Here is a 57,671-nt window from a genome sequence, read left to right on the forward strand (position 1 = left end):
GCGCCCGGCCTTATCCAGCACGACCTTGACCACATTGGGATTGAATACCTCTTGCAAGTCATGGATAGGGTGAGCGGCAGTCGCCATCGGTACCTTGTCGCCCACCAAGGCGGCAGTAGAGGCAATCAGACCGGGGTCTATCAAAGGCTCATCGCCCTGCACGTTCACAACGACAGCATCGTCTGCCAGCCCCAATGCCACCGACACTTCTGCAATGCGATCGGTGCCGGATGGATGATCGGGGCGCGTCATGACCGCCTGCACACCATGTTCACGGCACGCGGCCAGGATGTCCGCGTGATCGGTTGCCACCACGACCTGGCTGGCGCCGGACAGCAAGGCGCGCTCCGCAGTGCGTACAACCATGGGCTTGCCGCCCAGATCCGCCAGCGGTTTGTTCGGCAAGCGGGTAGAAGCCAGCCTTGCCGGCACTATCGCTACAAAGGAAGGCATGTCAGCTACCGTCGGCAGGAGCGTTGATCACACGTGCCTGGTCGGCCCACATGATGGGAATATCGTCGCGGATGGGGTAAGCCAGCTTGTCCGCGTTGCAAATCAATTCCTGCGCCGCCTTGTCGTACACCAGCGGTCCCTTACATAAAGGGCAGACCAAGACATCAAGCAAGCGAGCGTCCATTTTGTTTCTCCGAAATTTTTTCCATAAGTTTTACTGCAAAGCCCGCGTCCAGCTGCGCACTGACCGGCACTACCCAAAGCCGCGCATCTTGCTGGAGGGATTTGATTTGCCTACATTTTACTGCATCCTTTTCGGTGATCAGTATCATGTCAGCCTGTACTGTCTGAAAAGGATTATCTGCGAAGTCGTAATGGTCCTGCAGCGGCAATGTCTGCATGTGCACACCGGCAGCACGCAGCATCGCAAAAAAGCGCTCGGGATTTCCTATCCCTGCTGCAGCCACGATAGTCTTCGCGTTTGCCTTCCCATTTGTCTTCGCATCCGCCGCCAGATCCGACAAAGGCATGCTGAACGCAGGATTTGCCAGACTGACGACCTGCTCCGCCAGCAACTGCATGGCCAGCGCATCTGCCGGCACTCCGGGCGCCGCAACACCCGGCTTCGCACCGGACATATTCAATACCGTGAAATCGCTGCGCCGCTGCGCCGGTTCACGCAGGGGGCCTGCCGGAAGCATCCAGCCATTGCCGACTCCGCGCTGGTCAAACAGGATAATTTCCACATCCCTGGCCAGTGCATAGTGCTGCAAGCCATCATCGGAAATGATGATGTCGGTCTGCGGATATTTTTGCAACAGCGCTTGCGCCGCTGCCACTCTGTTACGGCCAACCATGACGGGGCATGCGGCACGCTGTGCAATCAGCAGCGGTTCATCGCCGACCTGGCTGGCCAGCGCGTCAGACGTGACTTCTGTCACCGCACCTGCGTCCGAACCATAGCCGCGCGAGATGACCCCCGGAGTGCGGCCAGCCAGCCGCAACTGCTGTGCCAGCCAGATTGTCAGCGGCGTTTTGCCGGTGCCGCCGACAAAGGTATTTCCCACCACCACCACAGGCACAGGCAAGCGCGTCTGACGCTTGTACCCCATCAGGAACAGGCCGAAACGGAAAGTTACCAGTATCTGGAATAGCTTGGAAAACGGCCAAAGCAAACGCGCTGTCAAACCACGGCGCAGCCATGCCCGCATCAAGCCGGCTTCTAAAAGGGAACGCAAGGACACTCCGAAAGGGAAGTATAAAATACCCGGGGCAGCTGTTGCACCGCCAGGATGCAATACCGCCTATCAGACCCGGTGATGGATGACGCAATCCGCATCCAGCGGAACAGCGCCAGCATCGCCCGGCAGACTATTTTTTATTGCTGGCCTGGGCCGCGAATGTCACCTTGGCCATGCCTGCAATACGCGCAGCCTCCAGCACATCGATCACCGACTGGTGGCTGGTAGCGCGGTCGGCATTGATAATCACGACCGGATCCGGTGCGCCATCCTTGCCGCTGTTCAGCGCAGCAGCCGCCTGCTTCAAGTCTTCCGCCAGCGTGGCAGTATCCAGGAAGGATACCGGCTGGCTATTGATCTTGTAGCGGCCCTGCGCATCAATACCGATATCGATCTGCGCCGGCCTGTCCTGGGATTTCTCTGCATCCGCAGTCGGCAACGTGATCTGCAGCTCAGTAAAACGGCTATAGGTCGTGGTCACCATCAGGAAAATCAGGATCACCAGCAATACGTCAATAAAGGGGATCAGGTTGATCTCGGGATCTTCCCTGCCCTTGCCTTTGCGAAAATTCATCTTATTTTCTCGCGCTGTGGACGATATCGACAAACTTCACTGCCTGTTGCTCCATATCGACAACCAGGCTGTCGACCAGCGCGCGGAAGTGGCGATAGAAAATCAGCGCAGGCATGGCAATCAGCAAGCCGAAGCCGGTGTTGTACAAAGCAACCGAGATACCATGCGCCAACTGGGCGGGATTGGCGCCGGATGCATTTTGCGAACCGAAAATTTCTATCATGCCGACGACGGTACCAAACAAGCCCATCAGCGGCGCCAGGGAGGCGATCGTACCCAGCGTCGTCAGGAAGCGTTCCAGTTCATGCGCAACGGCACCGCCGGCCTCTTCTATCGATTCTTTCATCACATCGCGCGGCGCATCCACGTTGCGCAGTCCTGCTGCCAATACCTTGCCTAACGGGGAATTGGCGGCCAGATGATCAATCACCTCCTGCTTGACTTTGCCTGCCTGATATACCTTGATGACTTCCGCCAGCAAGGTCTTGGGCAAAATACGCTGACGACGCAGCGACAGGGAGCGCTCTATGATCAAAGCCAGGGCAATGATGGAAGCAACCAGCAATAAGTAAATCGGCCAGCCAGCCGCTTGAAGAATAGCGAACAAAAGAAGCTCCTTAAGGGTTCAGTCAATCCAACCCCGCAATGTAGCGTGTTGTGTGCCCTTGAGCAAGCCTTGCCCGGCGAAATGCGACAAACATTGCAGAAGAATTATTTGGCACCAGGCCAGTTTTACACATTTTCTGTGTGCAAGATTGTGGACATCTTTCACATTGGCTTGTAAGTGACTGATTTTATTGAGGATTGAGGTGAAGCTCAAATTTTAGGCAATGGTGAAAGCAAATGACCGCGGCCCTTGCCCGTGATAAAAAATCTCAGTGCGGGCGACCGGCTTGAGGATTTCTTCACAAATTTTGTGGATAAGATTGTGAGCAACGCCGCACGATCGTTCTTAATCCCATGATTTTATTGATGTTTTCGTTAGTGCTCATTTTTTTTGCAGCGGATGCCACCTATGTTCGGAAGTGAATTTTTATTGCGACGGGTGGCACAGTCTCAAGCGGTCGACTACTCAATTTTTTGCACATTAATTGTGGATAAGATTGTGTGCAAGCCAGAAATTTCCTTGCAAGTGACTGATTTCATTCAACATATGCACAGCGCTTATTTATTAGGCATTTCAATAGGAGAAAGCCTTCCCATATCAATCAGGCAACGCTTTCTTTTTTAGCGCAGAAAATAGCCGGCAGTTCCTCACAATTACTGTGGATAAGTTTGTTAGCAAGCCGACCAGATGTTGCTAAGTAATTGATTAAATTAAATAAACCATTTCTGCTCAAATAATAGGCATCTCTGGCAATTCAAATCCGTCAAAACATATTGGTGCAAAGAAAGTTATTCACGAAGCCTATATTCTTATTTGCCCACGGATTCTGTGGATAACTTTGTGAACAATATGAAGATGCGGCACTAAAGTCCTTGATTTGTAAGGATTTTCCTACTTTGCCACATTATTACGCAAAATCAGCTTTTCATTAATAATCAAGCACTTAGCAATATGCAGTGAATCTTTTTTGACATCACCCGCGCTTGATGACATCCTGATGCCCAAACCACGCTTCTGTGGACAGCTTTTTCCTCTCTGACCCGTATGATTCCTGATTCACGCCCGCCATCCCCAGCAATGACGCCATCCGTTCTGACAGTTTCAGCGCTGAACCAAGCAGTTGCTCAACTATTGGAGCGAAACATCCCATTGACGTGGGTTTCCGGCGAAATATCCAATTTCACCCGCGCCGCGTCGGGACATTGGTATTTCACGCTGAAAGACGCCTCTGCCCAGGTCAGGGCCGTCATGTTCCGGGGCCGGGCGCAATATGCCGACTTTATGCCGCGCGAAGGCGACAAGGTGGAAGTCCGGGCACTAGTTACTCTCTATGCACCGCGCGGCGACTACCAGTTGAGCGTGGAAGCAATTCGCCGGGCCGGTATGGGCAATCTTTACGAAGCTTTCCTGCAACTAAAAGCCCGCCTGACGGCAGAGGGCCTATTTGATCCGCAACGCAAACGTCCATTGCCCGCCTTTGTGCGCAGCATAGGCATCGTTACCAGCCCGCAGGCGGCGGCATTGCGAGACATCCTTACTACCCTAAGGCGGCGTGCCCCGCACGTCAGCATCGTGCTGTACCCGACGCCAGTGCAGGGAGAAGGCTCCGCCCAGAAAATTACGCAGGCAATAGACACCGCATCCCGCCGCGCCGAGTGCGACGTGCTGCTGGTCTGCCGCGGCGGAGGCAGCATAGAAGACCTGTGGTCTTTCAATGCGGAGATCGTCGCCAGGGCGATTGCCGCCTGCAGCATGCCTGTTGTTTCCGGGGTCGGCCATGAAACCGATTTTACGATTGCCGACTTTGCTGCCGACGTGCGTGCACCGACGCCAACCGCCGCTGCAGAACTGGCCGCTGCGGCCAGGGCCGATTGGCTGGCAGAGCTGGCGCAGCAAGGCAACGCGCTGCAAAGAGCAATGCGCAGAAGCTTGTCCAGCCATGCACAGACCCTGGACTGGTATACCCGCAGGCTGCAAAGCCCGGCTGCAGCAATTGCCCATAAACGCCTGCAATTGCAAAGCAATTCGCAAAGGCTGGCCTACTCCGCAAGATATCCGCTACAGAAATCGCGCGCACATCTGGCTCAGCTGGAAGCCAGCTTGCGCAATCAGTTGCCGGATACCGATGCCCACAAAGCGCAACTGTCGGAATGGAAACGCCGCTTGTCTGCTGCTTTCGCAAACCAGATGAAAACCGACAAACAGGCACTGGCAACCCTGGAGTCTCAACTGGAATTGCTGAGCCCGCAAAGAACCCTGGAGCGCGGCTATAGCATACTCAGCGACCAGAAAGGCAAGCTGATACGCAGTACCAGGCAATTGCAGCCGCATACCAGTATCCATGTCAGGACCGCTGAGGACAGCGCAGAAGTGGGCATCAGCAGCGTGCAAGCCAGCCTGGAATGAGGCCCGAATGAGAATCACTATCACCAGGTGATAGTGATATTCCCGGGCGGATATATACGCTATCCAAAAGACAATATGCAAAAGGCTGCACTGGCCGTCAGAATGAGCGCGCAATATGGCCGGGCTTTCTAACTGCTCGCACTGGAAGCAACACAAAAGCAGGCCGGCCGCTATTTGGCCTAAAATGCATGCAATTGCTGCAACCGATTCACTTAGCCATTACAATTGAGTTTTTACCGAACCACGAATAAAAAGGATGCACTATGGAACATACCCTACCGGCACTGCCCTATGCACTGGATGCACTCGCTCCACACATTTCCAAGGAAACCCTGGAGTATCACTATGGTAAGCATCATCAGACCTATGTGACCAACCTTAACAACCTGATCAAAGGCACAGAATTCGAAAACTCCACACTGGAAGAAATCGTCAAGAAATCCTCCGGCGGCGTATTCAACAATTCCGCGCAAATCTGGAACCACACTTTCTACTGGAACAGCTTGAAGCCTAACGGCGGCGGCGCTCCAACCGGTGCACTGGCTGATGCAATCAATGCCAAGTGGGGTTCTTTCGATGCATTCAAGGAAGCCTTCACCAAATCTGCAGTCGGCAACTTCGGTTCCAGCTGGACCTGGCTGGTGAAAAAAGCCGACGGCACACTGGACATCGTCAACACCTCCAATGCAGCAACGCCACTGACTACTGCTGACACAGCACTGGTCACTTGCGATCTGTGGGAACACGCTTACTACATCGACTACCGCAATGTACGTCCTAAATACCTTGAAGCGTTCTGGGCATTGGTGAACTGGGATTTCGCAGCGAAAAACCTGGCGTAATTTGGATACCGTTGTTCGCCCGGAACAAAGCTAGGAACTAGCTTATCGAGTAGTTCGCGTCCATCCCGGGCCACAAAGAAAATGAAAAGGCTACAGCGTTTCGCTTGTAGTCTTTTTTGTTTTTTGGCTCTGCCGCCACATCGTGACCGCAACGCGGTAGCAATTTCGACACTCGATTTCACTATGTTGGCGTCACCGAACACAGTCTGAATCTGTCTACACGCGGAAATCACAGGGCCTTATACAAAACGGCAAACAGCCAGTACCATAGATAAACACGCTTCCGAGGTTTCGGCCAGAGTACAGATGGAGGCAGGCAGAAACCGCAAGCAAGGGCCTTGGAAAGTACGCTACTTAACGGATCACCGCGCTGTTCAAGGTTTTAATAGGTTTTCAATCGATTGAAAACAAAATGACAGAGCTCGTGACTGTACGCCCTGAGGGACTTTACTGTGAGCCGGGAGATTTTTACATTGATCCCTGGCGCCCTGTGTCACGTGCAATCATTACCCATGCTCATTCTGACCACGCGCGTATCGGTCATCAACATTACTTGACAGCCGCAGCCGGCGTCGGAATTCTCAAGTCACGCTTGGGCGAAATCAATATCGAAGGCCTGCCCTATGGGCAAGAGCTAATTCACAACGGGGTCTGCATTTCACTTCATCCGGCCGGCCATGTGCTAGGTTCCGCGCAAGTCCGGCTAGAGTACAAGGGTGAAATTTGGGTCGCTTCCGGTGACTACAAGCTAGAGGCGGACGGAACCTGTACAGCTTTTGAACCAGTGCGTTGCGACACCTTCATCACCGAATCCACTTTTGGGCTACCCATTTATCGCTGGCAGGCGCAGCAGGAAATTTATCAGGACATCAATCGCTGGTGGTCGCGCAATAAAGAGGAAGGGCGGACCAGTGTGCTGTTTTGTTATTCATTCGGAAAAGCGCAGCGTATCCTGCACGGGCTGGACAGCAGCATAGGCAGCATTGTTTGTCACGGCGCGGTGCAGGCACTGAATCAGATTTACAGAGACGCCGGCATTGTCCTGCCACCGACAAAAATGGTGGACGAGATTCATGATAAATCTGAACTGAAACAAGCTATCGTGATTGCTCCTCCTTCTGCTGGCAACTCCCCCTGGATCAAGCGTTTTGGCGATTATAGCGATGCATTCGCCAGCGGCTGGATGCAGTTGCGTGGCGCGCGCCGCCGGCGCGGTGTAGATCGCGGATTTGTGCTGTCCGACCACGCAGACTGGCCCGGACTCATGCAAGCCATCCAGGCAACCGGCGCCGGCCGCGTGATTGTTACGCATGGCTCGATACCGAGCATGGTGCGCTTTTTACAGGAACAAGGCTTGCAGGCCGGAGGCTTTGATACTGAATATGGCGATGAGGAAAATCCCGCCGAAGTTCCCAAGGTCGCTGAAACCACGAAAAGCGTTGACGATACTGACAACAGGCCCGGCCATGCATGAATTTGCCGACCTGTATGCCGAACTGGATGAGACCACATCCACCCTGCGCAAAGTGGAAGCCCTGAAACAGTACTTTCGCCAGGCTGCGCCAGAGAACGCGGCATGGGCAGTGTACTTCCTCGCCGGAGGAAAACCGCGCCAGGCGGTACCGACCAAACTGTTGCGGCAATGTGCGATAGAGTATGCAGGGCTGCCTGAATGGCTGTTTGAAGAATGCTACAACGCGGTGGGCGACCTTGCCGAAACGATCTCGCATATCCTGCCCCCGCCGAAGGTGCACAGTCGTCTGGGCCTGGCCGAATGGATGCTGCAAAGAATTGCGCCTTTGCGTGGAGCAGCGCCGGAAACAGTGCGCGCTGCACTGTTTTCCTATTGGGAAGATTTGACCACGCGAGAACGCTTTTTGCTCGTAAAGCTGATAGGCGGCAGCTTCCGGGTAGGCGTTTCCAAATTGCTCGTCACGCGCGCGCTGGGGGAAATAGCCGGCGTGGATAGTAAATTATTGGCCCAGCGGCTGATGGGATGGACGGATGGCCGAAGCTCCCCTACCGCGGCCGGCTTCCTGCAACTAATCAGCCCGAAGTCAGACAGCGAGCAGCAAGCGCGAGGTGGCCAGCCCTACCCTTTCTTTCTAGCCCACCAGTTGGCTGCCGCACCGGAAGCCCTTGGTGATATACAAAACTGGCAGGCAGAATGGAAATACGACGGCATACGCGCCCAACTAGTACGCCGCGACAGCCAGACGTTTTTATGGTCACGCGGAGAAGACTTGATTACCGAACGTTTCCCTGAAATAGCCGGCATCAGCCTGCCGGAAGGGACGGTGATTGATGGCGAGATTCTAATCTGGACTGGCCTGAACCCCGCACCTTTTTCTGATTTGCAAAAACGCATAGGCCGAAAGACCTTGTCGAAGAAATTGCTGGAAGAGCTGCCGGCGGTACTGCTGGCTTATGATGTATTGGAGCTGGAGGGCAAAGACATCCGGCACTTGCCGCAGCGGGAGCGTCGCGCGCTACTGGAAGGTCTGGTGACAATGGTGGATGCCGCTGTGCTTAAAATTTCTCCTGTGCTGGTCGCTACCGATTGGAGTGAGCTGGCTGATATGCGGCTGGCTTCGCGCAGCCGCGGCGTAGAGGGAATGATGCTGAAAGCGGCGAACGCCGAATATGGTGTAGGCCGCACAAAGAATGTAGGCACCTGGTGGAAGTGGAAAATTGATCCCTACACCATAGACGCAGTATTGATCTACGCGCAGAGCGGCCATGGTCGCCGCGCTTCTTTATATACTGATTACACCTTCGCCGTGTGGGATGGCAATGACGCAAGCAGCCGTAAGTTGGTGCCTTTCGCCAAAGCCTACTCCGGCCTCACGGATGCCGAAATTGCGGAAGTGGATAGCGTGATACGAAAAACCACGGTCGAAAAGTTTGGGCCCGTCCGCAGCGTCACGCCCAGTATGGTGTTTGAGCTGGGCTTTGAAGGCATTGCGCTGTCAAGCCGTCATAAGGCCGGTGTCGCGGTCCGTTTTCCCCGTATCTTGCGGCGGCGCGAAGACAAAACGATAGAAGAAGCGGATACTCTGGACAATCTAAAATCCCTGCTGGCGACCGATGCCGATGAGCTTAGCGAGTGAGACCGTCAAATCCTGGTTCTCCACGCGCGGATGGAAAATTTTTCCATTCCAGCGCCAGGTCTGGAAAGCAATCGCCACCGGACAATCCGGCTTGCTGCACGCCAGCACCGGCTCTGGAAAAACCTATGCGGTATGGTTTGGCGCATTGCTGCGCTCCATGGCTAAGAAAGCCTCAAAGCGGGAAAAAGCCAGTTTGCGCGTGCTGTGGATCACGCCTATGCGGGCCCTGGCAAACGATACATTAAAGGCGCTGGAAATGCCTCTGGCAGAATTGCGCCCGGCCTGGTCCATTGCTACCCGCACAGGCGATACGAGTTCGGCGGAGCGAAGTCGCCAGGCAAAAGCACTTCCCTCAGTGCTGATCACCACGCCTGAAAGCCTGTCACTTATGCTGAGCAAGGCGGATGCACAGAGCCAGTTTGCATCTTTGGACATGATCATCGTCGATGAATGGCATGAACTGATGGGCAACAAGCGCGGAGTGCAGACACAGCTTGCCATTGCCCGGCTGCGCCACTGGAACCCCATGTTGCTGACATGGGGTTTGTCTGCCACCCTGGGCAACTTGCAACAGGCCCAGAACGCCTTGCTGGGCACGGGCCAGGGCATACTCGTGCAGGGCGAAAAGAGTAAGCAGATCAAGGTGGATACCCTGATACCGGAGCATATCGCGCGCTTCCCCTGGGCTGGGCACCTCGGCATACAAATGCTGCCCGCGGTGATACGGGAAATAGAGTCAAATAGCACTACATTGGTTTTTACAAACACGCGTTCGCAGGCAGAAATCTGGTACCAAAACCTGCTGAACGCCCGACCTGACTGGGCTGGCCTCATTGCACTGCATCACGGCTCCCTGGCCAAGGAAGTACGGGAATGGGTCGAGCAGGGCTTAAAATCAGGACAACTGAAAGCAGTCGTCTGCACCTCCAGCCTGGATCTTGGCGTGGATTTCCTGCCGGTAGAGCGCGTATTACAAATTGGAAGCGCACGCGGCGTGGCGCGGTTATTGCAAAGGGCCGGGCGCAGCGGCCATGCGCCTGGGCGCATCTCGCGGGTGCCCCTTGTTCCCACCCACAGTCTGGAATTGCTCGAAGCGGCTGGCGCCAAGCAAGCGGTCGCGCTGCGCCAGATAGAAGCGCGGCAGGTACCGGAAAAACCGCTGGATGTGCTGGTTCAGCACTTGGTCACGGTAGCGCTGGGCGGAGGGTTTCGTTCAGAAGAATTGTATGCAGAAGTCAAAAACGCCTACTCTTATAGAAATTTGACTGAGGAAGAATGGCAATGGGCACTGGACTTTGTCGCCAGGGGCGGCCAAAGCCTGACTGTCTATCCGGAGTACCGCCGCGTCTTGCCGGATGAAGACGGAGTTTACCGCGTACCCGATATCGCATTGGGGCGCAGGCATCGCATGAGCATAGGCACCATCGTGTCGGAGGCCAGCGTGAACGTCAAATTTCTGACTGGCGGTCGCATCGGCACAATAGAAGAATCATTTATTTCCCGCTTGCAAAAAGGGGATCATTTTCTTTTTGGCGGCCGCATTCTGGAATTCATCCGTTTTTATGAAATGACTGCCTATGTCAAGCGGGCTACTGGAAGCAAAGGCGCAGTGCCCAGATGGCAAGGCGGGAAAATGCCATTGTCGTCAGAGCTGGCACACGCCGCGCTGGAACAATTGCGCCTGGCCTCCAATGATGAATTTAAAGGGCCGGAGATGCGTGCGCTAAAGCCGCTGCTGGATATCCAGCAGCACTGGTCTGCTCTGCCTACCGCGGAAACCCTGTTGATAGAAAGCTTGCATAGCAGGGAAGGCTATCACCTCTTCATGTATCCTTTTGGTGGCCGCGCGGTGCATGCGGGCCTGGCCTCATTGATCGCGTATCGGGTCGCGAAAGAAAAAGCGAATACTTTTTCCTTTGCTTTCAATGACTATGGCTTCGAGCTGCTGGCGCCGGAGGCGGTGGACTGGATGTCTTTCTTCCGGGGTGAAAACGGTAGTGAGGTAGCGCTCTTCAGCATTGATCACCTGCTGGAAGATGTGCTGGCCAGCCTGAATGCCACCGAACTTTCCCAGCGCCGCTTCAGGGAAATAGCCCGCATCGCCGGATTGGTATTCCAGGGCTACCCGGGGCAACCGAAATCCAACCGCCAGCTACAAGCTTCATCCAGCCTGTTTTTCGAAGTGTTCCGCAAACATGATGCCGGTAACCTGCTATTGACACAGGCGCAAACAGAAGTTCTGGAGCAGGAACTGGAGCTGGTTCGCCTGCGCAACACGCTGCAGGAACTGCAGGGCCGTCGCATCGCGTTCACGCAATTGCCTAGAGCGACACCATTTGCCTTCCCGTTGATGGTCGAGCGGTTCAGAGAAAAGCTGAGCACGGAAAAACTCTCGGACCGGGTTGGCCGCCTGTTGCGCGAACTTGAGAAAGCCGCCACGCCATGAATGCCTGCGAGCTGAGTATAGCCGGGGAACTATTGCTGCTGTTGCCGCAGAAGGCGATTTATTGGCCGCGTGAACGCACATTGATTGTAGCGGATGTCCACTTTGGAAAAGCGGCTTCCTTCCGCACTTTAGGCATACCTGTGCCGCGCGGAACCACGTCCGAAAATCTGCACATTCTGGATACGCTGATCACTTCCTACGATATTGAGCATATCGTGTTTCTGGGTGATTTCCTGCACGGCCCCAACCCGGCGGTATCAACGATGCTTGCACTGTCCGCGTGGAGAGTCCGTCACTCCAGGCTGGTAATGACGCTGGTGCGCGGCAATCATGATTTGAGAGCCGGCGATCCGCCTGCCGACCTGAACTTTCGTATCGTGGATGAACCCGCCGTCATGCAACCCTTTGCCTTTTGCCATCATCCCAGCGTAACCACAAATGCCTATGTACTGGCAGGCCATGTGCACCCTGCCTACCGGCTTAGCGGCAGAAATGAGTCATTGCGCCTGCCCTGCTTTGTATTTGGCGCCGGCCGCGCCATCCTGCCTTCTTTTGGCTCATTTACCGGCGGCTATACCATTACGCGCCAAACGGATGAGCAAATTTTTGTCGTCGCAGACGATGCAGTAATTGCCATAGGTAATAGCAAAACAGGATGATTATTTGGGGCGAGGCTTTTCGACCGATGCATCTGGGACGGACAAAATACCTAGCCTCAATTCACCGACCGCACATGCAACAGCCCTAGCCACGTTGCGAACTTCTTCCTGCACCATTAAATCCTTATCCAGAGTCTCATGGCTCTCCGCGTAGGACTCGTAGTAGCCAATGAACCTGTCCAGCCGCGATAAGGGTCCAGCATCAATCAAGCCCATCCAGTCCAGCCAGTCAGACAAACCTCGCCTTACGCCCTCTATGCCGGCCACATCCCCATGTACTACCAGGCCATATACTCGGCCAGCCAGATGCTTGGGGTAAGGCCAACCCTTCAGTTCCAGTTCTTTTGCCTTCTTTGCATCCTTGCCCGATGTGGAGGTGGGGTCGGGATTGCCGCCGTCCGCGCATACCAGCCGGTCTATCATCTGTTTCAGAACGCCGGGGGTCTGATACCAATAGACCGGTGTCATGATAATGACGGCATGGGCCGCGACCCACTTCTCGTAAATTTCCGCCATCCAGTCGTGGCTTTGCCGCAGCCCATGATTGGGATAGCAACTGCAAGGCCAATGGCAAAGCGGCATGGCGGTGGACACACAGGCTTTGCAGGGATAGATGTGTTTATCGTAGGCAGATGTCAAGGTGCTGAGGTCCAGCACGTCTATCTCCATGTCGGCATCTTGTAAAATTTCGCTAGCGATCTTGATCAGCCGAAACGACTTGGACATTTCACCAGGACAAGTGCCGTCATTGCGGGCAGAAGCACAGATCAGCAATACTCTTGACGGAGTGGTCTGCTTTTTTTGCTTTACCTCGGCTGCTATTAATTTATCGCGCGTCACCCGCCACTCCACCGAGAGTTCGTATTCAGGATCGACAAATCCCGGACCAGCCTTGGCGGTAACTGGTGCTTTGTGGGAGTTGGCGTAATTTGACCATGCCACTTCCTCAATCTTTTGTATCTCGGTGCGAACACTGTCAAAGCTGGGATCAACGAATGAACGCTTAAATTCCATATGGAACTCATCCCTTTGCAGTTTTTCTGGGGCTTGCCCCATGCGTGGCTCAGTCATGCAAGTCTCCCGATGAATTCTCATTTAGCGAATCGAATCAACTACGCGCGTTCTCTTCATCCCACGCTGCCGGTGATCGGCAACACAATGCCGGTCACATAACTGGAACAGATAGACGAAGCCAGGTACACATATGCCGGCGATATTTCTTCAGGCTGCGCAGGGCGGCGCATATCCACGTCGGCGCCAAACTGGCTAATATCCTGGCTGGATTTATCCGCCGGGTTCAATGGCGTCCATACCGGTCCCGGCGCTACCGCATTGACACGGATGCCTTGATCCAGCAAATTGGAAGCAAGCGACTTGGTAAAAGCATGAATCGCGCCCTTGGTAGTGGAATAATCCAACAGCTCCTTGCTTCCATGCAAACCGGTTACCGACCCGGTGTTGATAATGGATGCGCCCTTGCGCAAGAAAGGAATGGCGGCCTTTGCCATGTGGAAGTAGCCATATACATTGGTTTTCATGGTCTCGTCAAAGCGTTCTTCGGTCAGGTCCAGTAGCGATTCCGCATGCTCCTGGAAAGCCGCATTGTTGACCAGCACGTCCAGCTTGCCGAATTTGTCTACCACCTGCTGCACAGCCATCTTGCAAAAAGCAGAATCTTTGACGTCGCCGGGTATCAGCAGGCACTCCCGCCCTTCCGCTTCTACGTACCGCCGCGTCTTTTCCGCATCGTCATGTTCGTTCAGATAAATAATGGCCACATCTGCTCCCTCGCGGGCAAACAGCACGGCCACCGCACGGCCTATACCGGAATCGCCGCCGGTGATGATGGTCACGGCGTCTTTCAATTTTTCACTGCCCTTATAAGCCTCCGCCATAAATTGAGGCTTCAGTTCCATTTCCGACTCATGGCTGGGCTTTTCCAGATGTTGCGACGGAAAAGGAGGAGATGGACGTTCTATCGCACTGGTTTGCACCGCTTTCTTTTGCTTTTCCGCCCCCTTGGCCTGCGGTTGCTCAGCGCTTTTCACATCCTTGCTGTCTTGCTCGCGCTGGATTTCCTTTTGCCGCTCACTGGCCACTTGCGTGGAGTTTTCCGGATTTTCCCTGGATTCTGAAATAGACATGCTTCCTCCTTGATTGAAAACATTTACTAAAGACTATGGACTAACGCTTACCGCCTATAGATAGCAGCATTTCTTTTGCACGGGCCAAGCCAAAGCGCCAAATCTGCTCTGCCTTGATATGCGGCATGCTGGGCAGCTCTGCCGGATCTATAAACACATTCAATATCGCTGGGCCGGGTGCACTGAGCAATTGCTGCAAGCCATTGTCCAGCTCGGAGGTTTTTCTGACTGTAAAACCCTGCGCGCCGCAAGCCTGCGCATAGGCCGCAAAATCGATATTGGGAAATTCGCTGCCTTTGTAGGCCGGCAGGCCAGCCTCTTCCATCTCCAGATGCACCAGCCCCCATTCGCGGTTATTGAAGACAATGACCTTGATCGGCAATCTATGTTCAACGCTGGTCATGAATTCTCCCAGCAGCATCGTAAAACCTCCATCGCCAACTGCGACGACCACCTGTTTCTCCCGATTCAGTATTTGCACGCCATTCGCCTGCCCGAGGCTGGTGCCGACCGCCGCATTATTGAACGACGCCAGCAATCTTTGCTGGCCGCTCTGGCGCAGCCAGTTGCCGCACCATAGAGTAACGACGCCGGTATCAATGACAACAGTGGCATCGCTTTCCAGCTTGTCGCTGACCGCACGTACCACCGCTTCCGGATTGATCGCCTGCGCATCATCCCGGCGCTTGGCTTTCTTATCCAGCATCGCATCCCAGTTTTCCCGATCGCCATTGACGCGTAATAAAAAATCTTTTTCCTCCCGCTGAGGAAGTTGCAACAGCAACTGTGCAATCGTAGGCCCTACCGAACCCCGTATACCCAGCTTGACGCCGGTCCGGCGGCCCAGGATTTCTGCGCGCGTATCGATCTGTATGACGTTGCCGTGCTCAGGCAGGAATTCCGAATACGGATAATCGGAACCCAGCATCAACACCAGATCCGCGTCCTTCAAGGCATCAACACCTGGCGCTCCGCCGATCAAGCCGACTCCGCCTATCCAATACGGATGGGCATAAGACACCATATCCTTCGCGCGGAAGGTATGCATGACCGGCGCCTGCAGACGTTCAGCCAGTTGCAGTACCAGCCGGATTGATGAGCGGCAACCATCACCGGCAAAGATGGCAATTTTTTTTGCGCCCGCAATCAAGTGCAACGCCTCTGCCACGTCGGCAACTGCAGCCGCAGTTTCGGATACCTGGCGCAAAGTGGGCAAGCTGAGTATCTGGCCCTTGGTCATCGCCTTGAATACTTCCGGCGGAATATTGATATGGGAGACGCCGCGCATGCCATAGGCACGGGCGATCGCCTGGTGAAATACATGGGCCGCCTGATCCGGGCTGGCCAGCGTCTGCGTGTACACAGCGACGTCACGAAACAGCAAATCGGGGGAGTTTTCCTGCAGATAATCATTGCCGCGCTGCGTTGCCGGCACGCCACCGGAGATTGCCAGCACGGGAGCATGATCCTTGTGCGCTTCATACAGGCCGGCAATCAGGTGGTTTGCGCCAGGGCCAGTAGTGCCGCAGCAGACTGCCAGCTCGCCGGTCAACTTGGCTTGCCCCGCCGCAGCCAAGGCCGCGCCTTCTTCATGCCGCACGCCTATCCACTGGATATCCCTCTGCGTGCGTATCGCTTCCGTCAAGGGATTCAAGGCATCGCCGACGACACCGAATATGTGACGTACACCTACTTGATGCAAGGTATGGACCAAAAGCTCTGCAACTGTTCTTTGCATAGTGCTGCCCCTATTCAGATTGTTCAGTAATAAAATAGCCGCCGGACAAAAGCAGCAAATTCCGATTTGCCACGGCCAGCGGCGGCACTAAATAGTAGTGCGAGTACTCTCCCCAGCTCTATGCGCTAGCACACACGGGTTACAAGTATCAAACTTTAGCTTCGCGCGACCATTGCCGTGTCTTTGCTTCACGGATGAAATCATCTACCGCTTCCGCGTCAATAATCCCAATGTCTTTCTTGATTCCTGCGGCCTTCAGCAAAACCTTACCCCCATCGTCAACGGCAATGGCTTTCAAATGGGTATAAGCATCCCGGATAAACTGCAGGGCAGCGGGCTCTTTGGACAATTTCTCCGATGAACCCGGGAGAATGACGGCAATCGCATCGAACATGACGGAAGGCGTTCCTGCCAATTGGGAATCAACTTTCAAATCGCTGCCATCACTTAGCTTGATGGCAGCGATTTTAAGAGACACAATTTTCACGCTCGCCCCTGCCGCCACTGTTTTTTTCCTCACTGCATCAATCGCCTTTCTGTCAGAACCTTCCACGGCAAGAATTCCGACCACACGCCCTTGCAGCGTATCTTTCATCTTGCCTATTAACTGCAGGGCCGGCGAAGGCTCAAAATCCTTGGTATCTACCGCAGCACGCGGTGGAGGCGGTACTTGGACCAAGCCCAGGCCATCCGCTACTCGCTGCGCCAGATGCACATCGATATGCACCAGGTGGCCGACCATTGCCTCTCGGATATGGGGGTGCTCTACTTTGGACAATTCAAATACGAGTGCAGCACAGATGTGCGCCTGCTCAACTGCCAGTTGGCTGCGATAGAACTGGCGAGCCTGGCTATAGTGATCAGCAAAGCTTTCCGGCCGAATCCGTCCTTTGTTGCCGCTTTCTTGTACAGCTACGCTGGAAAAACCATGTGTGGGAGTTTCCCGCGGAGATTGAGGAGACAGTGAATTCGGTTCGTAGGCAACCCTGCCGGTCGGTTGTGCCATCTGCATATGGCCATCGCGCTGATGGTTTGCGAACGGACATTTGGGCACATTGACAGGGATTTGATGAAAATTAGGCGAACCCAGGCGGGATAACTGCGTATCCAGATAAGAAAACAATCGCCCCTGAAGTAAGGGATCATTGGAAAAATCAATGCCTGGAATAATGTGCGAAGGGCAAAAAGCAACTTGTTCGGTCTCTGCAAAGAAGTTGTCTGGCCAGCGGTTCAGTACCATCCGCCCTATCACTTGCAGCGGGACCAATTCTTCCGGTATCAGCTTTGTTGCGTCCAGGTGATCAAACGGAAACCTGTCTGCCTCCTCCTGCGTAAATAGCTGTACGGCCAGTTCCCATTCCGGGAAAGCCCCGGCGCTGATGGCCTCGAACATGTCACGCCTATGAAAATCCGGGTCGGCTCCGGCTATTTTGACGGTTTCGTCCCAGATAGTGGATTGCAAGCCCAGTTTGGGCCGCCAGTGGAATTTCACAAACGTGGACTCGCCTGCGTCATTAAGGAGGCGGAAGCTATGGATGCCGAATCCTTCCATCATCCTCAATGAGCGCGGCAAGGTCCTGTCCGACATGATCCACATGACCATATGCATCGCTTCCGGCGTCAGGGAGATAAAATCCCAAAACGTGTCGTGGGCTGTTGCAGCCTGCGGAAAACCACGATCCGGCTCCATCTTGACCGCATGCACCAGATCCGGAAACTTGATGGCATCCTGGATAAAGAACACCGGAATATTGTTTCCCACCAAATCCCAGTTCCCTTCCTTGGTATAGAATTTGACAGCAAATCCACGTACGTCCCTGGGAGTATCGGATGAACCGGAACCGCCGGCAACGGTGGAGAATCGCGTAAATAACGGCGTCTGAACACCCACCTCGGTCAGGATTTTTGCCTTGGTATATTTCTTGAGAGATTTTTTCAATTCAAAAAAACCGTGGATGCCGGTACCCCTTGCATGCACTATGCGCTCAGGAATGCGTTCATGATCAAAGTGGGTGATTTTTTCTCTGAGGATAAAATCTTCCAGCAAGGTTGGGCCCCGCGGATTGCTCTTCAGAGAATTTTGGTTATCCGCTATCGGTGTTCCCTGATTGGTCGTCAGTTCTGGCTGATCAATACTGCCGATCTGGTGCAACTCTCCGCCGTTACCAGGCTGTATCTCTGAAATACTGTTTGTTGTCGCAGACTTGGAAACTACCTTGCTGCTTTTTTTTTGCAATTTATCTTGGGCCATTACTTACTCCTGGGCGCAGTGTTTAAATGGACGCCACTTGGGGCGAAATGGGCGAAAATGAAGATGCCTTCTATGCCCGCTATACGACGGATTCGATTTCCTCGCGGCGCTCCAGCATTTGCCTGCCGAGCGCCACCAGATCCAGATCGGTCTTTCTTGTTTTAGGGAACATGTCACCCTCTTCTTCACCGACGTGATGTTCAATCTGTTCGGAAAGCACTTTGACCTTGGCGTCGTACAGATCGTCGCCAGGGTCCATGGCCTGAAGCTGTGCAATCAGTTCTTTGGCGCTCGCATGCTCGACAATAGCCTCATCCATCAAATCACCATCCTTTATTGCCTGGCGCACAGCTGGATAGAACACTTCTTCCTCAATCGTGGTATGAACCGTCAACGCGTGGCAAATCTTGTCAGCAATTTTTTTCTTACTCACCGGAGCGCGGTCGGACAGTTTCTCGTAATCGGAAAAGAGGGCTTTGACTTCTTTGTGATCTTTAACCAGCATGGCGATGGCGTCTGGCGATTTGGAATTCATGGCAGTTCTCCTTGAGGGTGAATGACCATGGTCGGCAGATCAGCAAAGCGCGTATGTGCGGTGGCACACAATGATTCTGTAGGACAGGAAAAATAAACCCGGCCTTATATCTGAACAGGAAAAAGCGTGGTCAATTTGAATGCCGCAAATTGGCTTGCGTTTTCGTCCGTTTTTCTCCAGATATTTAAATATTGCCTGGAAACCCTACAACCACAAGGGTTCGCTGCCGAACAGAGCACGGCTACCTATCGCCCTACTCTTGCCCTGCCCGCTGATTTAAGCGGAAATTACAGGAGGCAAAAAATGAGAAAACCCTATTGGATTGCCAGCATTGCGCTAACTCTATGCTATGTCGGTCCATGCTTGGCCCAGTCCGCAGATAGCGCACCCAATAAGCCAGCGACCGGAATGTCGTCGGCGAGCGCCGATAATTCAAAAATGAATGCTCGCGACCGCAGCGACGCCGCTTCTACGCCACAAACACAGAATAATAATGCCGCCGATCGCAAGCTACTGGCGAAAGTGCGCCACGCTATTGTCAATGACAAGTCTTTGTCGATGATGGCGCACAACGTCAAGATCATGGTGCGGAGCGGCGCGGTGACTTTGCGCGGACCGGTTAACTCCGAAGCAGAGAAAGCAGGCGTCGAAAATGTCGCCAAGCAAGTCGCCGGAGTGAGCAACATCGACAATCAGTTAGATATCAAAACCAAATAAGGAGCACATCATGAAACACGCAGTCTATGGCATCGCCCAAACCCGCCACCAGGCAGAGTCCATCGTCGACCATTTAAAGGCGGCAGGATTTTCCAATAACGAAATTTCCGTTTTGCTCCCTGACACCGATGGCACTCGCGACTTTGCGCACGAACAAAACACCAAATTGCCGGAGGGCGCTGCAACGGGTGGCGCCGCAGGCATGGGGGCCGGTGCAATCATTGGCTGGCTGGCCGGCATCGGATCGTTGGCCATTCCTGGCGTTGGCCCCTTCATCGCAGCAGGCCCTATCCTGGCAGCCTTGGGTGGTGCTGCAGTTGGAGGAGCCGCAGGCGGGCTTATTGGCGGCTTGGTAGGCATGGGTATCCCGGAATACGAAGCAAAACTATACGACGGGAAAATCAGAAGCGGCAATGTACTGATCTCAGTACACACCGAGAATTCAGACCAGGTTCATGCTGCGAAGGAAGTGTTTAAAAACGGTAACGCCGAAGACATTCATTCAACCGGCGAACCCAATCCGCCTAAATAAGGGCCTGGTTCTCCCCACGTAATGCCTTATGGCATACTGCGACGCCTAAATGGAGTTTCCATTTTTTTTTGGGCGTCGCTGCAAAGACATGCGAGCTTCTGCGATTTCCGACGGTCCCTTACGGACCACGCACCAAGCTGCTTTTTCATCAACTTCGTAAGGATGTTATGAAATTCAAGTTTAGAAAAAATAGCGGAAAAATCCGGCTACTCTATTCCGATGGGAGTTTTGGCAGCAATATCATAGGTCACGACATTGGACTGGAGCAGATTGGTTCCACGCTTTATTTAACAGTCTATCTGGAAGAAAACCTCTCTTCCGATCGTGTGGGGCAAGCCTGCCAAAGGGAGTTACTTTCATTTTTCTTAAAGCCCGCGCTACTTCTATCCTGTGAACTACAGAATGCCGAAATAAGTGAAGAACTATGTGTCTTTTGGCGCCAAAACCCTCAATCAATTTGGCAACTGCATCTCCTTCACAAGGAGAGAGGCGCATACGTCTATGACGTTACTCCGCTTCAGGTATTGTTTAGCGTATCTCTAAAAGTACGCCAATTTACAGGTATTCAAGTTATTGCCAATAATGATAGGGAATACCTGTCTTCCCATAGCTCAATCACCATTTTGTAGCTTAGATTTTTTATATTGCCGAAAATTCTACGAAACCGAATTTAGTGTAATTTTGCAATATTCGCCTGATTGCAGATATGATGGAGTATGAACAGGATGGCCAGACTGCCCCTTCCGCCCTACTCCAACAAATAATCTCAGGCACATGAAAGAACTCCCCGCGATATTTCGCATTTTGGCCTTGCTGCTGGCCTTTGCCTTTGCACCGGATTTATCTGCGAGCGAACTGACCATTGCAGTCAGTACGACTGGCATGTCCACGCCATTTTATGTTGCGGAAAAATTGGGCATGTTTGCACAGGAGGGTTTGAAAGTGAAGCTGCTGGATTGCCCCAGCGGTTCACGCTGCATCAAGCAGATGTTTGACGGCAAGGCGCAATTGGCAACGGTCTCCGACCTGCCCATCATGTTCAACAGTTTTGAGCGCAAAGACCTTGTCGTGTTGAGCACTTTTTGCACGACCAATTTCGATACCAAACTGATCGTGCGTAAAAGCGGGAATATCACGTCCGTAAAAGATTTGGCTGGCAAGCGGATTGCAATCCCCATGGGTACCTCCAGCCAATACGCCTTCGACCTTATTGCGCTAGCAGAAGGCCTGGACCCTCGCAGCATGGGATTGATCAATATGGCCCCCGAAGATATGCCCCAAGCCATGTTGAGCCATAAAATCGATGCAGCAGCTGTATTCGAGCCCACAGCCTATAAGCTGGTGCAAGAGCTGGGAGGCGAGGGACAAAGGCTGAATATCGAATCCGTCCATACACTAAGTTTTAACCTGGTCACGCTGAAGCCGTCGATGAACACTCGCCGGGACGACATGGTCAGGCTGATGCGCGCACTTGACAACGCGGCCCTCTATATTCAGGGCAATCAGGAAAAGAGCAAGGCTATCCTGCTGGAGCATCTTAAGCTGGAACCCGCTTTCATTAGCTGGGCCTGGTCCGATTTCCGCTTTAACCTGGTGCTCAGCCAGTCGCTGCTGACATCGCTGGAGTCAGAAGCGCGCTGGGCCATACGGGAAAACCTGATCAGCAATCACCAGATCCCCAATTTTCTTGACGTGCTGGAACCGGCAATACTCCGCAAGGTCCGCCCGGGCAGCGTTACCTTGGTGAAATGAAGCGCCACCATGCACCCGCTTTCCACTACCTGCCACACCGCGTTTCAGATACTGGCCCGCAAGCATGCGCTCTGCGCAGTGATGCTATTTGCAGCAATGTGTTGCCGCCCCCCTGCCGCCCAAGCAGAGCCACTGAAAACCGTCGTCTACGCAAGCGGCACTGCCGTACCTTCTACGGTGATTCTGGTGGCGCAGGAACAGGGATATTTCGCCAGGGAGGGGCTGGAAGTCAGGATAGAGAACTGCATCGGCGCTTTCCGCTGCATGCTGGACATGATGGAAGGCAAGGCACAATTTTCCAGTGCGGGCGATCTGGCGGTTATGTTCAATGGGGTGGATCGCAAGGACTTTGTCATACTTGCCACGTATTCGAGCAGCACCTCCCTGCTGAAACTGGTGACACGCAAGAGTGCGCACATTGAAAAAGCACAGGATCTCGTCGGCAAACGCGTGGGCATCATCAAGAGATCGGCTTCGCATTATTTCCTGGATAATTTCCTGCTGTTGGAAGGCGTAGAACCCAAAAGCGTGGAACACGTGTTCCTAGATCAGGAAGACATGTCGGCAGCACTCCAGAACGGCAGTGTGGACGCCATTTCCACTTTTGAGCCAGTGGCAGGCAAACAGCTTGCAGCAATTGGCAAGGACGGATTTGAAGTCAGCGTGCCGCCTTATAATCTCAGCACGCACCTGGTCGCGATGCGCAAGACAGCAATGCAGTCGCGCACCGAGACCATTAAATTACTAAGAGCAATGGACAGGGCCGTACAGTTCATTGCTGCAGAACCGAAAAAAGCCAAGGCCATCCTGGCCAGACGCAGCGGCATGGATGCAGCATCCGTGGATGCTGTCTGGGCCGGCTCCCAATTCAAGCTAGTACTGGACCCATCCTTGCAAGTGACATTGAATAGCGTCGCCCGCTGGGCGAGAAATGAAAATCTGATCAGCGATACGCAAATCCCCGAATTTTCTAACTTCATTTATCCCGAGCCTTTAAACGCGGCTAAAGCGAAAGGAGTGGGAAAATAATGCAAGTACGCCGCCTGCTCCTGCTGATCGTAGCGTTCAGCATCGCTATCGGCCTGGTGGCCAGTTTCACGGTATACACTGCCAGGGTAAAGCTTGACCTCATCAACCAGGAACAACAGCAAGCACAATTGACGGCGAGGCAGATGTCCAGCCTGCTGGTGCTGACCCAGGAATATATGCTGGACAATAATCAGCGGGCGGTAAAACAATGGCTACAGCGCCATGCGGAATTGAGCGCCGCCTTGTCCAGCTACCATCCTCTGACGCAAGTGGGCAAGTCCGAACTGGAAGATATGCAAAACCGCAACACGCGCCTGCAAAACCTGTTCGCGCGCATCACCAACCAGCCTGTGGACATGACGCAGGACCTGGCGCGCAGGCGCGCGGCGGTATTAGTCGGGCAACTTATCTCAGAAGTACAGGCGATGGGAGAGAGCACCTATCGCTGGGCGGTGGCAGCAGAAACAGAACGCGCAGAGCGGGAACATTTCTTGTTCTCGGCAAGGGTCATACTGCTGGCTATCGTGGTCGTCGCATTGTTCGCAGTTGCCTGGATTTCGTTTACCAGGCTGATACGTCCTTTGACCAAGCTGGTGGATGCAACCAAAGCTGTCAGGGACGGCGACTTCAGCTACCGATTGGAAGCCGAAGGCATTGACGAGTTCGGCACTGTCTCGCGTGCCTTCAATGCAATGACTACCGCGCTGGATGTCAAATCTACCGAGTTGAACCAGGCTTATGAAAAGCTGATGCAGGAAGCGCTACAAAGCCGCCGCATGCAGCAGGATTTCGAATCCTTGTTCGAGTTGTCGCCGGGCGCTGTTATCGTCATTGATAAGCTAGGCAATATTGTGAAGGCCAATGGCAAGGTACATGAATTGTTTCAGTATCCGGCCCATACGCTGGCCAATCTCGACCTGAAGCAGCTGATACCGCACTTGCATGATCAGCATCTGTCTTTTACGACAGTCGGCGATGCCGCGCGGCTACCGGAAACCCAAGGTATGCTAGATATGCCGCAGATGTTTGAAGGCCGACGCTATCTGGGAGACAGCTTTACTGCGCAGCTCACCTTCAGTCCCATGATCCTGGACAAGGCGCCCTGCACTATCGTCATCGTCCAAGACGTAACGGAACAACAGCAGTTGCAGCATTCACTGAGGACGGCCAAAGAGCTGGCCGAAGCAGCCAGCCGCGCCAAGAGCGAGTTCGTCGCCAATATGAGCCATGAGATCCGCACACCGATGAATGCTGTGCTGGGCATGACCTACTTGCTCGGCAATTCAAACCTGTCTGCGGAGCAAAGGAAGTATCTGGAGATGATACGTGCTTCGGGACAATCGCTGCTGGCCATCCTGAACGATATTCTCGATTTCTCAAAAATCGAAGCCGGACGCATGGAATTGTCCGAATCTCCCTTCCTGCTGGACGACGTGCTTAAAACCCTGGCTAGCATCATGATGGCCAATGCCAGTGCCAAAGACCTGGAACTGGCCATCGGCATTGAGCCCAATGTCCCGAATATGCTGGTCGGCGATGCCTTGCGCCTGCAACAGATATTGATCAACCTGACCGGCAATTCGATCAAGTTTACCGAACGCGGCGAAGTCAGTATTTACATAGAGATGCTTGCCCGGCATGGGCAGGAAACCAGCTTGTGCTTCCACGTACGCGATACCGGCATAGGCATGGACCTGCAGCAGCAAAACCGGCTGTTCTCGGCGTTTTCCCAAGTGGATGAATCGCTGACCCGGCGCTTCGGCGGAACCGGCCTGGGCCTGGCCATCTCCAAAAGCCTGGTAGATTTGATGGGGGGTGATATCACTGTTAGCAGCCAGCTAGGCGTGGGCACGGAATTCAGCGTCACCTTGCCGCTAAAACTAGCCGCCGGCGAAACCAACAAGAGCCTGCGACGCAAGGGCCTGAACGACCTGAATATATTGATCGTCGACGACAATGCGACCAGCCGCGAATACCTGGACAAAATGATTACGGCCTGGCATTGGCGGGCGGATAGCGCGGACTCGGCAGCCACTGCGCTGGAACGCATCCGCAGCCTGCATGCCAGCGGAGGCTCCTATGACGCGCTCCTGCTGGACTGGCAAATGTCCGGGGTCGAAGGCCAGAGCAATATGCAGTTGCTGCGGCAAGCCTTTCCTGAGCAAGCCATGCCAGTGGTCCTGCTGACCAATGCTTATGGCCATGCATCGCTGCTCAAAGACAAGGCGGCGGCAGCGGCGGACGCGGTGCTGGTAAAGCCGATTACCGGCTCCAGCCTGTTCGACTCCCTGCACGAAACCCTGATGACACGCAAAGGCGCAGGCAACTCACCGCTTGCCCTGCGCCTGCCTGGCCTGGAAGACCGCATACGCGGTGCGCGCCTGTTGCTGGTGGAAGACAATCCATTCAATCAATTTGTCGCCAAGGGCATGCTGGAGCAGCACGGTGCCATTGTCGATGTGATGGAAGATGGTCAGAAGGCATTGGATCACCTGCGCCAGTTTGCAAAAAATTACGATCTGGTGCTGATGGATGTGCAAATGCCGGTTATGGACGGTTATGCCGCCACTAGCGCGATACGTAGAGAGCTGAAGCTGGACCTGCCCATCGTTGCGATGACGGCCGGCGTGATGGAATCGGAAAGGGACAAATGCATAGCCTCCGGCATGAACGGTTTCATTGCCAAGCCTATCGATGTGGAAACCATGCTGGCGACCATAGGCCAGCATCTGGATATCTACCGGATGGCGAAGATCCATCCCGTAGATAAAGCGCTTGGTAAACACCAGGACCAGCCTGCGGATGGAAACGGAGTTCCACACGGGCGCCACGACAAGATTGCTCCCAGCTTTGATCCGCGCTGGTTTCATGCATTGACCAAGGCCAGCTCCGTACACAAGCACACCATACTGGGCTTCCTGAAAAAACTGATAGAACGAGGCACTTCCCCTGTGCGGGAAGCCCAGGTTGCATGGAGCAGCGGCAGCCATGCAGAGGCTGCTCACCTGTTCCATAAAATGCGCGGCACGATAGGCACGCTGGGCGCAAAGCGATTTGCCGACCTGACGCTGGAGATAGAAAAAGCCATCAACGACAATAACCAGGCAGCGGTCGAGGCGATGTTCGTCATCGTCGAACAAGAGCTGGCCGTGATGATAGCGGAAGCCAGCAAATGGCTGGCTGAATTGCCTGCCGATGACGAGGATGGCGGCAAATAGTTCATGTGATGAATTCTTTTCAGGAGTCGCCAGCAAGAACATCCAAGACTGCGCGCCGGTTTGCCAGCATACTGTCGCGTAGTTGCTAGAACTCATTTCATAAATAGGAGTGAGATGCGTTTGCCTTAAAAGCGGCGCTGGCAATGTGGTGGAGCAGGGGTTTTGCGCAGCCTGCTGCGCACCTGCGCAACGATACGGGCTTACAAGCCCGTATGCGCCCTGCAAGGGCGAGGCGTCAATAGCGGGGCTATTGACAACGAGCGCAACGCAGTACAGCGCCGCTTTTAAGGCAAACCCTTCGGGAACGGCCCATTTGGGCGCATTGCAGCGTTGTGCCGCTGGCAAAGACGTCCAGTCTTTGCGTCGCGACACGCCTTGCACTGCATCCCAAATGGACGCGTTCGCACTCGCTCCTATTTATGAAATGAGTTCTAAGTCATCCAGCATGAATCAGCATCCTCCCAAATACATCCACCTCGCCCCCTACGTGTTCATCCTGATCTGGGCCTCAGGCTATGTCGTTGCCAAATATGGGCTCCCGTACGCAGAACCACTGACCTTCCTTAGCCTGCGCTACGCCGGGGTGTTGCTGTTCATGGGTATACTGGCTGTCACCATGCGCGCGCCCTGGCCTGCCAGGAATGCGTGGCCGCATATCGCCATCGCCGGAATATTGATGCAGGCCTGCTATCTGGGCGGTGTATGGTGCGCGGTCAAACTGGGCATGCCGGCCGGTGTGGCTGCATTGATCGTCAATACGCAGCCGGTGCTGACTGCCTGCCTGGGCCCTCTGATCGGTGAAAAGACAGAAAAACGCCAGTGGTTCGGCCTGGTGCTGGGCATGCTGGGCGTGGGGCTGGTAGTGGCGAACAAGATTTCCGTCATCGGCATGAGCAGCGCCAGTATCCTGTTGGCTGTCTTTGCGCTGCTGACGATGACGGTAGGTACGATGTACCAGAAAAAGAAATGCCCTTCTTTCGATGTGCGCACCGGCCAGTTTATCCAGTTTACCGCCTCGCTGATACTGACCTTCCCGCTGGCCCTGTATTTCGAATCACAAACCGTGCAATGGACGCCGCAATTTTTCGGCGCGCTGGCATGGTCGGTATTTGTGTTGTCCGGTGTCGGTATTTCGGTGCTGTTTGTGATGATACGGCATGGCGAGGCAACCAAGGTTACCAGCTATATGTACCTGGTGCCGCCCGTCACCGCGGGCATGGCATGGCTGATGTTCAATGAGCGGTTTACCGTCACGGCGATGATAGGCATGGTGATTGCCGTGGCTGGCGTCGCGCTGGTGGTGAAGAAACCGGCCGCAAAAGGCTGAAACGATCGCGGTGCATAATGATCCCACATCGGTCATCGCTCAACGGCCGTTGTTATCACATACTCAGATCGTGATGCGCCAGCCGCGCCGGTAAAACAGCCTCATCAGCAGCCACCACAGCATGGTGAACACGGCCGCGAATGCCGCGGACGCAAACCCGGGGCCGACCAGCGGCGTCAGCGGCACTTCAAACAAGGCCTTGTACAGCGGCATCATCGCGCCGCTTCCAGCGAGCACGCAAGTCGCTATCCATGAGCCTGCATACGCGGCAATCGCATTGACGCCAAAACTGCGGCCAAGCGCAGGCCAGCCTCTCAGATCAATCAGATAGTGCGCAAGCCCAATCGCCAGCAGTGCAAAGCCGCCGGTCCACAATACAAAGGACGGCGTCCATAATTGCTTGTTCAAAGGCAGCACCAGAGCCCACACCGCACCGGCCAGGCACGCGGCAATGCCCACCGCTGCCAGCCGGCTGCTTTGCCCTTTGCGCAGCCATTCGCCCGCGCGTATGCCGAGTAAAACAGTGGCCACCGACGGCAGGGTACTTAGCCATCCTTCCGGGTCGTGCGCCTTGCCGCTTGCGGCATCGTACAAATACGCATATTTTCCCAGCAGCACCGTATCGATTTTATCTGCCAGGTTGGTGTCCGGCTGCAGACTGCCTCCAGCCATGAGCAAGGTCCAGTATCCGAGCAGGATGGCAGCGAAAATCCCCCATTGGATAAACCCATTCCTGACGTAGACAAGAAGCAGACCGGCAAAACCGAAGCAGATGCCTATCCTTTGCAGCACACCCAGCAGGCGAAATCCCCTGCCCTCAAGCAAGGCCCAGGCAACGACATGCAGCGCGATTCCTAGCAGCACGATGCGCGCGGCGCGCAACAGCACCGTGCGCGCAAGTTGCGCTGGCTGTGCTCCCGATTCCATCTTCGGCCCCAATGCAAGGCTGAGGGAAACCCCGACGATCAGCAGAAAAAATGGGAAGATGAAATCGGCCGGCGTGCAGCCGTTCCATTCCGCATGTTCCAGCCACGGATAAACATGGTTCCAGTCGCCGGCGCTGTTTACCATCAGCATCGCGGCGACGGTCAGGCCGCGCAAGGCATCGATGGACGACAGGCGCATTGCGCTGCGTGCAGTATTCATATTCTTCCTTGTGCCCTGTTTCATAACTGTAGCCGCAGCCCCAGCCTGCCGAGTACGGCAACCATCGCCAGCACCAGCAATGCATATACCGCGCACCAGGCGGCGCCGGCCCAGCCATGATGCAGCACATCGGGCAAACCCAGCCCCAGCCATTGCGTCAATGCATAGACAATATAGGGGATGATATAAGCCAGCAGCGGATTGGCCGCGGCCGGCTGTAAAAAGACGGCCCAGCCGCGCACTTTGCGTATATCCAGCAACCAGTATAGGAACATGAAAATACCGATGCAGGCGGCTGAGCTGTACAGGCACCATGCAGGCGTGGCGCGTATTTTTGAAATGCCGTAGGAAGCGCTTAGGCAATAGCCCGCCACGATCAACAGCAAAATCAGCGCTATCGCCTGCAATGAGCGGGCTTTTCCGGCAGTGCGTCCGCTTCCATCACCGAAAAAAATCAATGCTGTAATTACGCCGCACAACACAATCGACGAATGTGCTGCATGCCCAGGTTGGCTGAATATCCAGCCGGCCAGCGCATGCCCGCTGACCGGTGGATACTGCGCAATGCAATAGTAGGCAATGCAGGTGGCGATCAGCAGCAACAAAAGCAGCAGCGCCGGTTTGCGGTCTGCGGCAAACCGGTAGCCTGTACACGCAACAAGATAGGCCCAGCCTATCAGCCCCAGTATGCCCCACCATTGCACCGCCATGCCATGCAATTCCTGGCCACTGCCGCCACGGTATACAAGCGCTAGACCCAGCAAGCCAAGCATTCCAGCAAACCTGATAACGATGACCGGCATGCTGCGCGGCGAACTGTAGCGGCTCCAGACTGCGATCACTGCGATGTAAAACAGCAGCGACCATGCATGGATGGACAAAGGCATTACCTGTTCGCTGTAGCCGTCTTCCGCATTAACCATGAACAAGCCGACCAGCAGCAAGCCGGCGGTACGCAGCAGAATGTGCAGGTTTAGCTGCAGCGGCGTATCTCCCTGCGCGAGCCGCTGCCTGAAAGCGAACGGAATCGACATGCCGACAATAAACAGGAAGGCAGGGAAAACGACATCGACAAAGGTCATCGCATCGACGTCAGCCGGCGCATGCTCGGCCCACGCGGGGATGCCGCGCACGCCCGCCAGCTCATTGACGAAAATCATTACCAGGATCGTAAGGCCGCGAAATACGTCTATCGACTGTATCCGGCCCCTGCCCAGCCCATGCATGGGATTGGAATGCACAGCGCCCTATTTCTCGAATCTGCCAATCTGCACTTCTTCGTAGCCGAGAAACTCGGCTGCGGGCTCGGGCTCCTGTTCTCCTTCTTTCTTGAAAGGCAGGAAGCGCAGCACCAGCAGCACTGGCAACGCAGACAAGAAAACCCAGATAAAGAAATTTTTATAGCCGAGCGCAAGCTGGATATCGCCGCTGATCATCTTGAACAATACGAAGCCAAGCTGCATGAAACCCGTTCCCAGCGCATAGTGCGCGGTCTGGTACTTGCCAACAGCAACCACCTGCATGATGAACAGGATCACGCCGACAAAACCGAAGCCGTAGCCGAACATCTCCGTACTCAAAGCAACGGCAATCAAGCCTATATTGCTGGGCAGGGTTGTGCTGAGAATCACGAATACGATATTCGGCAAATTCATTGCAAGAATCAGGTAAGGAAGCGCTTTTTTCAGGCCCAGCCAGGAAGTAAAGTAGCCGCCCAGCACGCTGCCGGTCAGGAAGGCAACCGTCCCGGCAGTGCCGTAAACGACACTGACTTCATCAGTGCTCAGCCCCAGGCCGCCCACGCTTCTCGGGTCACGTAAAAACAGCGGGCCTATCGTCTGTATCTGGCCCTCAGCGGCACGAAACAGGATGATGAAAAGTATGCACAGCCATATGCCCGGCTTCTTGAAGAAATCAACGATCACTTTCCACAAGGTATAGAAGACGCTGCCCAGGCTTTCGCCGGCGACGACATTCTTTGTCCCCGGCAGCGCCCAGCTATGATACAGGCCGAGCACCACCAGCAAGAAACCCAGCACGCCGAAAACCGCCACCCACGCATTCTTGACGCCTATGCTTTTTTCAAGATGCCCTGCCAGGTACAGCAAGCCGCCAAACGAAAGAAATTTGGCAGCATTGAAGAACGCGCCTTGCCAGCCAGCATAAGCAGCCTGCTGTTTGTTGCTGAGGCTGGCAATATACAGGCCGTCCGCCGCAATATCATGCGTGGCCGAAGCAATGGCGACCACTCCCAGCAAGCCTATGCTCAACGCAAAGTACACCGGAAGCTGCAGTGACAGAGCAACCAGACCTAAGCAACATCCACCGACCAGTTGAAACATCACTACCAGCATCTTCTTGCTGCTGGCCCTTTCCAGAAAAGGGCTCCACAGAGACTTAAAGACCCAGGCAAACCCCAGCAGGCCGGTCCAGCGCGCGATCTGGTCATTCGGCACACCCAGGCTCTTGTACATCAGGCTGGCGATCAGCGCGACCGTATAAAACGGCAAACCTTGCGCCAGATACAGGGTTGGAACCCAGCTCATAGGATGTCGGATGGCAGTTTCTTTAGTTGTCATGGAACGTGTCCCCCTGCTTCTGCTTATGTTGACTAATTATGTTGAATGCTTATGCTGAATAAAATGGCTGGCTTGGTGCAGTCTGGCTTGAAACCGGTATTCTTTTGCAGGCTTTGCCGCTTGTATCAAACAAATGGCAACGCTGCTGCTGTAACCTGGCGATAAAACGATCTCCTGCCTTCAGCATTGGTGCGTCCGTGCTCAGCTTGATGGCGATCATGGCGGGCTCGCCGGCCAATTTTGCATAGACGATCACGGAATCACCCAGATGCTCCACCAGTTCGGCGCACATGACAATACCTGACATGCCAATACCTGCCGCGTCCACTTCGGATAAAGGGGAAATCGACATGTGCTCGGCACGTATGCCCAATGTCAAGCCGTCGCCAGGCTTGATCCCCAGTGCTGAAACCGCCAGCGTCATGATGCTGGCATCAGCCAGCCGCAAGCTGACTTCATTATCTGCAACAGCCACAGCTTCGGCCTTCAGGAAATTCATTTTCGGCGCACCGAGGAAGCCCGCAACGAACTGGTTGCCTGGATTATCGTAGAGATCCAGTGGAGTGCCTACCTGCTCTATCCTGCCCGCATTGAAGACGACGATGCGCTCGCCCAAAGTCATCGCCTCTACCTGATCATGCGTGACATAGATCATCGTGGTTTTCAGCTCCTGATGCAGGCGGCTGAGTTCTATGCGCATTTGCACACGCAGGCTGGCATCCAGGTTGGACAACGGTTCATCGAACAGGAATACTGCAGGCTTGCGGACTATCGCCCGCCCTATCGCAACCCGCTGCCGCTGGCCACCGGACAGGTCCTTGGGCTTGCGTTGCAGCAGGTGGCTGATCTGCAGGATAGCCGCAGCCTGTTGCACCGCATCGTCCACCTGCTGCCGCTTCATGCCGGCCAGCTTCAGGCTGAATGCCATGTTTTCATACACCGACATATGCGGATACAACGCATAGGACTGGAACACCATCGCCAGGCCGCGCTTGGCCGGGGCAATATCATTGGCCAGCGTGTCGCCGATATGCAGCTCACCGGCTGTGATATCTTCCAGGCCCGCGATCATGCGCAGCAGCGTCGATTTGCCGCAGCCGGATGGGCCGACAAAAACGACAAACTCCCCGTCTGCGATATCCAGATCGATGCCGTGGATGATCCTGGCATGGTCGCCATAGTCCTTGACGATACCGGTCAGTTTAACTTGCGACATGTTGGCGGCTTAGTGTAGTGAGCATTTTCTGTCTATGAATTACGTTTTTTTAAGCCGTCATATCCTGGAAACTCTGGACCGGAAGCTGTCCTTCCGCCTTTAACTCGCCAGCAAACCAGGCCGCAGCAGCCTCCAGCGCCGGGCCGGAAAAACCATAGGTGATCAACGCAGGCGCCTGGATATCCAGCGACTGGAACGGGTTCCACAAAACCAGGTGCAGGTCCGGTTTCCATGTGCGGCGCACCTGCTCGCTGTAGCGCAGGCGTATGGTTGACGCAAGTATCACCAGGCGACCGTCATCCGGCAAGCTGCTCCAGTCGAAATCATCCATTTTCTCAAATGTGACCGTGTCCACGTCATATACGCGGCTCAGCATTGCCGCTACTTTCTCGGCCGGGATACCGGCTTCCGACACACCGTCACTGACTACGTTGCCGCTCGTCACCAGGCGAATCTTGCTGCCGGGCGCAGGAGCGGATGCGTTCTTGTAAGTAGTCAGGCCACTGCTCCAGGCGCGCACCATCAGGGCCTGATCTTGCGCTTCAGTTTGATAAGCTACCGGGGCGCAAGGATATTGCTGCGCCAGCCGGGCGACACGCGCCAGACGCTGTTCCAGGCCGGCCTGATCAATCTCCCCGGCTTCTATCGCTGCAGTCAGCGCATCCAGGGTTTCCCGCTGTGTTTCTCTGGTGCCCAGCGCCATCACCATATCCGCACCAGCGGCCAGTGCAATCACCGCGGCCTTGCCTACGCCATAGTGGCCGGCGATCGCGTGCATGTCCATGCCATCGGTAATGACGACACCCTGGTAATTCCATTCATCGCGCAAAATACCGGTCAGGATTTTTTTGGACATGGTCGCCGGATAATCCGGATCCAGTGCCGGGTAGATGATATGCGCGCTCATCATCGCCGGTGCATTGCCCGCTGCCTGCCTGAACGGCGACAGTTCCAGCGCATCCAGTTTGGCGCGGGATTTGGCTACCGTAGGTAAATCCCGGTGCGAATCCACATTGGTGTCGCCATGCCCGGGGAAATGCTTGACACAACAGGCCACGCCTTCCGACAGGCTGCCTTCCATCCAGGCCAATGCCAGTGCAGTGGCCTTGTCCGGATCGGCGCCGAAAGAACGCTCCGAGATGACGGGATTATCCACATTATTGTTCAGGTCCAGCACAGGCGCAAAGTTCCAGTTAAAGCCCAGCGACTTGACAGCACGCGCAACTGCCGCCCCCACTTCGCGGCACAAGGCTGTATCATTGCTGGCCCCCAGCGACATCGCCGCGGGCGGCTGCGGCACCCAGGTCGCGCGCACCACGGCGCCGCCTTCCTGATCTATGCCGATCAGCGAATCCGGCCCCATCACGGCGCGCAGGTCGGCGGTGAATTTGGACAATTGCTGCGCATCGACCATGTTCTGGCGGAACAGACAAACCGCACGGATGTGGTTATCTCGCAGGAAGGCCGCAGTATCGGCGTCCAGCGAAGTGCCCGGCATGCGTATCATGATGGACTGCCCGGCGATTTTTCTCGCATCCTCGCGTGCATCCAGTTTCTTGCTTTGTTCATTGATGTTCTGACTCATTTCACTGCTCCGTCCATGCCGCGCATAAAAAAGCGCTGGGTAAATAAAAAGGCAACCAGTATCGGGGCCACCGTTAATATTGTTCCGGCAGCGATCACGCGGGTGCTGCTGCCGTATGTGCCGCGCAGGTAAAGCACACCTGCCGACAGCGGAAAGTCTTCCGGCTTGCTGATCACGATGGAAGGCCAGATGTATTCGTTCCATGCCTCCACCGCCGACAGGATGCCGACCGTCGCCAGCCACGGTGTAATCAGGGGCAAGACGATCTTCGCAAAGATGATCCATTCGGAGGCGCCATCCACCCTCGCCGCATCGATCAAATCCTGCGGCACCTCATCAAAGGCCTGCTTCAACAACAATATGGATACTGCGGTCACCACATTGGGCAAGATCACGCCGGTATAGGTATTGACCAGGCCTATCTTGGTCATCGTAATGAAGTTGACCAGGAAATTGACTTCAGACGGCAATATCATCGTGGCCAGGATCAGGCCGAACACCAGCTTGCTGCCGGTGAAACGCATGCGCGACAAGGGATAGGCTGCCAGCGAGCACAGCAGCAATTTCCAGATCACGGTGGACAGCGTGATCAGCAGTGAATTCTCGTAGAACGCCAGGATGGGAATGACACGGAATACCTCGGTGAAATTCTCCAGCGAAACCGCCTGCGGCCAGAAGCTGGGCGGAAATTCGAAGATGTTTCCTTCGGTAGAAATCGCCACGACCAGCGTCCACCAGAACGGGAACACGCACAATATCGCCAGCGCCAGCAATACCAGGTATTGAAGCAGGACGCGCGGCAGTTTGTGCAGGGAGCTCGTGTTCATCGGTGTTTTGGCCTGAGATAGCGCAGGCATGCAACAGCGATGCCTATGCAGAATACAGAAACCACGAAGCTGGCAGCCAGTCCGCGTGGCAGCTTCAAATGCTTCAGGCCCTGGTCATAGGCGTAATACAGTGCGGTAAAGGTAGAATTCATCGGCCCGCCCTGAGTCAGTACATCGACTTCCTGGTAAGCCTTCAGCGCTGCCAGCACCGACATGATGGTGCATACCATGATAGTCGGATATAGCATGGGCACCGTGATCTTCCAGAAGCGCTGCCACAGGTTGGCGCCGTCCAGCACTGCCGCTTCCTGCATCTCTGCCGGTATCGATTGCAAGGCCGCCAGGTACATCACCATATACCAGCCCAGCCCGCGCCACAGGGAAACAAACATGATGGCAAATAGCGCAATCGCATCATCGGATAGCCAGCCTACCGGATCACTGATCGCATGCAGCTTCAGCAAGACGTAATTCAGCGTTCCCTGCTCATGAAACATGAATCCCCACATGATGCCGACTACCGCAACGGTAGTCACAACCGGTACGTAATAAGCGGCGCGGAACAGGCGTATGCCCGGCAGTTGATTGTTCACCAAGACCGCCAGCGTGATCGCCCCTAACTGGGTGAACGGCACGATCAACAGGAACAGCAGGGAATTCTTCAGGCCCGTCAGGAACATGTCGTTGCCGAAGATGTAGCGAAAATTGTCCAGGCCCACCCAGTGCGTAGGGCGCACCAGGCTGAAATCGGTAAAGGTCAGGTAAGAGCCGAAGAGTACCGGCCAAAACGAAAACATGGCCAGCAGCACCAGCGCCGGAGCAAGGAAAACATAGGCCAGCAAGCCGTGTTTGCGCCAGATGCTCATAGCGGCTTCGCCAGTTTTTTGTTCCAGATGACAACCGCCTCATCCAGCGCCTGCTTGATATCCTTCTTGCCCGTCATGCCGGCTTCGACCGCCTTGACCAGGAAGCGCCGCAGTTCATCGTAATCGTCGATACCGGCCACATACAGGCTACGCGAATTTTCCATAGACCCTGCAGCAACAGCCTGCGCTTGTTCCGCGGCGCCAGCCTGTGCAGGCAACTGCAGAAAATGCGGGTCAGCCAGCGCCTTCACCGTGGTCGGCATCACATTGGCAATCTTGGCAAATTCCAGTTGATTCTCGTCATTGGTCAGGAACTGGGCAAACCTGGCTATCGCCGGCAATGATTGCGCAGGTACACCTTTGGGCACGGCGAAATTGAACATCCATCCGCCGTCACCTATGCCGGTGGGCCCAGGCGGAGCTGGAAATACGCCGGTTACTGCATAAATTTCTTTGGAGTCTGCCTGTATGCGCCTTAATGCGGTGGGCGCACTGACCATCATTCCCAGGCGCCCTCCCAGATAGGCATCCACCACTGCCGGGAAATTATCCTCTGCAAACAGCTTATCCTTCAGGAAGCCGTTCGCTTTATAGGTATCTGCCAGCTTTTGTATCAGTGCAACGTGCGCCGGCGAATTGAATACCGCCCTGCCATCCTTTATCAGCAGCAAGCCTTGCTGCATCAGGAAGCCATCTATCTTGCCCAACGCAGGCGCATAGCCTGCCTTGCCTGTCCTGGCTGCGATCTGCCGGGCATAAGCCAATATCTCATCCATATTGCGCGGCGCGCGCTGCAAACCTGCCGCCGCCAATATCTTGCTGTTATAGGCGATGACATTCACGTTGCTGTAGTGCGGAAAACCGTAAAGGTGGCCGCGAAAACTCATGTCGTCCAGCGCACCTTTGGTATAGATGGCGCGATTGCCTATCAACGCGTCTACCGGCTCTATCAGCCCGTCACGCGCAAACTCCTCGGCCCAGGGCACGCTCAGGTTGACCAGCGAGGGCGGTGTACCGGCAGCAATGGCGGCAATCAGCTTCAACTGCAGGATGTCCCACGGGAAATCTACCCACTCCAGCTTGACGCCGGGATTTTGTGCCTCGTATTTTTTTACCAGTTGCTGAAAGTAAGGAATGAACTTGGGCTTCAGGCTCATGGTCCAGAATTCGATTTTCTGCACACTCGCCTGTGCATGCGCTGGCACAGGCGCCGCACTGACGCTGAAAGGCAGCATGCTCAATACAGCAAAAGCTGTGCTGAGGCATGCTGCCGATACCAGGGTCTTCAGTGTGGAATGCCGCATTGCGCGTCTTAAAATCAAATATCCGGTTAAAAAAAATGCTCCCCCTCGCATTCTTCATAAACATCGATATCGTTTTGCACGTATCGGCATCTACAAACATACCAGCGGGAGCATCAGTTTCTCTACTACTTTTTATTGCTGCCTGACTTATTATTACTGCCTTATTGCCAGCTCAACTAGTCTTGGTGACCTTGCTGAGATGGCGCGGCTTGTCCGGATCAAGACCCCGTGCAATCGCCAAATTGGCAGCCATCACATAGAAGGCCTGGATTGCGACAATCGGATCCAGATCCGGTGTCGCTGCGGTAGGCAGGGTCAGGTTACGCTCCTTGACATCCACCGGTGCCGCCAGCAATACATTCGCACCGCGTCCACGCATTTCTTCTGCCAGCTTGATCAGGCCTGCCTGTGCCGGACCGCGGGTTGCGAAAATCAGCAAAGGATAGCCATCGTCGATCAAGGCCATGGGGCCGTGCTTGATCTCGGCGCCACTGAATGCCTCGGCCTGGATGACCGAGGTTTCCTTGAATTTCAATGCCGATTCCAGCGCCACAGGGAAGCTGATGCCGCGCCCTACCACCATGATCCTGGATGCAGGGGTCAATACTTCCAGCGCATTGGACCAGTCGGTACGAGTGGCAGCCTCCAGCGCTTCAGGCAGCATTTCTATCGCGCTGAGGAAGTCTGCGTCATTCTGCCAATTACCCGCCAGGCGCGCACCCGCAACCAGCGAGGTAATGAAACTCTTGGTTGCTGCCACGCTCAACTCCGGGCCGGCATGCAGGGGCAAGGTCCACTCAGCGCTTTGCGCCAGCGGCGAATTGGCATCATTGACCAGCGCCACTGTAGCGGCACCGCCCTGGCGGAAATAGCGTATCGGCTCTATCACGTCCGGACTCTGGCCGGACTGCGAAATTGCAATCGCCAACGCATTCTGGGCCAGCAACGGAGACTTGTTCAGCGTCACCAGGGACATCGGCAACGAGGCCACAATGCGCCCCAGCCTTGCCATGATCAGGTAGGCGGCATAGTTGGCCGCATGGTCGGAGCTGCCGCGCGCGACTGTCAGTACGGATGTAGGAGGATTGTCCCTGAGGGTACGACCTAGCTCGGCATAGCGCTCGCGTTCCTGGGTTAATTGCTGTGCTACAAACTCGGCGGAAGAGCAAGCTTCTTTAAGCATTTGCGAGGTCAATCTTTTCTCCTTCTACATAGACTGCTGTCAGGTTAAGTTCACGGTCCAGCACGACGATATCGGCGTAGCTGTTAATTTGCAGGCGGCCGCGCTCAGGCAGGCCCAGGTAATCAGCAGCATAGGTAGACACACGCCTGGACGCATCTTGCAGATCCAGGCCTATGCTGACCAGATTGCGCAAGGCCTGGTCCATGGTCAGCGTGCTACCCGCCAGCGTGCCGTCTTCCAGCCTGACGCCGCCCAGGCACTTGTGAACCACTTGGCGCCCCAGCATGTACTGGCCGTCCGGCATGCCGGAAGCCGCCGTAGAGTCAGTTACGCAATACAGGTGAGGGATAGCGCGCATCGCCGCCTTGATCGCTCCCGGATGCACATGCAGCAGATCGGGAATGATTTCGGAAAATTTCGCATGCGCCAATGCGGCGCCGACCATGCCCGGTGCCCGGTGGTCCAGCCGCGACATGGCGTTGTATAGATGTGTGAAGCCGGTGGCGCCGTTTTCCAGCGCTGCCACACCCTCTTCGTAGGTACCCAGAGTATGACCGATCTGCACTTGCATGCCCATTTCGGTCAATTGCTTCACCAGCTCCAGATGGCCTTCCATCTCGGGCGCGACCGTGATCAGCTTGATCGGCGCTATTGCGTGCAGATGCTGCACTTGTTCCAGCGTTGCCAGGGTTGCGAAATCGGGCTGTGCGCCCAGCTTGCCGGGATTGATGTAAGGGCCTTCAAGGTGCACGCCGAGCACGCGCGCAGAATTTTTCCCGCGCTCCTTGCAAGATATGCTGATCGCCTGCAAAGCCTGCTCCAGATCGGAAACCGGCGCCGTCATCGTCGTGGCCAGCATGCTGGTTGTGCCATGCTGGGCGTGCATGCGTGCAATCACTTGCACTGCATCGCCAGCTTCCATCGTATCCTTGCCGCCTGCACCATGCACGTGCAAATCGACAAAACCAGGCAAGATGTAGGGAAGATCGTTTTTTGCAGGGTCGGAAAACGCACCCTGGATATTCGCGATACGGTCAGAGAAATTCACCGTACCCTGTATCCAGCCTTTCGGCGTCAGTATATTGCCCTGCAGTTGCTGTGCATCTCTCATCTAAACAACTCCGCCACAAAATCATAATAATCGCTGCGGCAATACGAGTGCGTCAGCTCAACAGCGGCGCCGGTCGGCAGATAGCCGACGCGGGTAATGTAAAGCATCGCCGCACCCTGTTTGATACCCGCCAGCTTGGCCTGTTCCGCCGTCGCGTTGACAGCACGGATATGCTGCAAGGCGCGCGTTGGGGTAACGTTATGTGATTCCAGATAACCGTAAAGGCTATCGGTCACAGCTTTGGGGTTGGGCAGGTACAGCGCAGGTATCGTGGTGCTTTCTATCGCCATCACCACGTTGTCCGCAGTACGCAAACGTTTCAGGCGGGATACGACGGTATTGGGCGACAGGCCCAGCGACAAAATTTCTTCCGGCGCAGCAACACCTGTCTCGCGCGACAACCACTGCGAGCCAGGAACGAAGCCGCGCTGGCGCAGTTCTTCACTGAAGTTGGTCAGGCGCGACAGCGGCTGCTCCAGCTTGGGAGTGATATAGGTACCGGACCCATGCTTGCGGGTCAACAACCCGCGCTCGCACAGCATATCTATCGCCTTGCGCGCGGTGACGCGCGAAATTTCCAACGCGTCAGACAAAGTGCGCTCGGAAGGCAAGGCCTCGTCCGGCTGCCAGATACCGCTATGGATACCGGTAGCCAGCTTGTTGGCCAATTGCAGGTATAGCGGCGTAGAGCTGTCGCTATCAGGTTTGAACTCAAGTAGTTGAGCTAGCATTGTCAGCTTTCTGAAAAACTATTCTTGATCAGTATCAACGCGCCGGTCGCTGAATCAGCTTGTGGCTGTACGACGCGATTCAATAATGCAGGCGGCAGATATTCGCGCAAAGGCGCAGCCAAACCACCGCATAGGGCTATAGGCAATTGTGCAGACGGATCCAGCGCATGGGCCATCTTGGCAATCTCTTCACCGGCTTTTTGCAAAATGCCGCGCGCAACCGGTTCGGTCGGCGCGAACTGTATAGTGAAACGCGCCAGTTGCGCATAGGCGGTCTGGTTGGCCTGTGCCAGCCAGTTGAAAACGCCATCGCGTCCGCCGCCGCAATGCGCAACCACCGCAGCGGCAAATTCGGTTGGAGGATGCCGGCCATCCAGTACGTGCTGCACATGATTGATCGTATGCAAGCCAAGCCAGGCACCGCTGGCTTCATCGCTGGAAGGAAAGCCCCAGGCGCCAACTTCACGCCTGCTACCATCCGGCAACAAGACCTCACCGACACTGCCGGTACCAATGGCGATAATCGCGCCCGGCTGCCCCTGATGAGCTCCCAGCAAAGTGGTCTGGCCGTCGGTCCCAACCGCCAGCGCGCCAAAGCCAGGATTTTTTTCAGCGAAATCGTTCGCCCATTGTTTATTGTGCACACCGGCCAGGCCGCAACCGGCAGCGATGTCAGATAAAACAGGAGCATCCAGGCCAGCCTCAGCGAAAGCCTGTTTCATTGCATATAATAAGGCTGCCCAAGCATTGTCGATACCATGCATCAGACCGGAAGGACCTGCACTACCACGCCCCAGCTCAGCGCCGTCAGCATGCGCCAGCACCACCCGGGTGCCGGTTCCGCCGCCATCTACGCCGATCAGGTATTGGTATTGTTTGTTCACTTCTTTTTCCATCGATAAATTTCGCAATTCCCCCACGTATCAGGGGTCGGCTTCACTTTATGGCCTAACACAGTGGTTGTCAATAGGTATTTAAGTGGTATTTAATTAAATTCGTAAATCACTTGTTACAAATTGCAAGTATTACGTTAATTATTGCGTTAATCATTAATGAACTGCTCGTTACCGATCATGCCTATCTTGGTCACGCCCAGACGCTGTGCCGAGGCCATCACTGCTGCCACCGACTTGTATGCCACCAGCTTGTTGGGCTTCAAATGCACTTCCGGCTGATCCGGTTGCGCCGCTACTTCACGCAGCTTGGCTTCCAGTTCGCCGCGGCCGCCGCTCAGGGCAACGCCGTTCCACAGTACTGTTCCGTCAAAGTCCACGTCGATCGTGATCACCATTGGCTCTGTCAGCGGTTTGGCTGGCGAGCTGGTCGGCATGTTCAGATTGACTGCGTGGTTTTGAATCGGGATGGTAATGATCAGCATGATGATCAACACCAGCATAACGTCGATCAACGGCGTCATGTTCATCTCGATCATCGGTTCCGGATCGGCGGAGCTGACTCCGCCTGAGCCTATATTCATCCCCATGTGGGTTCCTTTCTTCTATTAACTACGTGCCACGCTCCGTCAGCGATAACGGAATTTTCATGTCTTTCTCTACCTCGCTTATAGAGCTTGCTGCAAAGCCTGGATGGCTAGGCGCGCCGACGCAGACAGCACGCAAGTGCGGCAAGGAGAAGCAACACCGCCAGGCAGGCTTTTCAGCAAGTTCTTAGCCGCCGCGCGGTGGCGGTTCGGTCACAAATCCGACCTTGGCTATTCCTGCGCGCTGGGCTGTCAGGATCACCTTGCCGACATACTTATACTGGGCGTTTTGATCGCCACGGATATGCAGTTCAGGCTGAGGTACCATCACAGCGACCTTCTTCAGCTTTTCAAACAACGCTGCCGTATCGGCTACTGGTGCTTCATTCCAGAACATCTGGCCTTCTTTGTCGATGGCCAGATTGATGTTTTCTGGTTTGGTCTTGTACGGCTGATTTGTCTCAGACGGCAGTTTGACCGGTACGGTGTGCGTGACGACGGGAATGGTGATCAGGAAGATGATCAGCAGTACCAACATAACGTCGACTAGCGGCGTGGTGTTGATGGTACTGTTGACTTCGTCTTCGCCGTCTCCATCATTGCCTATTGCCATTGCCATGAATAAGCATCCTAAATCTGAAATTCATTGCAGCAGGCCGATGAAATGAACGGCATGCTGCGTTGCAAATACTCGCAAGGGAAACCACCCTTGCTCCGTGTTGCGCCTGGCCTGCCGCCCATTGCATCAGCCCGCTGATGCAATGCACTTCAGACCCAGGACGCTAGCCTGCTTTTTTGATGCTGGCTGCGCCAGAAGCTTTGGACATGGCACCGGACAATACGACGGAGTGCAGGTCGGCGCTGAACGCACGAACGTCTTCCATTGCTGTCTTGTTACGGCGTACCAGGAAGTTGTAACCCAATACCGCAGGAACCGCTACACCCAGACCGATCGCAGTCATGATCAGCGCTTCACCCACTGGACCTGCTACTTTGTCGATCGATGCCTGACCTGCTACACCAATCGCTGTCAGCGCATTGTAAATACCCCAAACTGTACCGAACAGACCGACGAACGGTGCTGTGGAACCAACTGTTGCCAGGAAAGCCAGGCCATCTTGCAGACGGCTTTGTACTTTGTCTACTGCGCGCTGGATGGACATCGTTACCCAGGAGTTCAGGTCGATTTGTTCCAGCAGGGCGCCTTCGTGGTGGTCGGTCGCTTTGGTCGCTGTTTCGGCGATGAAGCGGAATGGGCTGCCTTCTTTCAGGCTGGTTACGCCAGCTTGTACGGAGGCGGCTTTCCAGAACTTGGTTTTAGCGTCTTTTGCCTGGCCGCTCATTTTGAGCTGGTCAACAAATTTGGTGATCAGGATGTACCAACTGCCCATGGACATGATGGCCATGATGATCAGTGTGGAGCGTGCTACGAAGTCGCCGCCTTTCCACAGGGCGTCCAGGCCGTATGGATTGTCGACTGGGTCTTTCGCTACTGCTGGTGCTGCTACGTCAGTTGGCGCTGCTGCTGGAGCAGCTGCTTCTGCTGCTGGAGCAGCTGCTGGTGCGGATGCTTCAGTACTTTGAGCTGACGCCGGTACGGACATTACAGCCAAGCCTGCACCAAACGCACATGAACCAGCCAGCAACAGGGCTTTCAATTTGGAGGATAAGGAAAATTTCATCTTACATACCTTCTTTAATTTAACTAAATACCAAAAAAATTCTAAAAAAACCTTACCGCCCGGGCCGCTGGCCAAGCGTAGCGAGCAGCTTCAGTTCTGGCCGAGGAGCGCAGTCGTACTTCAGTACGTCGAGCACCACAGGCCGGAAATGGAGCCGCGCAGTAGCTTGGACGGCGGCCACGAAGCTAGTCAAGACGCCATACATAATTAACCTTGGTCCAGAGCTGTTGCGGTTTGCCATCGACTGTGCCTGGTTTGTTTTTGCAGCTGCCCGACATCAGTTGGGATTTCACTGCATTGTCCAGATTTCTAAATCCACTGGATTTTTCAATCTTGACGTCTGATACGCTGCCGTCTGCTCCGATCAACACGGCCAGTCCTACTGTCCCTGTCTCTTCGTTACGCAATGACGCTCTTGGCCATTCCGGTTTGCAGCCTGCTGCGTTGAAATCGATCACGGCTGCTACCGATACCGGACCTGTCGCTTTTACCGGCGGTGCATCTGCTACCGGCGGCGCTGTCCTTGGCAGTACGTCCGTCGTCGGCTTGACTTGTGTCGAGACGATCGTCGGTTGCTGTACCTGCGGCTGTACCTGCACTTCCGGCGGCGGAATGAACGGCGGCGGCGGTGCGGCCAGTTTTGGCGGCGGTGGCGGTGGCGTTTCTGGAGGTGGTGGCGGTGGCTTGACCTCCTCTACGATCTTGGTTTCCAACGGCTTTTGCACTACTTCTAATATCTTGTGCCCCAAACCATTGAGCAGCGCATACACCAACGCCAAGTGAAATACGACTACCAGCGCAAACCCTGTGAGCCTCTTGCCGGGTTCCTGCTGCCGTTCTGAAAGATACATGTACTACTCCTGATATCTGCGGGTGCAACCTGGGCCAAAGGCCACAGGAAACCGGCATTGCGTTTCTTCTAATTTCCGTCGTGCCCCGGATCGAGGCTCATTGCATCAGCATCTGCCGTCTGGCTTAATGACAGGTGCTGATGCAATGAGCTTCCTCTTGCCATGGGATTTCCATGGGCAAATGAGTGCGTTTGAATTAATTGATGACCAAGTAGCAGAAAAAATGGCGGAGCAGAGAACGCTCCGCCATTTGGATCAAAGGAATTGCACAGGCCAGGCTGCGCAACTCCTCTAGCTCAGCTTAGATCTTGGCGCGGATACCGAAGTAGATCTGACGGCCGTTCTTGTAGAACGCACGTGGTTGATCCGGTGTCGTTGCATAGGATTTCAGCATAGGATCGTTCAGGTCCTTGCCTTCCAGCGTCAAGGTCAGATACTTGTTGACGTTGTAGGATACGGCAGCAGAAACAGTACCGACCGAATCCTGATAGATAGCGCTGTTACGGTCCAGGCCATTCAGGAAGGCAGAGCGATAGCTGTATTGCAGACGGGCGCTGAAAGTGTCGTTTTCGAAATAAGCACCCAGGTTATAGGAGTTCTTCGAAGTACCAACCATGCTGCAATCGCCACTTGTTGCACATGCGGAGCCAGTTGCCTTGCCTGTTTCTTTGCCATCAGCATAGGTGTAGTTCGCATTCACACCGAAACCGTAGCCCAGATCCTGGATGTAAGACAGTTCGACGCCTTTCACTTCCGCAGTCGTGTTCAACGCAGCGCTCATGTTGTACACGGTGTTTTTCTTCTGTGCATTGTTGAAGAAAGTTTGCTGGAAGGAACCGTAAGTCACATAGGAATCCATCGACATGTCGAAGACGCCGACAGACAGCAGGGACTTAGGTGCGAAATACCATTCCAGGCTGGCGTCGAAGTTATTCGAACGGATAGGCTTCAGGTTAGGATTACCGCCCGAACCAGTCATTTGCGTATCCAGCAAGCTCAGGGATGCCAATTGACCGAAATCAGGACGCGCCATGGTGCGGCTGACAGCAAAACGGCTTACCAGGTTCTTGCCCAGCTCAACGCGGAAGTTGGCGCTAGGCAGGATATCTGTGTAGCTGTTGTCTGTAACGATAGGATTCCATACATCGTTAGGCGAACCATTTTCTACGTGCTCTTTAGTGCTGACTGCGCGCACACCGAAGTTACCGGAAACCATGTCGGTGCTGAAGTTAGCCATTGCATATGCGGCCTGGACGTCTTCCTTGATCTTGAACTCAGACTGGTAAGAGTGAGCGCTGAAAGTGATGTACTTGTTGGCCCAGCCAGTGACGGAATCACCAGTCATGGTCCAGGTGTTATTCAACACGTTAGGCAAGCTGGAATTGAAATTCGTCACACCAGTAGGAGCATTGGCAACCAGTGTACCCGCATCGGCAACCGTACCATTCAGATAGCTCAGGTCACGGTCATGGGTTGCAAAGCGCACGCCGAAGTTCACGCTGTGCAGGATGTCGTTGCCTGTTTTCCACAAGCCATCGACCTGTCCATAGGTTTCCTTGTCGTTTGCTGTCACCTTGGATGCCCAGCCGCCAACCTGGCCTACGCTGCGGAAAGTCAGTTTGTCGGAGTTGGGAACAATGACGGTGGATGGCGAAGCCAGGCCGTTCAGCGTGATGCTGCCGCCACTGTACGCATTCCACGCTTCGTAGCCGATATCCTGGGTATAACCGGTACCCCTGGTCTGACCCAGCTTGCCTTCAAAGCTGAGCGAAGCGCTGGCCTTGTAGGACGCATCCAGGTTGACGAACTTGGAGTCGCTGTAGGACCCAGGACGCACCGCGATATCCTGCACAGAAGAAGACATCGCAGAGCAGTCTTTTCCTGTTGGACAGGTAGTCGGGAAAGTGATGTTGGTGAGGGTGTTGCCGGTAATCGTCCAGCTCGATGGCGCCACGCCGCCCACACCGGACCAGTTATTGGTCAGGATGCTGTACGGAGGGAACATCATGTTGCGGTTGACGTTGGATGCGTCCAGCTTGGAGTAGAAGCCGGTCAGATCCAGAGTCCATTCGGTGTTTGGCTTGAACTGTACATCAATCAGGCCGCCCTTGCGTTCACGCTTTTGTTCGAACTGGGAGGTACCGGTCAGCAGGGAGATATTCTTGCCCAGCACTTCAGGATGCGCCTGGGTCCAGCCCGAGCCATCGTAGCCGGCAGACATTTTGTCCCACCACAGGAATTCCTGGCCGTCACGTTTCAGAGAGCGCTTTTCGTCAAAGGCCTGCACCAGCACGCCCAGAGTGTTGTCGGCATTTTTCCAGTTGAACAATGCGCTGAACTGACCGTCAGTCTTGCTTGCCAGGCTGGAGTTCACGCCTTCAACAGTAGCTATACCGGTGAAGTTTTCCTTGAAGTCCAGAGGCTTGCGGGTTTCGATATCGACGGAACCGGCAGCACCACCTTCTACCAGGTTAGCCTGGGAGCTCTTGTGGACAGTTACACGGCCGATCAATTCGGATGGGAACAGGGAATAGCTGACGCTACGGCCGCCGCCGGTAATATTGGCTGCGTACCAGTCACCACTGGATACCGTGTGGCCATTCAATGTCGTCAGTGTCAAAGCAGATGGCGTGCCGCGCAAGGCCACACGATCGTTTTCGCCGAAACCGCCTTCAGTACCGCCGGCAGTTGCAACGCTAACGCCAGGAATACGCTGCAGGGAATCTGCCACGTTTTTGTCCGGCATCTTACCCACGTCTTCGGAAGTGATCACTTCGACGACGGAATCGGAATTACGTTTTTGATTGATGGATTGCTGCAAGGAAGCGCGGATACCCGTTACCACGACTTCTTGTGCCTTTGCATCGCCCGCTTTTGCATCGGCTTGCTGTGCATGCGCCGACATGGCGCTACTCATAATGAGTAGCGCGACAGCGGATGCAATTGGTGTCAAATTGCTCTTCATTTACTCCCCCTCGATGTTGGCCTTTGGATGCATAACCGGCCAGTTTTAATAAAAACTACCTGATGCCCGTCCGTGATGTTGTGAACCAGTACAGCACACGGCTGAGCCTTTCAATACAACGCCTACGTAACCAATCTAATATTCAAATCAACGCCACTTAAATGCCACTTATCTAGGCACTGGAGTTGAACCTTTTCTCCATTGCCTTGATAAAGAGCATTTGCTTGCAGTCCGTTGCGCCAGCTCTACCAGGTCTGCTAGGTCTGCCGTTGCGGGAAATCGAGGTCCCTGTTTCTCCAGTTGCCCTAAACTCTGCAAGCTTCCAAAACTATTCAGTCCCGAATATTTGTTCTGGAAACGTCGATTGGAAGCAACTTTAGATTTCTCAAAAGTGGCTGTCAAGCGGTATCTACGTGGTATTATCGAATAAAGTATTGGTATTAATAATATTATTTAAAACATTATCGCAACACCTTGTTTTATATATTGTTTTTAAAAACAACATGCGTGTTTTTCAACAACTGGACTTACCATTTTTTTATCAATACCAAATATGTTTATAAGGTTTTTGAGCAGTTTTTTAATCCCTGCAGAATAAACGGCGGGATGTTAGCGATACCAGCGCGATGCCCCAAAAAAATCTAAAAAAGCGACTCATCACGCCCCGTTTTCCCTATGAAAAATCATTGGCGAGCGAGCGCACTCCTGCTTCTGCAAGTCCCCCCAAAAAGCAGCCAGGTCTTCTCTGGTGAAAAACCGGCAGCGCCTGCATGGCCGAAAGTGGTATTACCGCGGCCAGGCGTGCCTATTTTTTAACGCTGCCATGCACAAACATCTGCGTTAGTACCCCGGCAGGCCCTGCGCGCCGTATTCCATCTGCAGCTCGCGCCAAATTCAGGGCGCTCCACGTATCAATTTCCCTGCTTCGTCTCTTTCAGATCGCAGCGATTTTGCTGCGGATTTACAGTGCACTTAATCCATGCCACCCGGCACTGGTATTAACCAACAGGAGAAAAAAAATGAAATCCAAATCCTTAGGAAAAATAATCGCGACTGCCGCTGCGATGCTATTTATAGGTGTTTCAGCCTCATCGCAGGCCGCTGACATCACGGTCAACGTGAAAAACCTGCGCTCGCCGAATGGCGCGCTGATGCTGGCGCTGTTTAATTCCGGGGAGGGCTTCCTGCAATCCGACAAGCAATTCAGCGCACAGATCATCTCCGCCGCACAGCAGCCGGCTGTCGCTGTATTCAAAAATGTTCCGGCAGGCCGTTATGCAGTCACGGTCTTCCATGATGAAAACGGAAACGGCAAGATGGATAAAAACTTGCTGGGCATACCGACTGAGCGCTACGGCTTTTCCAATAACGCGACAGGCACCATGGGGCCACCGAGCTTTGAGCAGGCAGCGTTCACATTGAAAGACAATCAGGAAATCACGATACAACTGCAATAAGCCCCTGCAAAAGGACAACATCATGCAACGTCGCAATTTTTTAAAGCTGGTTGGCGCCGGCGCGCTGACTCCCTTGCTTTCTCAGTTCGCAAGTGCCGCAGAAATACTGGCCGGCTCAGCAGCCGATACCTGGGCAGCGAATTTCGCTGCAGCCGGAGCCGCCTCTCCCTGGCCCCTCGCCTACCGTTCAATAAATAAAGACTTGGCAGCAGATGCCAGCGTCACGGGCCGCTTTCCTGCCGCCGTGCAAGGAGTGCTATACCGGAATGGCCCGGCAGTACACGAACTGGGCGGGCAACGCTACCATCACTGGTTCGACGGCGACGGCATGATGCAGCGCTTTGCCATCACGGACAACAAGGTCCGGCATACCGGCAAGATTATCCGCACCGAGAAATACGCCGTTGAAGCGGCTGCAGGCAAGCGCCTGTACAGCAGCTTCGGCACCAGCATACCCGGAGCACGAGCTCCCAGTTCTCCCGACTCTCTGAATGTCGCCAACATCAGCGTTTTGTCACTGAACGGTGAACTGCTGGCACTGTGGGAAGGCGGCTCTGCCTATCGCATGGATCCGGACAGCCTGCAAACGCGCGGCCCGAAAATATGGCGTGATGATCTGGCAGCGCTACCCTTTTCTGCCCACCCCAGAGTAGACCCCGACGGCACTGTCTGGAATTTCGGCATCAGCATGCTGGACAATGTGATGGTGCTGTATCAGATAGGCGTAGACGGAAAACTACGCAAGGCAGATGCGATCAGCATCCCGCAAATATCCATGGTGCATGATTTCGCGGTGACCGATAAACACCTGGTATTCCTGCTGCCACCGCTGCTCTTCGATCGCGACAAATTCAGTTCAGGCACCAGCTATCTGGATGCCCATGCATGGAAACCCGAGCTGGGCATGCGCGTGCTGGTGGTAGACAAAAATGACTGGAGCAAAAGGCAGTGGATGCAGCTACCGGCGGGCTTCCTGTTTCATGTGGGGAATGCCTGGGAAGATGCGCAAGGAACCATACGCATGGATTACATCCATACGGAAGATCCCAGCATCCTGTTCAAGGATACGCGGGAAGTGATGCGCGGCCAGTTCAGCCGCTCAGCCGTGCACCAGATTGCGCAAGTAAGCATAGACACGAAGAGGGGCAAGGCCAGCCAGCAGTTCATCGCCATCGATGCGGAGTTCCCCCGCATCGATCCGCGCCTGACAGGCTATCGCCACCAGCACATCTATCATGCGACCGAGACATGGGCCGACCATCCCGGTTTCAGTGCCATAGCAAGAACCAATCTGGAGAGCGGCAAGACCGATAAATATTCCTACGGCACCGCAACTATTGCAGAGGAACATATCTTCGTTCCTGAACCCGGCTCTGCGGCCGGTGCCGCGGGATGGATACTGGGCACCAGCCTGGACCTGGATAAAAAACTCACGCGGCTGTCCTGCTTCGCATCGGACCGGCTGGCGGATGGCCCGGTGGCACAGGCAAGCTTGCCGTATGCGCTGCCGATAGGTTTGCACGGCACGTTTGCCAAAGCCTGAAGCGGGAAAGTTGAGGCGGGACAGCTTAAACGAAAACCGGAGCCGCGCAGGCTCCGGTAAAGGCTAACGGTCCGGTAGTGGAATGAACTCTGTTTCCCCCGGCACTTTGGGGAACATATCGGTCTGCTGGCTGGCCCAGGCGAATTTGGCTGTCTCTATCCGCTCCTTGGAGCTGGACACAAAGTTCCACCAAATGAAGCGCTTGCCATCCAGCGCCTCGCCGCCCAGTATCATCAGGATAGTATCCTGCTGCGCCTGCACTTCCACAACCGCTCCTGCTTCCAGTATCGCCAGCGTACCAGCGGCCAGCGCTTCGCCATCCAGCGTCGCCGCACCGCTCACCACATACACGGCACGCTCTGCATAGTCAGCCTGCACCTGCAGCTTGCCGCCGCTTTGCAGATTCGCGGCGACATACAGGGTCGGGCTATGCGCCTTCACCGGCGATGTCTGGCCGTATGCACTACCGGCGAGGATATGCAGCTTGCCACCCTCTACATCCACGTAAGGCAACTCGGCGGCGGGATAGTGCCAGAAGCCAGGACTCATCTCTTCATCCGCTTGCGGCAGCGCGACCCACATCTGCAAACCCTGCACGACGGTTTTTTTCTCGCGGATTTCTTCCGGTATGCGTTCCGAATGCACGATGCCGCAACCGGATGCCATCCAGTTGACGTCGCCGGGCGTGATCAGTTGTACGCTACCCAGACTATCCCTGTGCATCATTGCACCGGAAAACAGATAGGTCACGGTTGCCAGGCCTATATGCGGATGCGGGCGCACATCGCCCTCGGTAGTACCGGCATCAAATGTGACCGGGCCCATGTGATCGAAAAACACAAACGGACCCACGGTCCTCGCTTCCATCGATGGAAGCAGGCGTTTTACCGGGAAACCGATATCCCTGGTATGGCCCTGAATGAGATGGCGAATGCTGCTCATGAATTCCTCCGAAGAATGATCTGCATTGCAGTATGCAAATGCCAACTCCTATTATGGCCTAAATGAACAACAATGCGTTGAGCAGATGCAAACGGAGGCGAGACAGGCAACCGCAATTGAACAGCGGCACAAGACCTTCCCGCAATAGTAAAAAGCGGAGGCTCAGTGCAGCATTTCAAGGGAAAAGGGAAGACCGGCTGAAACCTGGTTCAGGTTTCAGCCGCGGGGAGGGAGAGGTTTAATCCAGCTTGGCCGCATGCTCGCGGGTCGCGTGGAATACGACCTGCGGCCAGCGTTCTTGCGTCAGGCGCAAGTTGACGCCGGAGGTCGCCAGATACGCCAGATTACCGGCAGCATCATGTGCCAGGTTATGGCCTGCGCTGGATTTTTCAAAGTCCGCCAGCATTTTCTTGTCTTCGCAGGTTACCCAGCGCGCGCTGCTGATGCTGGTGCCTTCAAATACCGCATCCACGCCATATTCATTCTTGAGGCGGCTGGCAACTACTTCAAACTGCAGCACGCCGACCGCGCCCAGTACCAGATCACCGCTATTGACCGGCTTGAATACCTGCACGGCACCCTCCTCGCCCAATTGCTGCAAGCCTTTTTGCAACTGCTTGGTCTTCATCGGGTTCAGGATGCGCGCGGTACGGAAGAAATCCGGTGCAAAGTAAGGTATGCCGGTAAATTGCAGCAATTCACCTTCAGAAAAACTGTCGCCGATCTGCATATTGCCGTGGTTGGGCAGGCCGATAATATCGCCTGCGTACGCCTCTTCCACCTGCTCGCGGCTGGATGCCATGAAGGTCACCACGCTGGAGACCTTGATATCGCGGTTCAGACGCAGGTGCTTCAGTTTCATGCCGCGCTCAAAACGGCCCGAGCACACTCGCAGGAAGGCAATACGGTCGCGGTGTGCGGGGTCCATATTGGCCTGGATCTTGAATACGAAACCGGAAAAAGGGACTTCCACGGGCTCTACTGCACGCACGGTCGCATCGCGCTGGCGTGGTGCCGGAGCCCAGTCCAGCAAGGCGTTCAGAATTTCGCGTACGCCGAAGTTGTTGATCGCAGAGCCGAAAAATACCGGGGTCTGCGTGCCTGCCAGGAAAGCATCCAGATCGAAGGGATGCGAAGCACCGTGCACCAGCTCCACCTCCATCTTCAGTTGTTCTATCTCCAGCGGGAACATTTCCGCCAGGCGTGGATTGTCGATACCTTTCAGCACTTCAAACTGCTGGTCGGCACGATCGCTGCCTGCGGCAAACAACATGATTTCGTCGCGCAGGATGTGGTACACACCGCGGAAAGTCTTGCCCATGCCGATAGGCCAGGTCACCGGTGCGCACTGTATCTTCAGCACCGATTCCAGCTCGTCCAGCAATTCCAGCGGATCGCGGGTTTCGCGGTCCATCTTGTTGACGAAGGTAATAATGGGCGTGTTACGCATGCGGCAAACGTTCAGCAGCTTGATCGTCTGTTCTTCCACACCCTTGGCCGCATCGATCACCATCAGGGCGGAATCGACGGCGGTCAGCACGCGGTAGGTATCTTCCGAGAAGTCCTGGTGACCCGGTGTATCCAACAGATTGACGACGTGATCGCGGTATTCAAACTGCATGACCGAGCTGGCAACGGAAATGCCGCGCTGCTTTTCTATCTCCATCCAGTCCGAGGTTGCGTGGCGTCCGCTTTTACGCGCCTTGACGGTACCCGCCAATTGAATAGCACCGGAAAACATCAGCAGTTTTTCAGTCAGCGTTGTCTTACCCGCATCCGGGTGGGAAATAATCCCGAAAGTGCGGCGGCGGGCGACTTCGCGATTGATCAGATCGCTGGAAACGTGCTTGTTTTCAACAACGTCCAGGTTTTCTGCAGATTCGGTTTGGGGGGTAATGTCAGACACGGTAATGAAAGCTTTATGCGAAAGGGTGCCAGTTTAGCGGTTCTTGGGGTTTAAGTCGAACCTTCCCGCAGTGAGCCAGCCTGCGATGCTAATATGGTAAGCTGCAATTTTGGCATCTGCCGTGCTCAAGCTTATCTATTAGCTTGCCACCTACAATGAGAACCGGTCTGGGAATATTTGCCGCTTTTGCACAATATCGGCCATTTGCAGGTCCCTATGCACCCCATAGTTAATTTCTTAAAAACAATATTTATATGGGTACCGCTACTGGCGGCGACTGCTGTTTTGCCTGCAAACTGCGCCAGCGCCGCAGAACTGCCGGTGCTGCAATTCGTGACGCTGGTCGACCCGGTAGAGCGCCCCGGCCTGTTCCAGCTATTCGAAAAAACCAATAATGAAATATGCAGGCGGCTGCAATATAGCTGCACGCTGAAGTACTACCCTGCCGCACGGGCCGCCGCGATGGTCGAGTCCGGTGAGGCTGACGGCGAAAACTACCGTGTCTTCAATTTTGCGGCAGACGGTAAAAACCCGCGGCATATAAGGGTGGATACCCCTTTGTACGTTGCCACCTTTGTGGCCTGGGGCAAACCCGGCACCGCCAGGGTCAGCTCCTGGGATGAGGTGGCAATGCAAGGCCAGCCCGTGATGTACCTGTTTGGATCAAAAATCGTCGTCAACAATCTGGGTGCCAGGATGAGCAGCAACCTGACACCGACCCACTCGGTAGAGTCTGGCCTGAATATGCTGGTGGCAGACCGTGCCAGCTATTTCATTACTTCGGACTCCCGCGGCGTTGAACAAAAAATAAGCCGACTGCGGCTGGATAGCCAGATCACGAAAATGGGCATCGTTGAAAGCCTGGATACCTATCTGTATATGAACGACAAACACCGGGCGCTCGCCGTCAAATTCAAGCGAACCATAGAAGAGATGAAAAAAGACGGTAGCCTTGATACTTTAATGTTTGAAGCTGGCGAGATTAAAGCAAAGCCCAGATAGCCGCTCCACGCGATGCCCATAGCGATATTTCCGGCATCAGCAACAATAAGATACCTGCACGCCGATTCATTCCCCTCAGGAAATGATATCCTGATGCGCCTCCAGCTTTCAGGCATTTAAACTTTGCCCTCTTCAAAACTCGCAATCAGTGGAATCAATATGAAAAAATACTTCCTTTCACTGGTATTCAGCCTGTGCTGTTTACCTCAATTCAGTTTGGCCTTCGGCCCGGACGGACACCAGGCAGTAGGCGCAGTAGCCGATGCACTGCTGGCCGGCACCAAGGCCGGAGAGAAAGTAAAAAGCCTGCTGGGCGGCGCGACGCTGGAACAAATGTCGATCTGGGCAGACTGCGCCAAGGGCGTGAGCCCGGAAAAGGATTTTGCCTATACTTCCGCCGGTAGATACCCAGAGTGCGCGCCGTTTGAAACGCCGGAAGGCATGGCGGCGATGAGTGACTTCGTACGCCGCAATAACACGAATTGCAACCCGGCTCCCGGCGAAGAAAACTGCCACAAACAATATCACTACACCGATATCTCGCTGCAGCATGATCACTACAAAACCGGCTACGCAGGCACCAGCGACCATGACATCGTCAACGCGATGCAGGCGATGGTGCAGATACTGGAGGGCAAGCAGGCACCCAAGCCTTTCAATATCAAGGATCAAAGGGAAGCGCTGATCCTGCTGACCCATTATGTGGGCGACGCCCACCAGCCGCTGCACGTAGGCTCCATCTATCTGGACACTGAAGGCCACGTAATCAATCCAGATGAGGGCAAATTCGACAAGCTGTCCAACACGGTAGGCGGTAATGCGCTGATGTGCCCATGCGGCAACCTGCATTCCATGTGGGACGACGTGCCGCAGAATTTCAAAAAAGGCCGGATGAATGAAACGCTGATCAAGCAAGCCAGGACCGTTGCCAAAGACGGCTCAGCATTTGAACAGTGGCCAGTCCTGTGGGCGGACGACAGCATCAAGGCTGCCCGCGTGCTTTACCAGGGTACCGCCTTCAGCAAGGCGACCATCAGCGCCAAAGGCCCGAGCTGGTCTATCGCGCTGCCGCTGGAATATGAAAAACTGATGTACAAGATGAAGGAAGATGCGTTGGCCAACGGCGGCGCCCATCTGGCGCAACTGTTGCAGGCTATCTGGCCGGAATAAGCAACTTAAGCATCTCAAGCATTTCCCTCAAACCGGGTTCAGCGAGATACTGAACCCGCGTCTACCCAGACTCGCAGCCGCTGTATTTCTCAGTATTGGCGGCGAAGCGATACGCTCAGCACTCCTCCCCTCCTTTTCTGTCGAGCAAAAGAGACATTGCCTTATTGGAATGTTGCGTGATTGATCAACTTGCGCACATACTAGGGCCTGACACGCGGACTGCAAAACATCCCGTGCCCGCAATACCAGCTTGAGTGGCAAAGCAGTGCCAACCGCATTGCCAACCTATAAAGGATAGTCCTAATGACAAAAAGCCTGGCATTGGCCGTATTCCTGCTAACGACTTGCGCAGCAGTACAAGCCTACCCCGGCTATTATGTCGTCACCGTCTATGACAATCAGGGACAGAAATCGATAGATTTCAGATACTGGACCATCAAATTTCCAGGCCGCACTGAAACAGTCTGGCCGGAGCTGGGCGTCGGTTACGGTGTAACGTCGCGCTGGTATACCGAACTGTACGCCAGCTACATCGGTTCTTCTGCATCCAAGGTGTCACTGGATACCTGGAACTGGCAGAACGATGTCCTGCTGACGCAAGGCCAATATCCGTTTGACCTGGCAATACATACCATGCTGGCGCGCGAACATATCAGCCAGGAAGGCTATACGCTGGACATAGGCCCAGCCTTGCAGACCGATGTCGGCAGAGTACAGTTGAACGGCAATGTCTTCCTGGAGCGCGTGCTGCGCTCTGAAAACAACGGCACTACGCAGTTGCAATACCAGTGGCAAACCAAATATCGCTGGAAACCGGCGCTGGAGTTCGGTTTGCAGGGTTTCGGCGAACTCGGCGACTGGAACCATTGGGCGCCCCGCGACAAACAATCGCACCGCATCGGGCCAGCCCTGTTCGGCAGCCTCTCCACAGGCCCGGCGCAGACTCTCAAGTATCAGGTATCCTATCTGACGGGCTCCATCTACGGTCGGCACGGCAATATGCTGTCTCTGCGTTTACAATACGTATTTGACTGACCTGCTTCCCTTTCATTCTTAAACGCTTCTCAAGGAATATTGATGTCTTCATCACAACCCGGTTTTATACGCCGCAGCTTCAGTTTTCTTTGGCGTGCCTTAGACGCAACCCGGCGCGCAGTCTTTAACCTGATTTTCCTGGTGATTGTTATTCTGCTTGTCATCGGCTTCGCCACCAGCGGATCAAAAAAACTGGAAGACAAGACTGCATTGCTGCTGGATCTGAAAGGCCAGATGGTGGAGCAAAATTCCAGCAGCGTGCGCGACACGGTACTGGCGGAAGCGAAAGGCGACGTCAAGAGAACCGTGCAATTGCGCGATGTGCTGCAAGTGCTGGACGCCGCAGCCAAGGACCCTAAAATCAGCAGCGCAGTGCTGCTGCTGGATGATCTGCAAGGCGCTGGCATGCCTATGCTGCGCGAAGTGGCGGCGGCGATTGATCGCTTCAAGGCCAGCGGCAAGCCGGTGATTGCCTGGGGCTCCAGCTACGACCAGCGCCAGTACCTGGTGGCAGCGCATGCCAGCGAAGTTTACCTGCACCCTATGGGCACCATCATGCTGAACGGCTTTGGCCGCTATCGCAATTACTATCGCGATGCGCTGGACAAGCTGGGCATTACCGTCAATCTAATGAAGGTCGGCACCTATAAGAGCTTTGCCGAACCGTATATCGCCAATGCCCCGTCCGATGCTGCCAACGAGGCTGAAAGCTTTTTATACAATGCGATGTGGGCAATGTATACCGACGACGTGGAAAAAGCGCGCAAACTGCCTGCCGGCGCCATCATGCGCGGCATCAATGATTTGCCGCAGCAATTGGCTGCAGTTGGCGGCGACGTCGCCAAACTGGCGCTGGCCAGCAAGCTGGTAGATGGCCTGAAAACCCGTGACGAATTGCGTCAGCTAATGATCTCCCGTGGCATCAAGGATGAGCAGAACAAGTCCTTCCGCCAGATATCCTTTGACGATTATCAGGCCAGCATCAAACCCAAGGTTCTGGGGAATGCTGTTGGCGTCGTTGTCGCAGAAGGCGATATCAGTGACGGCAATGCGCCTCCTGGGTCCATTGGCGGCCTGTCCACATCCAACCTGATACGCAAGGCGCGCGAGGATGACCAGATCAAGGCCATCGTGCTGCGTGTCAATTCGCCAGGCGGCAGCGCCTTCGGTTCCGAGCTGATACGCCGCGAGCTGGAGCTGACCCGTGCAGCCGGCAAGCCGGTAGTGGTTTCGATGGGTAACGTGGCGGCATCCGGCGGTTACTGGATCTCCATGGCTTCCGATGAAGTCATTGCCGATGCGGCGACGATTACCGGTTCCATCGGTGTGTTCGCAATCCTGCCGACTGCCGACAAGGCCATAGACAAGATAGGCGTGCATACCGGCGGTACTACGACCACTTGGCTCAGTGATGCCTACAATCCGCTACGTCCGCTGGACCCGCGCTTCGCTGCAGTGGTGCAATCCGGCATCAATAATATCTACGCCGAGTTTACCGGCAAGGCTGCC

48 protein-coding genes (2 of these 48 running past the window's edge) are annotated in these 57,671 nt (G+C 54.8%); 19 read left to right on the forward strand and 29 right to left on the reverse strand.

The genetic code is table 11. From position 1 onward, the window contains the following. The 5 genes from kdsB to IEW12_RS10330 all read right to left on the reverse strand — a co-directional run. A protein-coding gene (gene kdsB / locus IEW12_RS10310) for a 3-deoxy-manno-octulosonate cytidylyltransferase (RefSeq protein WP_188565975.1) crosses the window boundary here: on the reverse strand, window positions 1-453 show its 5' portion. The gene continues 300 nt to the left of window position 1, outside the view; the window shows 453 of its 753 coding nt (coding positions 1-453); its start codon is at window positions 451-453; the stop codon falls past the left edge of the window. A gap of 1 nt (window position 454) precedes the next feature. Further along, window positions 455-637 carry a Trm112 family protein gene (locus tag IEW12_RS10315; protein ID WP_188565976.1) on the reverse strand — a complete coding sequence of 61 codons (183 nt, stop codon included), beginning with the start codon at window positions 635-637 and terminating at the stop codon, window positions 455-457. Continuing rightward, window positions 618-1,664 carry a tetraacyldisaccharide 4'-kinase gene (gene lpxK / locus IEW12_RS10320; protein ID WP_188566776.1) on the reverse strand — a complete coding sequence of 349 codons (1,047 nt, stop codon included), beginning with the start codon at window positions 1,662-1,664 and terminating at the stop codon, window positions 618-620. Before lpxK ends, IEW12_RS10315 begins: the two co-directional genes overlap by 20 nt. A gap of 160 nt (window positions 1,665-1,824) precedes the next feature. Next, complete coding sequence (locus tag IEW12_RS10325) at window positions 1,825-2,268, reverse strand: ExbD/TolR family protein (protein WP_188565977.1); 444 nt, start codon at window positions 2,266-2,268, stop codon at window positions 1,825-1,827. Window position 2,269: 1 nt separating this feature from the next. Beyond that, on the reverse strand, window positions 2,270-2,875 hold the full coding sequence (locus tag IEW12_RS10330; protein ID WP_188565978.1) for a MotA/TolQ/ExbB proton channel family protein: 606 nt from the start codon (window positions 2,873-2,875) through the stop codon (window positions 2,270-2,272). 1,044 nt (window positions 2,876-3,919) lie between these two features. On the opposite strand from IEW12_RS10330, the gene xseA reads away from it, so the two are divergent. The 6 genes from xseA (at window position 3,920) to pdeM (ending at window position 12,338) form a co-directional block, all read left to right on the forward strand. After that, entirely contained in the window at window positions 3,920-5,281 is a 1,362-nt protein-coding gene (xseA, locus tag IEW12_RS10335) for an exodeoxyribonuclease VII large subunit (RefSeq protein ID WP_188565979.1), read from the forward strand. A gap of 263 nt (window positions 5,282-5,544) precedes the next feature. Next, the gene (gene sodB, locus IEW12_RS10340) at window positions 5,545-6,123 is read left to right on the forward strand and encodes a superoxide dismutase [Fe] (protein WP_188565980.1); all 579 of its coding nucleotides are present in this window, start codon (window positions 5,545-5,547) and stop codon (window positions 6,121-6,123) included. A 412-nt stretch (window positions 6,124-6,535) separates the two neighbouring features. Then, entirely contained in the window at window positions 6,536-7,597 is a 1,062-nt protein-coding gene (locus tag IEW12_RS10345) for a ligase-associated DNA damage response exonuclease (RefSeq protein WP_188565981.1), read from the forward strand. Further along, on the forward strand, window positions 7,590-9,233 hold the full coding sequence (locus tag IEW12_RS10350; protein ID WP_188566777.1) for an ATP-dependent DNA ligase: 1,644 nt from the start codon (window positions 7,590-7,592) through the stop codon (window positions 9,231-9,233). Before IEW12_RS10345 ends, IEW12_RS10350 begins: the two co-directional genes overlap by 8 nt. Beyond that, a complete protein-coding gene (locus IEW12_RS10355) occupies window positions 9,217-11,679 on the forward strand; it encodes a ligase-associated DNA damage response DEXH box helicase (protein ID WP_188565982.1) in 2,463 nt (820 codons plus the stop codon). Before IEW12_RS10350 ends, IEW12_RS10355 begins: the two co-directional genes overlap by 17 nt. Beyond that, a complete protein-coding gene (pdeM, locus tag IEW12_RS10360) occupies window positions 11,676-12,338 on the forward strand; it encodes a ligase-associated DNA damage response endonuclease PdeM (RefSeq protein WP_188565983.1) in 663 nt (220 codons plus the stop codon). The genes IEW12_RS10355 and pdeM overlap by 4 nt, the downstream gene beginning before the upstream one ends. On the opposite strand, the gene IEW12_RS10365 is transcribed toward pdeM, so the two are convergent. From IEW12_RS10365 to IEW12_RS10385, 5 genes are all read right to left on the reverse strand, one after another. Continuing rightward, window positions 12,339-13,409 carry a flavodoxin family protein gene (locus IEW12_RS10365; RefSeq protein WP_188565984.1) on the reverse strand — a complete coding sequence of 357 codons (1,071 nt, stop codon included), beginning with the start codon at window positions 13,407-13,409 and terminating at the stop codon, window positions 12,339-12,341. It abuts the gene before it with no gap. 56 nt (window positions 13,410-13,465) lie between these two features. Continuing rightward, window positions 13,466-14,482 (reverse strand): SDR family oxidoreductase, encoded by a 1,017-nt coding sequence (locus IEW12_RS10370; RefSeq protein ID WP_188565985.1) that lies wholly within the window; start codon window positions 14,480-14,482, stop codon window positions 13,466-13,468. 40 nt (window positions 14,483-14,522) lie between these two features. Then, window positions 14,523-16,220, reverse strand: coding sequence for a thiamine pyrophosphate-binding protein (locus IEW12_RS10375; protein ID WP_188565986.1), 1,698 nt, complete (start codon window positions 16,218-16,220; stop codon window positions 14,523-14,525). 148 nt (window positions 16,221-16,368) lie between these two features. After that, entirely contained in the window at window positions 16,369-18,471 is a 2,103-nt protein-coding gene (locus tag IEW12_RS10380) for a catalase (RefSeq protein WP_188565987.1), read from the reverse strand. A gap of 79 nt (window positions 18,472-18,550) precedes the next feature. Next, window positions 18,551-19,006, reverse strand: coding sequence for a hemerythrin domain-containing protein (locus IEW12_RS10385; protein WP_188565988.1), 456 nt, complete (start codon window positions 19,004-19,006; stop codon window positions 18,551-18,553). Window positions 19,007-19,132: 126 nt separating this feature from the next. Here IEW12_RS10385 and IEW12_RS28815 point away from each other — a divergent pair, with 126 nt between their 5' ends. The 7 genes from IEW12_RS28815 (at window position 19,133) to IEW12_RS10420 (ending at window position 27,581) form a co-directional block, all read left to right on the forward strand. Next, window positions 19,133-19,723: a BON domain-containing protein gene (locus IEW12_RS28815; protein WP_229751034.1), complete on the forward strand. Its 591-nt coding sequence runs from the start codon at window positions 19,133-19,135 to the stop codon at window positions 19,721-19,723. Between the two features lie 10 nt (window positions 19,724-19,733). Then, window positions 19,734-20,255, forward strand: a complete 522-nt coding sequence (locus tag IEW12_RS10395; protein WP_188565989.1) for a hypothetical protein — start codon at window positions 19,734-19,736, stop codon at window positions 20,253-20,255. A gap of 167 nt (window positions 20,256-20,422) precedes the next feature. Further along, window positions 20,423-20,884 carry a hypothetical protein gene (locus IEW12_RS10400; protein WP_188565990.1) on the forward strand — a complete coding sequence of 154 codons (462 nt, stop codon included), beginning with the start codon at window positions 20,423-20,425 and terminating at the stop codon, window positions 20,882-20,884. Window positions 20,885-21,029: 145 nt separating this feature from the next. Continuing rightward, window positions 21,030-22,007 carry an ABC transporter substrate-binding protein gene (locus tag IEW12_RS10405; RefSeq protein ID WP_188565991.1) on the forward strand — a complete coding sequence of 326 codons (978 nt, stop codon included), beginning with the start codon at window positions 21,030-21,032 and terminating at the stop codon, window positions 22,005-22,007. 9 nt (window positions 22,008-22,016) lie between these two features. Beyond that, complete coding sequence (locus IEW12_RS10410; RefSeq protein WP_188565992.1) at window positions 22,017-23,036, forward strand: ABC transporter substrate-binding protein; 1,020 nt, start codon at window positions 22,017-22,019, stop codon at window positions 23,034-23,036. Further along, window positions 23,036-26,254: a hybrid sensor histidine kinase/response regulator gene (locus IEW12_RS10415; protein WP_188565993.1), complete on the forward strand. Its 3,219-nt coding sequence runs from the start codon at window positions 23,036-23,038 to the stop codon at window positions 26,252-26,254. The genes IEW12_RS10410 and IEW12_RS10415 overlap by 1 nt, the downstream gene beginning before the upstream one ends. Window positions 26,255-26,699: 445 nt before the next feature. Further along, on the forward strand, window positions 26,700-27,581 hold the full coding sequence (locus IEW12_RS10420; protein WP_188565994.1) for a DMT family transporter: 882 nt from the start codon (window positions 26,700-26,702) through the stop codon (window positions 27,579-27,581). Window positions 27,582-27,644: 63 nt separating this feature from the next. Here the strand turns inward: IEW12_RS10420 and IEW12_RS10425 are convergent, their stop codons facing one another. From IEW12_RS10425 to IEW12_RS10505, 17 genes are all read right to left on the reverse strand, one after another. Continuing rightward, window positions 27,645-28,727 (reverse strand): acyltransferase family protein, encoded by a 1,083-nt coding sequence (locus IEW12_RS10425; RefSeq protein WP_229751035.1) that lies wholly within the window; start codon window positions 28,725-28,727, stop codon window positions 27,645-27,647. A gap of 20 nt (window positions 28,728-28,747) precedes the next feature. Beyond that, window positions 28,748-29,968: a DUF5009 domain-containing protein gene (locus tag IEW12_RS10430; protein ID WP_188565995.1), complete on the reverse strand. Its 1,221-nt coding sequence runs from the start codon at window positions 29,966-29,968 to the stop codon at window positions 28,748-28,750. A 6-nt stretch (window positions 29,969-29,974) separates the two neighbouring features. Next, window positions 29,975-31,306, reverse strand: a complete 1,332-nt coding sequence (locus IEW12_RS10435; protein WP_188565996.1) for an MFS transporter — start codon at window positions 31,304-31,306, stop codon at window positions 29,975-29,977. A 49-nt stretch (window positions 31,307-31,355) separates the two neighbouring features. Next, window positions 31,356-32,522 carry an ABC transporter ATP-binding protein gene (locus IEW12_RS10440; RefSeq protein ID WP_188565997.1) on the reverse strand — a complete coding sequence of 389 codons (1,167 nt, stop codon included), beginning with the start codon at window positions 32,520-32,522 and terminating at the stop codon, window positions 31,356-31,358. Window positions 32,523-32,571: 49 nt separating this feature from the next. Next, window positions 32,572-34,107: a beta-N-acetylhexosaminidase gene (gene nagZ, locus IEW12_RS10445; RefSeq protein WP_229751036.1), complete on the reverse strand. Its 1,536-nt coding sequence runs from the start codon at window positions 34,105-34,107 to the stop codon at window positions 32,572-32,574. Further along, window positions 34,104-34,934: a carbohydrate ABC transporter permease gene (locus IEW12_RS10450; RefSeq protein WP_188565998.1), complete on the reverse strand. Its 831-nt coding sequence runs from the start codon at window positions 34,932-34,934 to the stop codon at window positions 34,104-34,106. The genes nagZ and IEW12_RS10450 overlap by 4 nt, the downstream gene beginning before the upstream one ends. Continuing rightward, the gene (locus IEW12_RS10455) at window positions 34,931-35,800 is read right to left on the reverse strand and encodes a carbohydrate ABC transporter permease (RefSeq protein ID WP_188565999.1); all 870 of its coding nucleotides are present in this window, start codon (window positions 35,798-35,800) and stop codon (window positions 34,931-34,933) included. Before IEW12_RS10455 ends, IEW12_RS10450 begins: the two co-directional genes overlap by 4 nt. Next, window positions 35,797-37,104 carry an ABC transporter substrate-binding protein gene (locus tag IEW12_RS10460; RefSeq protein ID WP_229751037.1) on the reverse strand — a complete coding sequence of 436 codons (1,308 nt, stop codon included), beginning with the start codon at window positions 37,102-37,104 and terminating at the stop codon, window positions 35,797-35,799. The genes IEW12_RS10455 and IEW12_RS10460 overlap by 4 nt, the downstream gene beginning before the upstream one ends. A 172-nt stretch (window positions 37,105-37,276) precedes the next feature. After that, window positions 37,277-38,287: an SIS domain-containing protein gene (locus IEW12_RS10465; RefSeq protein ID WP_188566782.1), complete on the reverse strand. Its 1,011-nt coding sequence runs from the start codon at window positions 38,285-38,287 to the stop codon at window positions 37,277-37,279. Then, a complete protein-coding gene (gene nagA, locus IEW12_RS10470; protein WP_188566000.1) occupies window positions 38,280-39,398 on the reverse strand; it encodes an N-acetylglucosamine-6-phosphate deacetylase in 1,119 nt (372 codons plus the stop codon). Before nagA ends, IEW12_RS10465 begins: the two co-directional genes overlap by 8 nt. Next, window positions 39,395-40,129, reverse strand: coding sequence for a GntR family transcriptional regulator (locus IEW12_RS10475; RefSeq protein ID WP_188566001.1), 735 nt, complete (start codon window positions 40,127-40,129; stop codon window positions 39,395-39,397). Before IEW12_RS10475 ends, nagA begins: the two co-directional genes overlap by 4 nt. Window positions 40,130-40,131: 2 nt before the next feature. Next, the gene (locus IEW12_RS10480; protein ID WP_188566002.1) at window positions 40,132-41,025 is read right to left on the reverse strand and encodes a glucosamine kinase nucleotide-binding domain-containing protein; all 894 of its coding nucleotides are present in this window, start codon (window positions 41,023-41,025) and stop codon (window positions 40,132-40,134) included. A gap of 146 nt (window positions 41,026-41,171) precedes the next feature. Beyond that, window positions 41,172-41,612 (reverse strand): ExbD/TolR family protein, encoded by a 441-nt coding sequence (locus IEW12_RS10485; RefSeq protein ID WP_188566003.1) that lies wholly within the window; start codon window positions 41,610-41,612, stop codon window positions 41,172-41,174. A gap of 184 nt (window positions 41,613-41,796) precedes the next feature. Further along, complete coding sequence (locus IEW12_RS10490) at window positions 41,797-42,228, reverse strand: ExbD/TolR family protein (RefSeq protein ID WP_188566004.1); 432 nt, start codon at window positions 42,226-42,228, stop codon at window positions 41,797-41,799. A gap of 163 nt (window positions 42,229-42,391) precedes the next feature. Then, the gene (locus tag IEW12_RS10495; protein WP_188566005.1) at window positions 42,392-43,291 is read right to left on the reverse strand and encodes a MotA/TolQ/ExbB proton channel family protein; all 900 of its coding nucleotides are present in this window, start codon (window positions 43,289-43,291) and stop codon (window positions 42,392-42,394) included. 185 nt (window positions 43,292-43,476) lie between these two features. Then, a complete protein-coding gene (locus IEW12_RS10500) occupies window positions 43,477-44,142 on the reverse strand; it encodes an energy transducer TonB (protein ID WP_188566006.1) in 666 nt (221 codons plus the stop codon). A 301-nt stretch (window positions 44,143-44,443) separates the two neighbouring features. Next, complete coding sequence (locus IEW12_RS10505; RefSeq protein WP_188566007.1) at window positions 44,444-47,107, reverse strand: TonB-dependent receptor; 2,664 nt, start codon at window positions 47,105-47,107, stop codon at window positions 44,444-44,446. A 1,019-nt stretch (window positions 47,108-48,126) separates the two neighbouring features. On the opposite strand from IEW12_RS10505, the gene IEW12_RS10510 reads away from it, so the two are divergent. Together IEW12_RS10510 and IEW12_RS10515 are read left to right on the forward strand one after the other, a co-directional pair. Beyond that, window positions 48,127-48,564: a DUF2141 domain-containing protein gene (locus IEW12_RS10510; RefSeq protein WP_188566008.1), complete on the forward strand. Its 438-nt coding sequence runs from the start codon at window positions 48,127-48,129 to the stop codon at window positions 48,562-48,564. Window positions 48,565-48,586: 22 nt separating this feature from the next. Beyond that, window positions 48,587-50,107 (forward strand): carotenoid oxygenase family protein, encoded by a 1,521-nt coding sequence (locus IEW12_RS10515; RefSeq protein WP_188566009.1) that lies wholly within the window; start codon window positions 48,587-48,589, stop codon window positions 50,105-50,107. Between the two features lie 63 nt (window positions 50,108-50,170). Here the strand turns inward: IEW12_RS10515 and IEW12_RS10520 are convergent, their stop codons facing one another. Both IEW12_RS10520 and IEW12_RS10525 read right to left on the reverse strand, forming a co-directional pair. Further along, entirely contained in the window at window positions 50,171-51,049 is an 879-nt protein-coding gene (locus IEW12_RS10520) for a pirin family protein (RefSeq protein ID WP_188566010.1), read from the reverse strand. 238 nt (window positions 51,050-51,287) lie between these two features. Beyond that, entirely contained in the window at window positions 51,288-52,916 is a 1,629-nt protein-coding gene (locus tag IEW12_RS10525; RefSeq protein ID WP_188566783.1) for a peptide chain release factor 3, read from the reverse strand. A 255-nt stretch (window positions 52,917-53,171) separates the two neighbouring features. Here IEW12_RS10525 and IEW12_RS10530 point away from each other — a divergent pair, with 255 nt between their 5' ends. The 4 genes from IEW12_RS10530 to sppA all read left to right on the forward strand — a co-directional run. Then, window positions 53,172-53,957: a substrate-binding periplasmic protein gene (locus IEW12_RS10530; protein ID WP_188566011.1), complete on the forward strand. Its 786-nt coding sequence runs from the start codon at window positions 53,172-53,174 to the stop codon at window positions 53,955-53,957. Between the two features lie 159 nt (window positions 53,958-54,116). Further along, a complete protein-coding gene (locus tag IEW12_RS10535; protein ID WP_188566012.1) occupies window positions 54,117-55,127 on the forward strand; it encodes a S1/P1 nuclease in 1,011 nt (336 codons plus the stop codon). A 303-nt stretch (window positions 55,128-55,430) separates the two neighbouring features. Continuing rightward, entirely contained in the window at window positions 55,431-56,162 is a 732-nt protein-coding gene (locus IEW12_RS10540; RefSeq protein WP_188566013.1) for a hypothetical protein, read from the forward strand. Between the two features lie 42 nt (window positions 56,163-56,204). Then, window positions 56,205-57,671, forward strand: the 5' portion of a protein-coding gene (sppA, locus tag IEW12_RS10545; RefSeq protein ID WP_188566014.1) for a signal peptide peptidase SppA. Its footprint extends 390 nt past the window's final position; 1,467 of the gene's 1,857 nt are visible here — the first part of the coding sequence; it begins with the start codon at window positions 56,205-56,207; its stop codon lies beyond the right edge, outside the window.

The organism is Parundibacterium terreum (assembly GCF_014636315.1).
Taxonomy (GTDB): Bacteria; Pseudomonadota; Gammaproteobacteria; order Burkholderiales; family Burkholderiaceae_D; genus Undibacterium; species Undibacterium terreum.

Coding starts and splice junctions, on each gene's coding strand:
- IEW12_RS10405 (WP_188565991.1), top strand. CDS start 21,030: ATGAAAGAACTCCCCGCGATATTTCGCATTTTGGCCTTGCTGCTGGCC.
- IEW12_RS10535 (WP_188566012.1), top strand. CDS start 54,117: ATGAAAAAATACTTCCTTTCACTGGTATTCAGCCTGTGCTGTTTACCT.
- IEW12_RS10355 (WP_188565982.1), top strand. CDS start 9,217: ATGAGCTTAGCGAGTGAGACCGTCAAATCCTGGTTCTCCACGCGCGGA.
- IEW12_RS10400 (WP_188565990.1), top strand. CDS start 20,423: ATGAAATTCAAGTTTAGAAAAAATAGCGGAAAAATCCGGCTACTCTAT.
- nagA (WP_188566000.1), bottom strand. CDS start 39,398: ATGAGAGATGCACAGCAACTGCAGGGCAATATACTGACGCCGAAAGGC.
- IEW12_RS10410 (WP_188565992.1), top strand. CDS start 22,017: ATGCACCCGCTTTCCACTACCTGCCACACCGCGTTTCAGATACTGGCC.
- sodB (WP_188565980.1), top strand. CDS start 5,545: ATGGAACATACCCTACCGGCACTGCCCTATGCACTGGATGCACTCGCT.
- IEW12_RS10485 (WP_188566003.1), bottom strand. CDS start 41,612: ATGGGGATGAATATAGGCTCAGGCGGAGTCAGCTCCGCCGATCCGGAA.
- IEW12_RS10505 (WP_188566007.1), bottom strand. CDS start 47,107: ATGAAGAGCAATTTGACACCAATTGCATCCGCTGTCGCGCTACTCATT.
- IEW12_RS10435 (WP_188565996.1), bottom strand. CDS start 31,306: ATGACAACTAAAGAAACTGCCATCCGACATCCTATGAGCTGGGTTCCA.
- IEW12_RS10500 (WP_188566006.1), bottom strand. CDS start 44,142: ATGTATCTTTCAGAACGGCAGCAGGAACCCGGCAAGAGGCTCACAGGG.
- IEW12_RS10495 (WP_188566005.1), bottom strand. CDS start 43,291: ATGAAATTTTCCTTATCCTCCAAATTGAAAGCCCTGTTGCTGGCTGGT.
- IEW12_RS10345 (WP_188565981.1), top strand. CDS start 6,536: ATGACAGAGCTCGTGACTGTACGCCCTGAGGGACTTTACTGTGAGCCG.
- nagZ (WP_229751036.1), bottom strand. CDS start 34,107: ATGAGTCAGAACATCAATGAACAAAGCAAGAAACTGGATGCACGCGAG.
- IEW12_RS10375 (WP_188565986.1), bottom strand. CDS start 16,220: ATGCAAAGAACAGTTGCAGAGCTTTTGGTCCATACCTTGCATCAAGTA.
- IEW12_RS10425 (WP_229751035.1), bottom strand. CDS start 28,727: ATGAATACTGCACGCAGCGCAATGCGCCTGTCGTCCATCGATGCCTTG.
- IEW12_RS10510 (WP_188566008.1), top strand. CDS start 48,127: ATGAAATCCAAATCCTTAGGAAAAATAATCGCGACTGCCGCTGCGATG.
- IEW12_RS10520 (WP_188566010.1), bottom strand. CDS start 51,049: ATGAGCAGCATTCGCCATCTCATTCAGGGCCATACCAGGGATATCGGT.
- IEW12_RS10455 (WP_188565999.1), bottom strand. CDS start 35,800: ATGAGCATCTGGCGCAAACACGGCTTGCTGGCCTATGTTTTCCTTGCT.
- IEW12_RS10315 (WP_188565976.1), bottom strand. CDS start 637: ATGGACGCTCGCTTGCTTGATGTCTTGGTCTGCCCTTTATGTAAGGGA.
- IEW12_RS10475 (WP_188566001.1), bottom strand. CDS start 40,129: ATGCTAGCTCAACTACTTGAGTTCAAACCTGATAGCGACAGCTCTACG.
- IEW12_RS10365 (WP_188565984.1), bottom strand. CDS start 13,409: ATGACTGAGCCACGCATGGGGCAAGCCCCAGAAAAACTGCAAAGGGAT.
- IEW12_RS10465 (WP_188566782.1), bottom strand. CDS start 38,287: ATGCTTAAAGAAGCTTGCTCTTCCGCCGAGTTTGTAGCACAGCAATTA.
- IEW12_RS10490 (WP_188566004.1), bottom strand. CDS start 42,228: ATGGCAATGGCAATAGGCAATGATGGAGACGGCGAAGACGAAGTCAAC.
- xseA (WP_188565979.1), top strand. CDS start 3,920: ATGATTCCTGATTCACGCCCGCCATCCCCAGCAATGACGCCATCCGTT.
- IEW12_RS10540 (WP_188566013.1), top strand. CDS start 55,431: ATGACAAAAAGCCTGGCATTGGCCGTATTCCTGCTAACGACTTGCGCA.
- IEW12_RS10325 (WP_188565977.1), bottom strand. CDS start 2,268: ATGAATTTTCGCAAAGGCAAGGGCAGGGAAGATCCCGAGATCAACCTG.
- IEW12_RS10515 (WP_188566009.1), top strand. CDS start 48,587: ATGCAACGTCGCAATTTTTTAAAGCTGGTTGGCGCCGGCGCGCTGACT.
- IEW12_RS10460 (WP_229751037.1), bottom strand. CDS start 37,104: ATGCGGCATTCCACACTGAAGACCCTGGTATCGGCAGCATGCCTCAGC.
- IEW12_RS10530 (WP_188566011.1), top strand. CDS start 53,172: ATGCACCCCATAGTTAATTTCTTAAAAACAATATTTATATGGGTACCG.
- IEW12_RS10385 (WP_188565988.1), bottom strand. CDS start 19,006: ATGAATTCCAAATCGCCAGACGCCATCGCCATGCTGGTTAAAGATCAC.
- IEW12_RS10420 (WP_188565994.1), top strand. CDS start 26,700: ATGAATCAGCATCCTCCCAAATACATCCACCTCGCCCCCTACGTGTTC.
- IEW12_RS10380 (WP_188565987.1), bottom strand. CDS start 18,471: ATGGCCCAAGATAAATTGCAAAAAAAAAGCAGCAAGGTAGTTTCCAAG.
- IEW12_RS10395 (WP_188565989.1), top strand. CDS start 19,734: ATGAAACACGCAGTCTATGGCATCGCCCAAACCCGCCACCAGGCAGAG.
- lpxK (WP_188566776.1), bottom strand. CDS start 1,664: ATGCGGGCATGGCTGCGCCGTGGTTTGACAGCGCGTTTGCTTTGGCCG.
- IEW12_RS10415 (WP_188565993.1), top strand. CDS start 23,036: ATGCAAGTACGCCGCCTGCTCCTGCTGATCGTAGCGTTCAGCATCGCT.
- IEW12_RS10440 (WP_188565997.1), bottom strand. CDS start 32,522: ATGTCGCAAGTTAAACTGACCGGTATCGTCAAGGACTATGGCGACCAT.
- IEW12_RS10480 (WP_188566002.1), bottom strand. CDS start 41,025: ATGGAAAAAGAAGTGAACAAACAATACCAATACCTGATCGGCGTAGAT.
- IEW12_RS10350 (WP_188566777.1), top strand. CDS start 7,590: ATGCATGAATTTGCCGACCTGTATGCCGAACTGGATGAGACCACATCC.
- IEW12_RS10370 (WP_188565985.1), bottom strand. CDS start 14,482: ATGTCTATTTCAGAATCCAGGGAAAATCCGGAAAACTCCACGCAAGTG.
- pdeM (WP_188565983.1), top strand. CDS start 11,676: ATGAATGCCTGCGAGCTGAGTATAGCCGGGGAACTATTGCTGCTGTTG.
- IEW12_RS10450 (WP_188565998.1), bottom strand. CDS start 34,934: ATGAACACGAGCTCCCTGCACAAACTGCCGCGCGTCCTGCTTCAATAC.